A 56,855-nucleotide genomic window follows, 5' to 3' on the forward strand; every position below is an offset into this window, starting at 1 on the left:
ATCGTTGTGAACGAATTCCACTGGCGGGAATTGCGGAGGGTGATCGGCAACACGTGTGGCGATCAACACCATGCCGCTCGCGGTTTGACGGAAGTGAGGCTCCGTTCGTTGGATGATCTTCAAAAATGTCTCCTGCTCGCGCAGCGCTTGCTACGGTGACAGGAAGTATCGGTATTCATGACCAAACGGTCATTGCAGTTCTACTGCCCAAGCTTTAGCCAAACTAAAACCAAATACCCAAGACAAACTAAAGAATTAACATATAAACTGAAATGACGGTTTTCGGGTGGGCATGCATACTGAGGCAATGAAAGAACAAATCCGCATACCCGTCACGATGATGCGTGGTGGTACCAGCAAGGCTGTGTTTCTCGCTCAACGGGACGTTCCCACTGACCCGCAGGCACTTCAGACATTCCTTCTCGCTCTGTTCGGGAGCCCTGATGTTCGTCAGATCGACGGACTCGGCGGGGCCGACATTCTGACGAGCAAGTGCGCAATCATTGGACCACCCTCAAGACCAGACGCTGACATCGACTATACGTTTGTACAGATCGGTATCGACAAGCCCACAGTGAGCTTCGAGATCGTGTGTGGGAACATTTCATCAGCCACTGGTGTCTATGCTCTGCAAGAGCGCTTGATTCCCGTGCAGGAACCTGTGACCACAGTACGCGTGCACAACACCAACACTGGAAAGATCCTTCGGATGACGGTGCAATGCGCGGACGGCGAGCCGCGTGTGGAGGGCGACTGTGAAGTGGATGGGGTGCCAGGAACAGGCGCTGAGGTTGCATTGGACTACTCGGATACCAGCGGCGCAACTACCGGAAAACTGTTGCCTACCGGCCAGGCACAAGACTGGGTACACGTATCTAAACTCGGTCGCAAAATTCCTGTTTCTGTCGTCGATGTGGGCACAGCCTGCGTATTCATACGCGCTGCCGATCTGGGTGTCAGTGGCAAGGAGCTACCAGGTCAGCTCAGCCCCGACATCTACGAGATGGCTGAGGAAGTGAGGCGGTGGGCCGTTGATCGTTGTGGTCTGCCTCCAGAAGGCATTCTCACGCCCTACCAAGTTCTTATCGGCGAAGCGCAGGACTACCGCACTATCGCCAACCACCCCGTCGCATCGTCTGAGATTGATTTCGTCGCTCGCATGGTTCTTCATGGTGGCGCGATGCACAAGGCGTTCCCGGGCGGTGGCTCAGTGTGCCTTTCCGTTGCAGCACAGATCGAGGGGACGATTCCGGCCGAAGCGCGAGGGAGCCATGCTGGGCCGGCACGAATTCGCATCGGCCATCCGAGTGGGGTGATTCAGATCTTGGCGAATGTTGAACAGACCGCCACCGACAGTTGGACGGTGCGTGAAGTGCACTTCACGCGCACGGCACGACGCCTTTTCGACGGGACCGCCTACGTACGGCGGGCCCTCCTCGAAAAAGCCTAATCCGATCAGCAGGACCGGCCCGGCGAACCATATTGCCGCATACGAACGCTTTGACGAAATCAATTCCATGAATACTGACTATCTCTTTTCCCTACAAGGCCGAACAGCATTGATTACTGGCGGCTCACGAGGTATCGGTCGCATGATTGCCGAAGGTTTTTTGTCCCAAGGCGCACGGGTCTACATTAGCGCCCGCAAGGCCGACGCCTGTGATCTGGCGGCGCAGGAGCTCGCCAAAAATGGCCATTGCATTTCTCTGCCATACGACGTGTCCACGATCACGGGCTGCAAAGCTTTGGCCGCGGCCTACGCTCAGCACGAACCCACGTTGGATATTCTGGTCAATAACGCAGGTGCGGCCTGGGGTGAAGACTTTGACGCTTTTCCCGAGAACGGCTGGGACAAGGTGGTGGATTTGAATTTAAAAACCCCCTTTTTTCTTACCCAAGCGCTGGCCAAGCCGTTACGCGCTGCAGCCCAAGACCGTGTTGGAAAGGTCATAAATATTGCGTCGACCGATGGCATCGGACTCAATCCCCAGGAAAACTATTCCTACGTCGCCAGCAAAGCGGGACTTATACACCTCACACGGCGCATGGCGCTGCGTCTGGCCCAGGACAATATCGCGGTCAGTGGCATAGCGCCCGGGGCGTTTCCCTCCGAAATGAACCGTAACGCACGCGACCATGGAGACAAGTTGTCCGAGCACATTCCTGCACGGCGCATTGGCACTTCGGAAGATATCGCGGGCGCTGCCATCTTTCTGGCCTCGCGCGCTGGGGACTATGTGATGGGCTCCACCGTAGTGGTAGACGGCGGCGTGACACACGCTCGCGCCTACAGGTAAGCGACCCCGGCAGAGCGGGTACGCTTCACCCCCCTGCCTGTAGCCGATCGCTGATGTACGTCGCAGGGGGCTTACCAAAAACCTTCTTGAACATCGTGATAAAGGCGGGCGGCGACTCGTAGCCTAGACCGAAAGCCACTTGCTGAACAGTAGCCCCCCCAGACAAATCGCGCAGCGCTACGATCATTTGCAACTGACGGCGCCAGCGTCCAAAACTCAGGCCTGTCAGCGACGTGCACAAGCGATTCAGCGTTCGCTCGCTCATGCCGATTTCAAAGGCCCAATCCTTTTGGGCTCTACGATCAGACGGGTCAAGCATCATGGCGCGCGCTATCTTGCGAAGCCTCGCATCCTCAGGCATTGGCAGGAAAATTTCTTCTACCGGCATTGCGCAGAGTTGGTCCAACAACACATGAACAAGTCGCTCGGTTGGCCCGCCGACCTCATAAGACACTGGTAAACCTGCAAGGTACTGAATCATCTCACGCAACATTGGACTGATGCGCAAGGTACAGCAGTGGGTGGGCAGAGAGGCCACTCCTGGGGCAATAAACAAATAGAAAATTACAGCATTCGCAGTGCTATGGTTGCTGTGGGGTGTCCCACCGGGAATCCACACGCCGGCCTGCGGCGGAACCATCCACAAACCACCAGGCACATCGCAGGAGACAGCCCCGCGAAGTGCAATCACGAGTTGGCCAGACTGATGTTCGTGAATTGGGATTTCGCGCTCGCGGGCCTCTACATCCACACGAAGAGCCATGACTGGCACGGATGGCTTGTAGTTTAGATCTGGCTCCCTGAATTTTGCGCTTGGCATAGCTTTGGATCATCATTGTCCCGACACCCCCACTAGGGTTGAAGGACCAGTTTGCGCCCCTAGAGCTAAATGTATCGACCAGGCTTTTGGGCTTCAGCCGGCGGTCTCAGCCTCGACTACGCAACGTTGGTGCGCCTGGGTCGCCGCCGGCATGAAAGCCAGGAATGCACCTCCAGGTAAGAACTTGGCTGGACAACAAGCCGACTTCAGAACGGCTTAAAGATGCCACCGCATCTCGCTAACGAGATGACCGAAAAGAGAAATCACTCGTCCTAGTTTGCAATTCTAGTCTGGCCTGCTCAAAAGTAGCATTGCCATATGAAAATGATTCGCAATAAGAATGAGGTGATGTCGGCCAAGTTGCTTGGCATTTCTCAGATGGGGCTATCGTGTCTCGGCGCGTCGCTTCGGTCGCGCAAAACCTGCACAGCCTTCTCAAGAAAGATCTGCGAGCGAACAGGCTCACTGCTGAAACGGAAGATTCGTGCGCGAGAACTAACGCCTCTCGGTGGCTTGGTTTACCAGCGACTGCGCGAACGCGCCACCGTCAGAGCGTTTTCTCTGGAGGACACCGCATGATCGCGCTGCCTCGTTTCTCCCGGGAAGAATTGCTCTTCTCTCTCAAGAGCTTTGCTGCTGCCATGCTCGCGCTGTACTTGGCCAGTCGCTTCGGCTTGCCTCGGCCCTTTTGGGCCATGATGACCACGTACATTGTGGCTCACCCCCTCGTTGGCAATGTGCGCTCCAAGGCTCTCTACCGCTTCTTAGGTACCCTGCTCGGATGCGCGGCCGCCGTCGCGCTTGTCCCCTCGTTGTCCGCCTCGCCAGAGCTTCTGTCCCTAGCCTTGGCGCTCTGGGTAGGACTGTGCCTTTACTACTCACTGCTGGACCGCAGCCCGCGCTCATACATCTTCATGCTGGGTGGCTACTCGGCCGCGATGATTGGCTTCCCATTGGTAGAAGCACCCGCAGCGATGTTCGACACGGCCGTCGCTCGGGTTACCGAAATCGGACTGGGAATCTTGAGTGCTAGCCTAGTCCACAGTATTGTGCTTCCTGTCGGCTTGGCCTCCTCTGTATTAGGGGTCATGGATCGCGCACTGGGCGATGCGCGCCAATGGCTATCTGACCTGCTTCACGCAAAGGGGAATGACGAGCAAATCGCCGCGGATCGTCAACGGTTAGCCCTGGACATCACGCAATTGCGTCTGCTGTCCACACATGTGCCCTTCGACGCTACAAACCTGCGCTGGACAGCTGTCGCCATTGGAGCCTTACAAGACCGAATTTCCGCACTCATACCAGCGCTTTCTGCGGTAGACGACCGCCTCGGAGCGCTAAGTAAAACCGCAGGCGGCATACCGAACGACATCATCGCAACCCTCGCGCGACATACCAGCTGGCTGGACTCCATTGCGACCAAGGTGAAAGCTAACGAAGCGTACGCTGGATTTCACGCTATCGGGGAGGTACCTGCTGCTTCGCCATGGGTGCGTGCACTTCGGATCGACTTGGCAATCCGCTTGCAAGAACTTGTCGCTGGCTGGCGCGCTTGCAACGCCCTGCGCAGCGATATCGACGCGGGACTTACCGGCGTTGCAGCGCCATTGCGTCGCAACACAGCCTTGGGTAGCAGGGTGCTTCATTTCGACCGCGGGATTGCGATGCGCTCAGCTATCACTGCCGTGCTCGCCACTGGCATCTGTTGCGCTCTCTGGATTGCTACTGGCTGGCATTCGGGATCTGGCATGGCCATGAGCGCTGCAGTCTTCTGCAGCTTCTTCGCCACCATGGACGATCCCGTACCAGCCATGCACAAATTCATCACGGCACTTCTGTGGTCTCTTCCAGTGTCCGTCTTTTATGTCTTGGGCGTCATGCCGCTAGCACATGACTTTGGCATGCTGGCGCTGTGCATCGCTCCTTTGTTTCTGGTGGTTGGCTGCTATATGGCACGACCTGCGAGCTCCTTGGCTGCCCTTGGCATGTTTTTCGGCGTCGCCGGAACTCTCGCCCTGCAAGATACGGCCAATGCCGATTTAGTGAGCTTCATCAGTTCCAACCTGGCATTGTTTCTAGGCGCGCTTATAGCGGCTCGCGTCACGGCGCTGGTGCGCAGCGTGAGCCGTGACTGGACTTCCGAGCGCATACGGCGTGCAACCTGGAGCGACCTTGCCGAACTCGCAACCCATCAGCAGGATGCAGGCGCACACGACGTCTTCATCGGCCGCATGCTAGACCGGATCTCACTATTGGTGCCGCGAGTATCACCCAACGGTACTGACGAAGTCCGCATTACTTTAGACGGAGCGTTACGGCAATTGCGCCTTGGTGCGGACATCGCAACGCTACGACTGCATTCTGAGCACCTTCCTGCAAAGCCGGCCAGCCGCCTCTTCAAGGAACTAGCCCTTGTTCTCAAAGCGCGGGGCGCGGATTCGCTTGCACACCAAGAGTCGCTGCTGCCTCAGATCGATGGGCTGCTAATTGACTCACTGGAAAAGGACACCGAGTGGCGAGCCATCTCCGCACTCGTGGGTCTTCGCCGCAACCTCTTTCCATCAGCTCGTGCCGCACTACAACCATGATTGAAGTCAATTTCTTTGGTGTGCTACTGCCTTGGCTTTTGCTCCTAGCTGGCGGTGCTCTCGCGTGTTCCTGGGCAATGCGCCGCCTGCTTGCAGTCGTTGGTTTCTACCGATGGGTCTGGCACCCCGCCCTGTTCGATCTAGCTCTGTACATCTTGGTGCTCTACGTCTTGGCCTATCTCACCGGCGCCATCTCCACCTCTGCTTGAAACCTACTTGTTAGATCACTCATGAAACTTAAAACAATAGCATTCCCAATGCACGCTTATCGCCTCGCACGTCCGGTCGTTCGTCTTGTTATCACCGTGCTGATGGCGGCCGCCGCCCTTTACGCTAGCTGGCAGTTGTGGGACCACTATGAACTTGCCCCATGGACGCGCAACGGGAGAGTACGGGCTAACATCGTGCAGGTAGCGCCTGATGTGTCTGGCATGGTCGCGGACGTACCAGTGCAGGATAACCAGTACGTTGACTCCGGAGCCTTACTGTTTTCGGTGGACAAAGCTCGTTTTCAACTGGCTGTAGAGCAAGCCGAGGCCGCTTTCGCAACGCAGAGTATCGCGATCAGCAACCAGCGCATAACGCTCGCACAAGCGCAGCGTGAGAGCAACCGGAATACTGAACTGGGCGATTTGATATCGTTGGAAGTCCGCGAGCAATCACGCCTGAAGGTAGACCAGGCAAAAGGCATGCTTCTTTCGGCCGAAGCGGCATTGCGGCAAGCGCAGATCGCCCTGACTACTTCAAGGTTGAACCTGCAACGCACGGAAGTGCGGGCCCCCAGAGCGGGGATCGTGACCAATCTTGACCTCCGCAAAGGCGCCTATGCAGCCGTCGGCCACCCCGTGATGGCATTGGTAGATGCGAGCTCGGTCTATGTTGAAGGCTACTTCGAGGAAAACAAACTAGCACGGATCCATTTGGGCGACCGGGTAAGAGTGACCCCTATGGGTGCTGCGCCGCTCGAGGGCACCGTTGAAAGCATCGCTGCCGGTATTGCCGACCGCGACCGCAGCACCACCGCAAACTTGCTTCCAAGTGTCAACCCCACCTTCAATTGGGTGCGACTTGCACAGCGCATTCCCGTGCGTGTGAAACTTGATCAGTTGCCCTTGGGCACCCGTCTGGTATCAGGCCAGACGGTCACGGTAGAAATACTCGAGACCGTCAGAGCCAAGCAAGCCGCCGATCTACCATCAGGAGGGCAAGGATGAACACCATGTATCGACTCCTAGCCACTGCAGTTGCCAGCGGACTATTGGCAGGTTGTGCTTACTCGCCTGTTGGACCGGACTACGTGGCACCTGCTGTTCTCCCGCCCGAACAGGCGGCCTCCGAAAATGGATTCCAGTCTGGCAAGGGATACACAACCGAGGCCCCCCTTACGCAGCAGTGGTGGCGGCTCTACAACGACCGGCAGCTAGACAGACTGGTGGCGCAGGCTTTGAAGCACAACACCGACCTGCGACAGGCCATCGCCAACTTAGAGCGCGTGAAGGCGATAGAGGCCCAAGCAATAGGGAAGAGAGAGCCGACAGCGGCCGTCAGTGGTGGTCCGGGGTTTGGGCACGCCTCAGGTTTGAGTCTCCTACAAAGAGATGCCGAGCCACCTAGCCGAGGAACGTACAGCGCGAGTATGTCCTTGTCATATCAACTTGATCTGTTCGGTCAACTGCACCGGGCGATCGAAGCGGCAGAGGCTGGAACCGGCGCCGAACAGGCGGCAGTTGATCTGGTGCGAATCAACGTGGCGGGAGGTACAGCTCATGCCTACGCGAGCGCCTGTTCAAGCGGGTATCGCTTGCAAACTGCAGTGGAGTCTGTGCGCCTTCAGGAAGAGGCGATCCGACTTTCGGAACGGCTCCAACAAGCGGGCAAGGTGGGCAGAATTGACGTACTACGTGCACAGGGCCAACTTGAGCAACTACGTGCTTTACTGCCCCCGCTTCAGGCCCAGCGCCAAGGTGCGCTGTACCGGTTGGCAACACTGACTGGCGCAGCGCCTCGCGATTTCCCCACCGCAGTGGCAAATTGCGAGAAGCCGCCGCAGCTAGCAGGGCTGCTTCCAGCGGGAAACGGCGGAGACCTTTTGCGTCGACGGCCTGACGTTCGGAAGGCCGAACGAAACTTAGCCGTCGCCACCGCTCGCATCGGAATAGTCACCGCCGATCTTTACCCCAAAGTGGTTTTCGGACTTTCGGCCGGTTCCTCTGGAATCATCGAAAAATTCGGAAATCGCGAGACGCTCAGTTACAGCCTGGGTCCATTGGTCAGTTGGACGCTACCTAACACCAGCATGGCTCGCGCTCGCATCGCACAGGCCGAGGCAGCAACCCGGTTTGCAGCTGCTAGCTTCGAAGGGACTGTGCTGACGGCATTGCGCGAGGTAGAAACCGCCCTTGATGCCTACGCACGCGAGTCGGAACGCCATGCTGCACTTACGGCCGCCCGAGATCAACATGCCACCGTTGCCAAGCAGGCTCGACTGCTTTATGTGAGCGGTAAGACCGGTCAGCTCGAAGCGTTGGATGCAGAGCGCGCACTCGCAACCAGCGAAGCCGCGCTAGCTACTTCTGCAGCCCAACTGGCCGATGACCAAATTGCCGTTTTTATGGCTCTAGGAGGAGGCTGGGAACCTGAAGAATTCCTCACGAAAGCGGCACCGTAACTAGTGCCTGTCCTATGTTGAACCTCGAATTTCGCGCAAGTAGGAATCACCGATAGGGGCTGTCGGACTTATCGGTATTGAAAAATCTGATGGATACACTTGACCTTCTCAAGACCTTCATGGAGGTTTCGAAATTGGGTAGCTTCTCGCGCGCTGCGAACAAGCTAGGTATTTCGAACCCTAGTGCAAGCAAACATGTTGCAACTCTCGAGGCTCGCTTCAATGTGCGGCTACTGAACCGCTCCACGCGTTCAGTGACGCTGACAGATGCTGGAAGACTTCTACAGCTGCGTAGTGCACCACTTGTGGAGTTGGTCGAACTGACGCAGAGGGAGCTACAGGCGCATAGCTCACATCCAAGCGGACGCCTGCGCGTCGCGGGACTTCATGGGCTTGTACAAACGGAATTCCCCAGCATCCTGAGCGAATTTCTCACGCTTTTTCCAGAAGTGCATATTGACCTCCAGATCGGCAATCGCGCGGTCGACCTAGTAAAGGAAGGGGTCGACGTCGCCATAAGGTACGGGCGAGTCGGGGACGAGAATCTTATCGTGCGTCGTCTCCAACGTGTAGATCTCGTCCTCTGCGCCACTCCTAGCTATTGGGCCAAGCGCGGCATGCCAAAAACCCCCGACGATATGCTAAGGCATGATGTGCTCACGTACTCCCTATGTGACGTTGCACCGCACCTCCCGTTCGAAGTTGATGGTGTGCCATACAACCTTCCGATCAATGGCCGTATGGATTCAAACGACTCGTGCGCGCTTATCGCGGCAGCGCTCGACAGCATCGGCGCAGTGTGCGTCCCAGCGTTGCTGGCGCAGCCGCACACTGAGCGTGGCAGCTTAGTCCCTGTGCTTAAGGATTTTATGCCGCGTGATATTTGGCTCTATGCGGCGTACGCGCAGCGCCGACACAACAGCGCAGCTTTACGAGCCCTACTTGAATTGCTGGAAGTGCGTATGCGCCGTGTCGCACACAGCGATTCACCCAAGGGAAGGGGTACTTTCGCCCGCACAGCTGGCGCATAGATCAGTGGTCGACCCGGTTCGCGATCTGTAAGGATAGATGTGCACATATTAGCTGGATACGCTTGGAACATGGCGAGGATCTTCTGAGGTACCTCGTCGCCAAATTCAGCGTCCTCCGCGCGAGTCACGGCGAAGCATTCCCACCAATGACTCTCCGTAGCCTACACGTCGCCACGCACAAGCTCCATCACTGCATCGGCAAACACCTGCGGTACTTCTTGCGGCATGTTGTGACCCACGCCCGGTACAAAGCGGTGCTGGCGCGGCCCAGTGAAGCGTGACGCGCACTTACTTACGTCTGCGGGCGCACGCACACCGTCGTCCAAGCCGTCGAACGTGAGTGCGGGCGCCACAATGGGCGGCTGCTGCGCCAGTTGCGCTTCAACGGTCAGCAGCGCCGGGTCGCCAGCAACCAAGCCAAAGCGGTGGCGGTAGCTTTGTATGACCACAGGTACAAAGTCGGGGTTGTCGAATGCAGCAGCGCTGCGTTCAAACTGCGCTTCAGTGAAGGCCCAAGTTGGCGACCATAGCTTCCACAGCAGCTTGCACACCGCCCGACGATCTTGCAACAGACCTTGCTCACCGCGCGGGCTGTTGAAGTAATACTGGTACCAGAGCCGAAATTCCTTTTCCGGAACGTCAGGGCGCATGGCGCTTGCGATGTCCTGGATGTTATAGCTGTTGACCGACAGTAGGCCGGCGCAGCGATCGGGCCACAGTGCCGCCACTACGCACGCGGCGCGGCCTCCCCAATCGTAGCCGGCCAGCACAGCGCGTGGCACCGCCAGCGCATTCATCAAGGCCAGCAGGTCCGTGCCCAGCGCTGCCTGTTCGCCCGAGCGCGGCGTATCCGCCGACAAAAAGCGCGTGGGCCCGAAGCCGCGCAGGTAGGGCACGATAACGCGGCAGCCCTGTGCGGCCAGCAGTGGTGCCACGGCCTCGTAGGTGTGGATGTCGTAGGGAAAGCCGTGCATCAGAAAGACAGGCGGGCCGCTGGTCGGACCCAACTCGGCATATGCCACGTGCAGCGGGCCGGCGTTGATGTGCACCAGGGATCCAAAAGGCGTGGACATGTGTCGGGGCGCAGGTGCTTGTTGATGATGACGAGTGGTGACGGCGTCATCGGGGGCCACAGGATCAGCCGGGGCCGTCGCTCGCGGCTGCAAGGAGCGGAACCAACACGTCGCTGATCGGCGTCGGGATGCCATGAGCCCGGCCACGGCGGGAGACGACTCCGTTGCGAATATCCCATTCCAGTGGTCGGCCCGCTTCGCGATCGGTAAGTATTGAAGTGCCCATGTCGGCGGGAGACTCCAAGAACTTGGTGAGGATTTCCTGAGGCACCTCGTCGCCAAGTTCAGCGCCCTCGGCGCGAGCCACTGCCAGACATTCCTGCAAATAGGCAAGGGTGAGTCCGGAGATGTCAGACCTCCCATACATACCTGAACGCCTGTGCGTGAGCGCCATGAGTCCTGCCACCGCGTTCTGCAGCAACTTGCGCCACGCCAATGAGCTAAAGTTCGCCGCCAAGTCTACGGAGCATCGAGAACCTCGCAGCGCATCGTCCACCACGCAGGAGGCCAGCGTGTCTGGCAGACTGACACGCACATCGCCGCGCAAGAGGACGGAACCGTCGGATTGCGCCTGCGCAGGGAACCACACTACAGCAGGGACGAGCCGCCCTCGTGGGGAATAAGCGGCAACCCTCTCTACCTGTTCTACCCCATTTTGCAGAACACATATAACGGTTTCCGGGCCGCTTAACGCCGCGAGCCATTCTGCCGCCGCATCGATTTGCGTCGCCTTGACCGCGAGAAAGGCGAGGTCGACCGTGCGATCGATCTGTGCGGGATCCGTCCGGACCGGACCGGGAACGGTGATACGGCGATCGCCATCCTGAAGCGTCAGGCGATCGCGGGGCGTACGCCCGCACAGCAACGGCGTGCGACCGACTTCGTGCAGTGCCGCCGCAACTGTAGTGCCGATGGCACCAGGACCAACGACAGCAATGGATGTATTGGCTTGTGTTTTCATGAAGCGGATTTCTTCGACTCCATCGAAGTTGCTCATCAATCGGTTGCCTACGAGACGGTAGTTCGTTTGTTCGGGCCTTGCACGTTCATCATTTCCTTTGCCGGAGCAACAAGCATCTCGCGGGGAACTTGGACTGCATTCTTCACCGCCAGCACTTCAGCCATGATGCTTACTGCGATTTCCGAAGGCGTCTTGCTACCAATAAAGACCCCGACCGGCGCTCGCAACTTTTCAAGATCGTTCAGCGCGATGTCAAAGTGCTCATGCATCCTTTGCCGACGGTTCTCGGAATTCCGGCGACTCCCTATCGCTCCCACATAAAAAGCTTCCGACTTCAAGGCCTCCAATAACGCGAGGTCGTCCAGTTTTGGGTCGTGCGTAAGAGCGATAACGGCGGTACGACGATCCGGACGGAACAGGACTACTTCGTCATCCGGCATGCCCTTTGTCAAGCTCACGCGTGGTACGGCCCACGAATCGGTGTACTCCACCCTTGGGTCACACACCGTCACGGAGAATCCGCAGAAAGATGCCATGGTCGCCAAGTACTCCGTCAGCTGCCCTGCGCCAATCAGCAACATTCGGTATTCGGGACCGAAGGTGTTGATTACATATTCGATCGTAGCTACCAGCTCCGCCGGATTTTCGGCTTTGGTGAGGGTGACTTCACCGTCACTAACACGCACTCTCCGGTGCACTAAGCCACCATGCGTCAACACATCCACCAAGCGTTCGAGCGATTTGAGTTGGGGGTTGGGCTCTGCCATCAATTCAATCGTTCCGCCACAGGGCAGACCAAACCTGTGTGCCTCTTCGCTAGATACGCCGTAGGTCAGCATCAAAGGCCCCCCAGACTTCGAACAAAGGCCCGCGCCGCAATCTGGAGCCGTAGCTTTTATGATCAGGTCATCCTCGATACACCCTCCGCTAACAGACCCTACGACCCTACCGTCTTCACATAGCGCGAGCACCGAACCTGCAGGGCGAGGAGATGACCCCCAGGTTCTAACGACAGTCACGAGCCAAGCGGCCTTTCCCTCACGGCGCCAGTCTCTCAGGGTACGGAGAACAAAAAGGTCAAGGTTGTCCATAGCTGTTCTCCTTGGTCATAGTGGAATGCAATCTGCCAACTTTCGCCACTCTGGCATACGGTGTGCGTGGCCCATTGATTTGCTCAAACTGAGCGTTCTGCCAACGCCCCTCGGAACCACGATCAGACCTGCTTGGAATCAATGGTTTATTGAGAAATGATCCAAGATGCGACCCAGTATCTCGTTGAATTTCTCAGGTTGCTCGTACTGCACCCAATGTCCAGCTTGAGCTATGAGCACCAGTTGCTGCATACGTGGCGCATGCGCCAGTGCATTCCCAATGACCTCCAGACGATTCCGATAAATAACGTCTTCAGCACCCCAGATGCCTGCGACCGGACATTGGATCTCAGGGAGTAACCGCAGTAGCGCGTCTCCAAATATCAGGCGCCGACCAGTCATGCGATCTCTCACGACGTTTTCCGCATGCAGTGTCACAGCAAGTTCGTCGATGGCTCGGTCTTGAAACAGCATCAACGCGCCAAGATTGTGCCGATGCACGGCGCGGCGATTCTCCCCTGGCTCTTCCCTATTCCAAGGACGCAGGTTGATCGCTGGGGACGGAATAGCGCTGAGCGCCGGAGCCCCTACCAGCACCACGTTTGACAGGAGAGAGGGGGTACGTACCGCGAGAAATCCCGCTACCAACGCGCCGAACGAAAACCCGACGACGTCGATTTGCACATATCCAAACAACTCGCGAAAGCTATGCGACAAGCAATCAGCGACAGCATCTGCATCGCCGCCCCTCACTGGTGCAGCGGAATCGCCAAAACCGGGTAGATCAGGCGCCCATACGCAGCGGCCTTGTTGGGACAGCGCGGCCACATTGCGCACCCAGTGCGTCCAACTGCCTGCGCCCCCGTGTAGAAGGACAACCGGCCGGCCCTCACCCCAACACCGCCAGACCATGCGCCCTGCACCACAACTCGTGTAGTGGTGACGCGCAGCCTTGTCCAGTTCATCCACATCGGCGAATGAGTTAACGCGCAGAGGAATGGAAGATGGTGACAGCATGTCGACCTCTGAAATTGGCCGAAGAAAATGCAAGCCGCTTTTTTCTAAGCAGCTTTCCACTCTGAAATGCGCTCTGGGCTCTCGCGCGAGTCAGATTCATGGGCTTGAGGCCAATCTCGTTCATTCAGTTTGCAACCATTCAGTTCTGCCTTGAGATAGTGCTTAAGTTTTTCGCAAGGTCACTCTGCACTGCCTGAAGTCTGTCAGACTTGGCACCGCGTGTCGCTCGATGTTTTCTACGTATCGTTTAGAGCAATTGAAGTGCTTATACGTCTCAGTTCAGGAAGCTCGATGGCTGGGCTAGATTGGCTGCGCAAGAAGAGAACCAGCGCTACACAGAATCAGACCCGACCCGCATGGCCGGGTGCACCACATCACCCTTGTCAAGAATCTGCAAATCGTCCAACCAGAGGCTGCATCGGCGCATTGGCAGATCCAAGTGGCATGCAGTGTCGTTGGTGCCACCAAGTTCGAGGTTCGGTCCGAGGGAAAACAGCACGTTGCCATAGAACGCCAAGGCATTCATCACGTGCTCCGACGACAGTTGACGCGTCACCGAGAACTGGTACCAGCGCGCCTTTTCATTGAGCCCCCACCCGATGTGGGAGATGGCATAGGCCCGTGGATCATGGAAGCTGTCGATATAGCTCCTGAGCAGCTCGGCGTCCGTGCCGTCGCCAGTTATTTTGACCACCATGCCCTTCTCCACGTGCAACGTTATCGGGGTCTGCACATACTGTTTGAAGGCGCAAAGAATGTCCCCCGGCTGAAGCACCACGACACCGTCCACTTCCCCGTCATTGCCTTGCGTGAACGAAAAGCCGGAGGGAAAGTGGTCCCACCGTCCGGCCTCGGCCGTGAAGCCGTACTCGGAGATGACCGGGTACTGCCCCAGCTTGTAGACGATGTCGGTTCCCGCGTCCGATGTGAAGCGAAGCTGCTTCGCCGACTCCAGGAGCGTCTTGGCGAACTCGACGCGCCGCTGCAGGTCCGCGGTCGGAAACATCTGCTTGAGCACGTGAAAGGGCTCCATGACGCGCAGCACGCGCGCACCCGCGGCCTGGATCTCCGCCTGCTCCCGGGAAAACAGCAGGCCCACCATGTCGATCACCAGGCTGGCTGCCTTGAGGGTCGCCATGGCCAGGGTATTGCCGACAAGAGGATGGCGACCTTGAACCCCCACTGCATTGGCCTGCTCGCGGCGCACATTGAGGTTGAACGTCATGGCGCCCAGCTGACCGGCCGCGGCCATGAACGCATGCGCGTTGTCCGCCCACTCGTCACCCGCCGTCAGCACCACCACGGTTTCGCCCGGCTTCACGCCGCACAGGGTCAGCTCGCGCGTGAACAGCTCAAGAACTTCGGCATCGACTCTCACTTCTGGCTCCTTCCAACAAGATCAGTATTGGTGGCGACGCAGCACGTCGCCCAGCACCGCGCTGAACCGCGCGAAGTCCTCCGCCTGCATCTGATGCCCCACGCCCTCTATCCGGGCGAGGTGCAGGCCGGGCCGAAGGCCTCTCATCTCCTGGGCATCCGCTTCGGAGACCACGCCACCCTCCTCCGCGCAGACGAGTGATACAGGGACCTGGATCGCCGCCAGGTCGGCAAAGAAGTCCTGGCCATGGAAATCGTCATAGGCCGCATACACGGCGCGCTCGTCGCAGCTGGCCAGCCACTCCGCCCGCAGCCGCTGCAACGGCTCTGGCCAGGGCCGCGCGCTGCTCTGGCGAATCGCCTCCAAGCCTTCCCCTCGCTGGGCGGCCCGAAGCAGACCGAGGGTGCGCGCCAGGGGCACGGGGTAGGGCCGGCGTCCGGGAGCACTGGTCGGCGGATCGAGCAGCACCAGCGAGTGCGCGAGGCCGGGGTTGCGCGCCACCGCCCGTGCCGCGATACGCGCGCCCATCGAGTGTCCGATGACCAGCGGCGCGCTGTTGCACATGGTGTCGAGAAAGGCTTTCAGATCAGCCGCGCAGGCGTCGAGGCCGTAGTCCAGGTGAGGTCCGGCTTCGGACAGGCCGCGCCCCCGCACGTCCAGGACAAAGCACCCGTGGCTGTTCGCGAGCCAGTCGCCAACGTGGCTCCACAAAATGGCCGGGCTCACGATGCCCGGCACGATGACCACCGGCTGACCCTTGCCCGGAAAGTGCAGGTAGTGCTGGCGAATGCCATTGGCCCGGACATGAAAACCTGTGCCGCCGTTCACGCCAGTCCCCTCAGGCGACCTGCCGCAGCGCACCGACGAGTTCCTCTGTCGGCATCACATCGGCATATTTGCTGGCCATATCGAACAAGTTCACCGCGTGCGAGGTCTGCGACCGGTCATAGACGGCGTCCTCCGGCACCACCACCTTGAAGTTCAAGGCACAGGCGTCAATCGCCGTCGCTCGGATGCAGCCGCTCGTGGTGCATCCGGTGACAACAACGGTGTCGACACCGAGTCCCACCAGGTGACTCGTGAGCGGTGTGCCGTGAAACGCGCTGGCCTGAAACTTGGGGATGAGGATGTCCGCGGGCGCGGGCGCCACCTCCGCCACGAAGTCATAGCCGTGCTGGGGAATGTCCATGACGCCGGGGACTTTTTGCTCGAACTGGCCCCGGTTGTGGGGGCCCTTGGGCGCGACATACGGATACAGGATAGGCGCGCCCATGCGCCTGAACACCTCGACCAGTCGCGCAATGTGCGGCAAGGCGCGCCAGCCGTATTCGCCGCAGCTGGTCGGCAGCGTCTCGATCGCTTCCTCGATGGGCAGGGGCTTGTCGCCCATCGAGCGGTACTGCACGTCGATGATCAACAGGGCCGGGCGCTTGCCCAGGCCCGTCGGCATCCCCCATCCCGTCTTGCGGTAGAGGGCTTGTTCGTTCTCGGGAATGACGCCGTCCCAGGGACGCCCGCGCGTTTTGATGGCGGTCAGCATTCAGATCTCCACCGTAGTGGCGTCATAAGCGAGCAGCCAGTCGTATCGCTCGCGCACCACGGCGGGCGACCAGTTTTTCTCGATGTACTGGCGGGCGGTTTCGATCTGTTCCAGGGCCGGGTCGTGGAAGACTTTCAGCATGTCCATCGAATTTGCCTTGGTGCGATTGGCGCGCGCCACCCGGGCGACTTCATACCGCCGCAGCGCGGCCTCGATGTCGGCCGGCTGAGCCTCCAGGCAGCGCGCCAACACATAGGCGTCTTCAAAGGTCATGTTCACCCCCATGCCGAGATAAGGCGTCATGGAATGGCAGGCGTCTCCCACCAGCGTCACCCTGGCGCGAGACCAGTTGGCCAGCGGATCCCGAACGAACAAGCCCCAACGGAACAAATTCTCGGAATTGATGAACAGGTCGAGGATGTCCTGGTTCCAACCCTCGAAGTCCTTGAGCGCGTCGGACAATTCGCCGCGCTCGGACCAGGACTCGGCCTGCCACACCTCGCTGTCGACTTGCGCTGAAAAGCTCACGAACTGCTCCCCGTTGCGCTGCACGGGGTAGCAGGTCACATGCGCCGTGGGCCCGACCCATGTCGAAGCGAGGGCGCGCCGGTGCTGCGGCTTCAGCTTCGACATGGGCGCCAGTCCCCGCCAGGCATTTGCGCCGGTGTACCGAGCGGGCGACTCGCCAAAAATGGACTGCCGCACCCGTGAATGCGCACCATCGCAACCGACCACCGCGTCGCCCTCGATGGCCTGGCCGTCATCCAACAGCAGGCGCGCCCGCCCCTCGACCGTCTCCGCCCCCACCGAGCGAACGCCGAAATGCACAGCGCCGGGTTTGAGCTTGAGCACCGCTTCGTACAGGATGCGCTGCAACTCTGCGCGCAGCACCTGGATGAGGGTGTGGTCGACCTTGGAGTCTTTCGCATCGCGGTTGTAGACCGAGTACTCCTCCCCTGTCTTCCAGAAGCGGATCACCCGGTCCTCGGGGTCCAGGTTGATGGCCTGCAGCTCCTTCTTGAGACCGAGCTTTTCCATGACGCGGCTGCCGTTGGCCGAGATCCAGAGCCCCGCGCCGACCTCGCGCAGTTCGGGGGACTGTTCGTAGACGTCCACGTCGAAGCCCTTTTGCAGCAGGGCGAGCGCCAGACACAGGCCTCCCATGCCGGCCCCTGCGATGATCACATGCCCTTTGCTGGGTGTGTTGTGTTGAGTCATTTTTTCTCCGGTTCAAAACTCAGTGGGTTGTGCACGAGGTCCTGAATGGCCTCGAGAATCTTCACGTAGCCCGTACAGCGGCAAATGTTGCCGCGCAGGAAGTGGCGAATGGTTTCTTCCGACGGGTTTTCGTAGAGGGACAGCATCGACTTGACCGCCAGGATCATTCCCGGCGTGCAAAAGCCGCATTGCAGCGCGCCGTGGGCGATGAACGCACGCTGCACCGGGTCCAGCCGCCCCTCGTAGGCCAGGCCTTCGATGGTGGTCACGTGGCGGTTGTGCACGTCCGCGCACAGCGTGGTGCAACTGGACGTCGGCATGCCATCGACCAGCACGGTGCAGGCGCCGCAGACCTGGACGTCGCAAGAGCGCTTCGTTCCGGTCATTCGCAGCCGCTCGCGCAGCACGTCAATGAGTAGCTCGCGCGGCTCGATCTCAAGGGACTGCTCCGTATCGTTCAGCGAGATGTCCACCCGGATGAGCGGAAAGGCAGGTGTGGCATGGCTCATTTCAAGCATTCCTCCAAGACACGCTTGGCCAGCACGGTGACCAGGTGTCGCTTGTAGTCGGCACTTCCATGAAGGTCGTCGTGCGCGGTCAACTGCTCGGCCTCCGCGCTGACGACGGGTTCCAGCGCGCGCCAGGCCACCTCGAAAGATGCGCCGGGCGAAAGGCTTCGGGCCGCCTCCTCGGTGCGCACGAGCGCCGTGGGCACCGCGGCGATGGCGCCCACCCACAAGTGCAGCCGTTGCGGCCCCTGGGGGCACCACACCGCCGCCACGCCGACCGCTGGGCGCTCGGTGTGGCCAAACGAGCGGTACGCCGACCGGTCGCCGGGTCGTTGGGGCGGTATCTCGATGGCGGCCAGCAATTCGTCGTCCTCCCTCGCCGTGGAAAACTCTCCCAGGTGAAAGGCGCGCGAGGGCACCACCCGCTGTCCCCGAGTGCTTGCCAGCACGAGACGCGCATCGAGTGCACAGAGCATCGTCGGCGCGTCGGCATGCGGCTCCGCGAAGCACAGGACTCCGCCCAGCGTGCCGGCAACCCGTACGCGGATGTTAGCCACATGCTCGCTGAGATGGGCATAGCCCGGCAGATGCTGGCGAACCAATGGATCGTTGGCGATCAGGTGATGCGTGCACAAGGCGCCAATGCGAAGCCCGCCGTCGTCCAGTTGCCGGATGCCGCGCAGTTCCTCCAACGGCTTGATGTCGATCACATGGTCGTACTCCAGCACACGGGCCTTCAATGCAACCAGCAGCTCCGTGCCCCCCGCGTGAAAGGTGGCGGCATCGCCGAGACAAGCCTTCAGCGCCAGGGCCTCGTGCAGGCTGGCCGGGCGGTGCAGGGTGAAGCGCGCTGGACGCATCAGTCGGCTCTCCGACCGAGCCCGGCGGCCACGCCCAGCAGCGGCGCGACCAACCACCAGCCAGGCGACTGCTGGAAGGCGGTGGTGGCCGCATAGGCCACCACGCAGGCCACGGCCACGCTGATCCCGACACGCGGCCATTGCAGCACCAGTTCCACCCCGCGCGCGGGCCGCTGCGCCGCGGGAGCGGGAGCAGAAACGGGAGCGGGAGCGGGGGCAGGGACGGGTCCGAGCGGGGCAGGCGCGGCCGGAGCGCTCCCCAGCGCAGCGCGTGCAATCACCTGCGCGGGCGCCACCGGGGCCGCCTGCTCCGGCGAGAACCCCGCCAGTTCGTTGCGCAGCCTCCGCTCGAATTCGGCGAACAGTTCGTCGGACTTCTTCTTCACGACTGGATAGCCCAGGGACGCCAGCTTGCCTGCCACTTGCATCTGCGCCTCGACGCCCAGCACGCACTCGGGGCCGCTCTCGCCTTGGCGTTCGTTCAGATTGACCGCCATGTGCACCTCGATGGAAGTGCCCGTGAGCTTGTCCCGCCCTTGGGCGCTGAGTTCGACGTGGCGCTCGAGCGTGTAGGCGCCAAGCACGATCGTGGTCGGCAGCTCCAGCTTGAAAGGCCCGATCTTCTGCTTCATCAGCGCGGAGAACGCCTTGAGCGGCTCGATCTCCGTGACGTTCTCGCACCCGGGGATGAGTCCCGCGACCCGCTGCACGTCGAAGAAGATGGCCCACAGCTGGGCGGCGGATGCCGGCAGGGTGGCGTCGATTCTGAAGTCCATGTTGTCCTCGTCAGTTTTTGTCTTTGGCCTTGGCGGCTGTGAGCGCCCGCCAAACGCGTTCCGGTGTCAGCGGCAGATCCTTGATTCGGACGCCCCAGCCGTCGTACAAGGCATTGGCCACGGCGGGCGCCACCGGAAGGATGGCGCCCTCCCCGCCTCCGCGTGCGCCAAAGGGGCCAGGACCATCGAGGCTTTCAATCAAGGTGGTGCCCACGTGCAGCGGCACGTCCTGCGTCGTCGGAACGCGGTAGTCGAACAACGTGCCGTTCACCACCTGGCCGTCCTCGTAGACGTATTCCTCGAAGAGCGTGTGCCCCAGTCCCATGACCATGGCACCCTCGTCCTGACCTTCGGCGGCTTTGGGATTCATTACGTAGCCAAGGTCGGCGGCTCCGCCGACGCGAACCACGCGAATGTCGCCCGTGTCCTCGTCCAGCTCGATCTCGCAAGCCCCGGCGCCGGTCTCCCAGAACAGCGGGGCCACCTTGAATGCGCCATTCTTCGTTTCGGGGTTCACCCGGCCCACGCCGAGAAATTCGCCGGCGGTCATCCCGTTGAAACGACGGAACAGCTCGATGAGGGCAAGGGACCCTTCGGGACCGTCGACGCGGCCTTCTTCCAGGCGGTAGCTCGCGGGATCGCCGCCCAGCACCGACGCGGCCACCTCGCCCACCTGGCGCAAGATGTCCTCGCAGGCCAACTGGACCGCCAAACCGATGATCACGGTCGAACGGCTGGCGCCGGTGCCCCAGTCATAGGGCGCGAGCAGAGTATCGGGCTCGGATGCGGCAATCATGCGCAGGGGCTGGCGCAGCAGCTTGTGGGCGACGATGCGCAGCACCCCCCGGTTTCCCTGGCCGATCTCCACCGAGTTCGCCGAGACGTTCACCGAGCCGTCCGCGCGCAGACGAACGGTCGCGCCGCCGATGGGCATGATGCCCGGGTCGCTGATCCCGACGGCAACGCCGCGGCCACGACGACGCGGACCTTGCGACCCGGGCAGCGCTTCCAGCGTTTCGATCGCCTTGCGCAGCGAGTTGCGCATGTCTACGTCCAAGGGCCGCAGATCCGGCTTGATGGTCTGCCCCTTGTCCGCCATGTTGAGGAGGCGGAACGACACCGGGTCCATGCCGCAGGCGTGGGCCATGATGTCCATCTGCGACTCCGTCGCCCACACGGCCTGCGGCCCGCCAATCGAGCGGAATGCCGCGCCGGGCACCGTGTTGGTGTAGACGCCGTAGGACTCCAGGCGCAGGTTCGGAATGTGATACGGCCCAATGGCTCGTATCGCGGCCTTGATGGCAATGGCCGGACCGGTGTCGGCATAGGCGCCCCCGTTGAGCACCGCCTTGACGGATTTCGCGGTGATGCGCCCAGCGGCATCCACCGCGGTCTTGACCGTGATCTCCGCATCCAGGCGACGACACGTCAGCATCGACTCGGCGCTGGAGAGGCAGACCCGCACGGGAGCGCGTGCCTTCCATGACAGCGCGGCAACCAGCGGATCGATCTTGACGGAGGCTTTGCCGCCAAAGCCGCCACCGATATAGGGCGAGTGCACGCGCACGCAGGCCAAGGGAATGCCCAGCGTTTCGGAGCACACGCGGGCGATGGCCGTGGGTGTTTGTCCGCCGCTCCAGATTTCCAGCGAATGCGGCTTCCAGTCGGCAACGCACACATGGGGCTCCATGGCGAAGTGGAACACCATCGGAAACGTGAAGGTGTCTTCGAAGACGCGGGCCGCGACGGCGTAGGCCTGTTCCACGTCACCGCTGCTGTAGCGCCAGTGCTGGAAGATGTTCGTGCCTTCCACCGGGCTGGCCTCGCCTCGAAAGTAGAAGTCCTTCAGCTTGTCCATCACGTCGTGGACGCGCGGAGCGCCTTCGGCCATGGCCTCTCGTGCCGTCGTTACGAAGGGCAGGGACTCGTACTCGACCACGATGGCTTCCACGGCCTCCTCGGCGGTGGCCTCGTCGATGGCCGCAACCGCCGCGACAGGGTCGCCCACATAGCGAACCTTCTCGACGGCGATCACGTCGCGGTCCCGCAGATAAAGCCCCCAACGGTTGGCTGTGCCCGGCAGCCGCGCCAGGTCCGCCCCCGTGAGCACCGCCACCACGCCCGGCAGGGCCAGCGCCGCGCTCGTGTCGATGCGGCGAATGCGTGCATGCGGCACCGTGCTCCGCAGAATCTTTCCTTGCAGCATGCCGGGCACCACGACATCGCTGGCGAAGATCGCGTCGCCCGTCACCTTCTGCAGGTAGTCGGCCCGCGGCTCCTGGTGGAGCGGAAGTTTTGCCTGAGAATGCATACCGGACTCCGGGCCGTCACTCGTCCAAGGTAATGTGGGACTTGCTAATGACTTCGGACCACGTCTTGGTTTCCGCGGCCTGACGCTTGGCTACCGCTTCGGCCGAACTGAAGGATGCCTCCACGCCCACCGCGCCCAGCCGCTCCTTGACCTCGGGCGAGGCCATGGTCTTGGCGATTTGGGGCCCTATCTTGGAGAGCACACCCTTTGCAATGCCGGACGGCGCATAGAGCGCAAACCACGTCACGGCTTCAAAGCCGGGCAGGACGGTTTCTGACAGTGTCGGGACGTTGGGCATGGCCTCCGCTCGCTTTGCCGTCGTCACGGCAAGCGCCTTGAGCTTGCCCGCTTTGATCTGGGTCAGCACGGCCGGCCCCTGCTCGATGGCCATCACCACCCGCCCAGCGAGCAGATCTACCACCATGGGGCCGCTGCCTTTGTACTGGACAGCGAATAGATCTACGCCAGCACGCTGCTTAAACAGCTCCATGAACACATGCTGCGACGTGCCCTTGCCAGCTGAGCCATAACCATACTCCCCCGGTTTGGCCTTGAGGTAAGCGATTAGTTCTTGGATGGTATTGACCGGTAGCGAAGCCGGCACAACGACATAGGATGGATTGAAGCCCAGGATAGAGACCGGCTCGATACGCCGCGCAACATCCTGCATGCGCGGGTTGAGCTGGGGTAGGACGGAAAACATAGACGACGCGCCAATGAGCAGCGTGTGCCCATCCGGCGGCTGCCGGGCTACGTACTCTGCGCCGATCAGCCCTGACGCGCCTGCTCGGTTGTCAACGACAGTTGGCTGCCCCCACTCCGCCAACCCATTGGCCACTGAGCGGGCATAGAGGTCCGTAGCCCCGCCCGGAGGGTACGGCGCAACGATGGTAATCGGCTTGTTCGGAAAAGTCTGCGCTGGCGTCGGAATGGTCAACGTCAACAGGGATAGCCCGGCAAACGCCAAGACAAGGACCTTTTTCATCTTGAACATCAGTGACTCCAAAAAAGGGCAGAACTAAGGGTGCAAGCACATCGTTGCGTCCTGCGGAATGACATACCTCACAAGGGAATTTCATTCTGCAGTACGATACGATATGATGTCAAGCAGAATTTCTCCGCTGACGCGCTCGAATGAACGCGTCAGCCAACGATTGCGGATGGAGCGAATGACAGTTAAACGGGAAGACGAGCAAAAAGCCGGTGGCGTGGCCGCGGTGGAGAGAGCGTTTGCCATCCTTCACGCCTTCAAGGCTGGCGACACATCCCTCAATTTGAGCGAGCTGGCTCAGCGGACTGGCATGTACAAGAGCACCATTCTGCGAACCATGACCTCGCTAATTCGCGAGCACTGCATAGTCCGCCTGGACGACGGCACCTACCAACTTGGGTCCATGCTGTTGCACTGGGGAGGGCTCTACCAAGCCGCCCTGCGGTTGGATGACCACGTGCCGGCGATCTTGCGCAGGCTCGTCCAGGAGACAGGCGAAGGCGCCTCGTTTTTCACGCGCGAAGATAACCTTCGGGTGTGCCTTTTTCGGGTCGACTCCCCAAAATCTGTGCGCGACCATATCCGCACGGGGGATTTGCTACCGTTGGACAAGGGTGCCGCAGGCAGAGTGCTGTCCAGTTTCGACCGCACGCTCATTCGCAATGCGGAGTTTCCGAACTACCCTCTCATCGTCACTGTGGGGGAACGCGAGCCTGACATCGGCGCAGTCGCGGCCCCGGTATTCGGCCCTATGGGCAGCCTGCGCGGAGCGCTTGCGGTCTCAGGACCGGCCGCCCGCTTTTCAGCCGAGCTAATACCCGCGATGTCGCAGTCCGTCCTCAAAGCCGCTTCCGACTTGACGCGACGCCTTGGTGGCGACCCCTTCGTGTTCGACGCCGCACTTTCCCCAACTACCGCTTCGGCCTGACAAGGCTGTAGTCGTCGATGTAAAAAGGGGTTAGACACTTCCCAGGAAAGCCCCCTCTACTCTAAAGCAGCAACCGGTGTGTTCAGTAATCCGGGGCGCCAGCAAACTAAGCTGCAGCTCGGACATCAGACGGTTGGAAAGCGTGGGGCGATTCGGTAGCCCTGCGGCCGCGTTGGGTGAAGGCTGTGACTTACGAACAGATGAGAGCTTCAGTGACATACCTCAAAGGCGCAGCCTGCATTTGAGAGGACTTACGCACTACAGAGTAGCCTAGCTTGCCAAGCCGCGCTGCCTACTGAACGCCCACGTCACGCTCCTGCCAACAATGGTCACCGTCAAGTGCTGGCCTAGCCGCTGCTCGATCACTTGCTTCCAAGGCACAAGCGTAAAGCCAAGCCCATCACTGAGCATGGCGAAGCGCCCACTGGTAAGCAGCACACTGCGGCGATAGACGCCTGAAACACGCTCGCCCTCCACAGCCGCCCGGTACTGCAACCCAGTGTCACCAGCAATGCCGCGCGCTGCCGCGTGCAGTTCACGTTCACGCAACGTTCCAAGCAAGTTTCCAGTAAGCACAACACTTGTCTCACGTCGGTGGGCAAGTCCTTGCTCAACCAAAAACTCGGTTCGATGAAGCAGCGCCTCACGCACCTCGCTTCCAAAACCACTACTCGCCGTGCCGACCGCACCGCCGATCAACTGCCTATCCAGCCACGTCTCGCCGATAGCACGTATCTGCTGGTTGATTGGCAAGTGCGAATGGATCCTTACGCTCCCGTCCAGAGTTCGCTTTTCATCGTGCTTGCGCGCTCGCTTGGGCAGGTCGGCAGGCACACGCCAGACGCCCTTCGCGACGTGCTCGACCAGTCCTGCGCGCCGAAGTGCTTCCAGACGGCGCACGTGCGCGGCCACAATCTCTTGCGGATCGCCGCGCCCGCGCTGCGCGCGCAGCAGTGTGAGGTGAAGGTCGGTGCGGTAGAGATCGCCCTCAGCGAGCCCTGCAATGGTCTTGTCCACGGCACGCCCATCGACTTCGCCGCGCGCCTCGACCACAGCACCGGTGGGGAAATTTTCAAGTGCTGCACCTGCCGGCAGCACGATGTAATGCGCGCGTCCGTCGATGCCGTCGATCACTAGGTAGCTGCGCTCCAGCAACTCGTCGGCCAAGCCCTTACCAACCACTCGGCCGATCACAGGTCGCAAGGGCTCGCGGGATGAAAACACGGCCATCTCGCGCTGTTGCGCGCCTAGCGCCCGCTGCATGGTCCGAACAATGTCACCGCGTTCGCCCATGGCACGCAACATGGGCTCAACATCCGACCGCAGCCGCCAGCGGTTGATGCCGTCCGGCTCGGCCAGTCCCATCGCGGTGAGGCGCTGCAAACGGCCGATCAGCACGGCGCGCAGACGGCGTGTTGAGCCCTCGGCTGCTAGCACCACTACGCCATCGTGCAACTTTTGGACCTGCTGCAAGCGGCGGTCCAGGCTGGTCCAGCGCTCCTGGTCCACCTCGCGCAACATACTCTCGCGAATCTCCCTCTCGGTGCGCGGCCCCAGCCATTCTGTCGCCAGCTCGCCGGCACGAAGTCGCATGCCGTGGGCGATGTAGTCGCGCGCGATAATTAGGTCATTGCCGGTCTTGTCGCGCCCGCGCACCACGACGTGTGTGTGGGGGTTGTCGGTATCCCAGTGATCGACGGCCACCCAATCCAGGTGAGTCTCCAAGTCTACCTCCATGCGGACCATTAGTTCACGCGTGTAGTCGCGCAACTCCTCAAGCTCTACAGCATCCTCTACCGAAACAATAAAGCGGAACTGGTGTCGGTCGCTCCGCCCCCGCTCTGCAAAGTCCCTCAGGTCTGCCGTATCCGTGTCGGCGCCATAGGCCTGCCCGCGTTGCCCATCGCGGGTGGTGCCCTCGCGTTCGATGTAGCGCAGATGCGTAACCCCCGATTGGGCCCCGACCTTCTTGAGCACGACGATGCGCGACTTGATGACCACGCGCCGGGCGTTCGCGGCCAGTTTGCGCCCCGCCATACCCGCGGCGACCCGCCCCCTTCCAAAGGTCGATGCAGTCCGTCCTCCGATGGCACCTGAAGCCTTCGCGCCGGACTTCGAAACGGCTTTCAGCACCTGCGCGACAAACCGCTGCGACCCAGGACCTGAAACCGCCTTCGGGGCCCCCGGCCGTACTCGGAACTGGTCCCCTTCCTGCCTACCCTTACGCGAAGCCATGGCACAAGATCCAGCATGGCATAGCGCAGCAGATCCAAGGCGGCACGCAGCAGAATTCGGCGCGATGCGGCATCGCGTGCCCACGCAGCACCCAGCACTGCCAGCGCGGTGCCGCCCTCAACCCACGTGCAGACTGGCTTGGAGAGTGCATGCGTGCCGCCCCTTTTATCTTGCCCTCCGTCTTCGCCTCCCGCATCCGCTCCCGGCTCCGACACGCCGCCAGCCACGCAGCGAGTGCGAAGCGCTGCCCCAAAGGCAGCGAAGGTGCAGCAGGCGCTGCACGCTGGCGGCAAAAAATCTGCACGGTGGAGTGCAGCCCGCGCACATGCGTCGGTGCATTTCGGCAGCATCGGCGGCGTGGTACAGAGCACGCTCGCAATGCAGGCTGAGTGCAGGCCCGCACCAGGCGTGGACGCACCACGCAGTTTGTGCAGACGCGAGAAATAGTACCGTTCATGGCGTGCCCCAGGTCCACAACGGATGCGCGCTGCCAATCACTACTGACGCATCGACAGGACCGAAGTAGCGGCTATCGAACGACGCCGGATGCACATTGCTGAGCAGAAAAAGTTCACCATCTGCAAGCGCTCGACACCGTACCCATGACTGCATCGGCCGGTGCGTGCCATCCTGCGCCAGCACCGCCGCCACGAGCACGCCATCGATGCGCACGGCCCCCTCTCCCACGCACACCGACTGCGGCGACACAGCACCTATCCGCTTGAGCAAAGGAACGCCCGCAGGCAGGTATCCGCGCTGTGCCGCGAGGGCCGCCACACCCGCCGGAAGGTGGACCAGCACGACGCCACCGACATGCAGCGAGTCAGGCGATCCAATGCGGTACCAGCCACGAGGCACGCTGTCGCTCGGGTTGTAGACCAACCGCACGGGGAGCTGCACCACCGCTGGCGCACACAGCACAGCGACGCCGATGCTCATGCAGGCCAAGGCCATGCGGCGATTCATCGCAACGCCTCGCGCGCAAGATGCGCCGCATGCCGCTCGGCCGTATAGGCCGGCAGCGGCTGCCGCGCAGCCAACCGGTTACCCACCATGCGCCAGTAGGTGGCGGCAACGGTGCAGGGATTGATGCCCAATACCTCGATGGCATCAATGGCCGCAAGCACCGCCTTGACCTGCGCCTCGCCATCGGCACGCAGCAGTATTCGCGCGCCCGGCAGCACACCCGCTACGCGCTGCGCGTCTTCGAAAGGCGTCGGCGCCTGTATCACCAGGAGCTGCCAGAGCACCGTTCCATAGATGTTGCCGATCCACTTCACGCGACAGCAAACGGCGCCTGGCATGAACATCGCCACGCGCCGCCAACGGTCCAGCACAATCTCCGCCGTCGGCTGCCCAAACCGCAACCAGACGTTCACCCGATCTTCGACGAAAGCGAGCGAAACACGCATGCGGGTCGGCCTCTGCGGCACCCTGGCCTGCAGCGGAGTCTGCCGGACGGCTGGCGCCAGATGGGATACCGGCGCCGTCATGCCACGTCCTCCGGATACTCGCGCTCCAGCAACTCGCGCAGCATGTCCGCCGCTGTGATGCCACGCCGGAACGCTAAAACCTTGATGCGCCCGCGCAGCGCCGGTGTCACATCGATGGTGAGCCGCGCGGCGTAGATGGAGGCCTTGGCCGGTATCTCAGGCGCGTCCGCCTGCCGCACCCAGGTTGATGCAGGATCTGCCCCGGGCCTGCGTCCGATCGGCACCCTGTGCGGCGTCACTACTGGAGGGAGTGCCGTCATCCCAGCACCTCCCGCACGGCCTGCGCGAGCGCCACGATCTCACGTGCGGCCGCGCACTGCGGCGCCACTTCGCACGCCAGCCGCCCTGCTGCCACGCTGTCGGCGAACACGATGCGCTGCGAGACTTCAGTCTCCAGTGCGGCGAAAGGCTGGTCCGCGAGCGCTGCACGCGCTTCACGCCCGATCACCGTGCCGACCACGCGCCGGTTGACTACAAAGGCGGCGCGCAGCTGCGGCCGGAACACCCGAGCCTCCGTGATGAGCTGCACCATCTCGTAGCTCGCCCACACGTCGTAGGCGCTGGGCTGCACCGGGATCAGGACCAGGTCGGCAGCCAGCAGCGCGGAGCGCGCAAGCGCTGCGACCCTGGGCGGCCCGTCAATGACCACGAAATCCGCCTGCAGGGCGATCTGCGGGGCTTCCTGGTGCAAGGAGTCCCTGGCCAGCCCGAACACCCCGTACAGCCGCTCCTGGCCGCTCTGGAGCCGCCGTTGCGCCCAGTCGAGGGCGGAGCCCTGCGGGTCGGCATCGAGCAGCGTGACGCGGCTGCCTTGAAGGGCCAGTTCGCCCGCCAGGTGCGTGGCAAGCGTGGTCTTCCCTGCCCCACCTTTCTGGTTGAGCAGGGCGATCACTTTGCCAGGGCGATTGCCTTGCTTTCCTGCTGGAAAGTTTTGGGATTCTGGACCTGCCTGATTTGCCATCGCAGAAGCATTGCTCAAATCTTGAGCACCTGCTGTTCGCGCGCGCGTGACTTCCATTTATGTATCCCTTTAGTTGTTTAGGGAGTGCCAAAACCGTTGCTGGGCGCGGCGTTCCGGTCGATTGGTGCGGGCGTTCCACCGATACCCATGCGGGTGATCCCCCGAGGGTCGTGCGGGCGATCCACCGAGCCCATCCCCAAGCCATCCACAGGTTCTTCAACAGAATCTGTGGACAAGTCGCTCAGGGGTCGGTTGTCCGGATCGGGCAGAAAGGCCAGCCACTCAATGCCGCCACAGCGCTCAATGGACAGCCAGTAACCCGGCAGCGCCTGGCGCCGTGCCAGGTTGCGAACCTGGATCGCAAAGTCGGAGGGCCGCTGCAGGCTGCCCGACTTCAGGTGAAGATGGCGCATGTCGAAACGCCAGCCCGCCTGCTGTCGCCCACCGTGCTTGCGCACCAGCCGGTACAGCCAGCGCTCAATCCCCCCGGAAAGCCGGAAGTACGTGGGATCGAGCGTGAGCACCAGTCCCTCATCCACCACACCGGTGAAGAACCAGTCGGCCAGAATGAGTTCGATGCCGTCGGAACGCCCCCCGGGCTGGACGTACTCCTTCCACTCGTTGATCCAGGAGAAGCGGTGCACCCGCATGGCGCCGTTCGGGCGCTCGCGCTGGCGCAACGTCGTGGCGACGGTTGTGGACTGCAACCGGTCCAACGCGGCGCGCAGCGCCAGGTAGTCACTGCGGCCGGTGCCACGCTGTGCGAAGCGCAGGATCTCGTAAGGCGTGGCCACCATCAGGCGCGAAGGCGCAATGCCTTCCTTCTTGGCCTGGATGATCTGGCTCGCCGCCCAGATCAGCACGTCGGCATCCCAGATGGTGGCGATGCCGTGCTCGGGCACCCCCTCCACCGTAAGAGAAATGCCGCCCGCTTCAAATCGATCGGCACAATGCGCGGCGATTTGGCGAGCGAGAAGAACGGATAGGCCATAAGGTCCTGCGCATCGCGCAACGCTATGTCGCCGCCCGGCAACGCGCGGAACAGCGACAGCTGTTCGCGTTCGTTCGGGCGCTTTGACATCCGTGGTGCCTCTCTCGTCCGGTCAGATCAACGGACGGATTCGCGCTGCACGTAGCCGGGGTCCGAGGTCATGCCGTAGGCACGGCCATCGGCCCAGGCACGCAGGTCGGTGGCCGCATAGACCACCCGTGCGCCGAACTTCCGGAAGCGCGGGCCACCACCGAGAACACGCTGCTTCTCCAAGGTGCGCGGAGAGAGCCGCAGAAAGGCGCCCGCTTCTTCGGTGGTCAGGAACTCAGGATTTGCAGACGCTGCGGGGACAGTACCCGCAGAGGACTGCGGCGCAGCCGCTTCAGCTGCACGGAACGGAAAAGAACTGGCAACGGCCATGACGGACTCCATCGCTGTCGATGGGCCGCAAACCATTCGCGGCCCGATGGAGGCAGTCTCGGAAATCGGGCCCGATCCAGGCAGGGAGAGATTTAGCGCACCGGTTCGTCTCCGGGGGGCTTTGCAGCGGGATCCAGCACACCCGCCAGGGACAGGTACCCGCCATGCATGAACGCCTCAGCCCGCCGCAGCAGGTGACGCACCTGCGCGCGGAGTTCGCCATCCTCGTGCCAGCGCAGGACGACGGCTTCGAGGCCGAACAGGGCCTGGGCGATGTCGCGATGCGACGCTCCTGACTGTGAAGCATCGAGCGCCTGGAGGGCGCGCAGGTGCAGCAAAGCGGCACGGGTGGCCGCCCGCACGTGCGAGATCTGAGGCGCATGGCCTTCCAGGGCCTGTGCCTGTTCGCGGTACCCGTCGAGCTGACAGCGAAGCCCCGGAGTCAGCGGCACGGCGCCCGCATAGGCGTCGCCATCCTCCAGAGTGCCTGAGAGCGACAAGCGCATGCGCAGCGCACTGAGATCTGCGGTGAGTGCCAGGTCGTGGCCATCCATCACCAGGCGCTTGCGCCCCGGGATGCGCCACAGATCGAACCGACGGGTTGCGGCACCATGCGCACGCACGGCACGCACATGCAGCAGCCCGTCAGAGGAGGACAGCCACAAGGGATGGGCAACCCGTCCATCCAACTCTGGATCTTCGGCGACATCGCAACCCCCAGCGGGCAAAGGACACCACGCGCTTGCGTCGGGCCCAATCCGTGCGGTAACCGGAATGGCGGCGCAAATACTCCCAGGCGAGAGCCGGGTCGTCGAGCTCCAGCACGTACAGATAGGCGGCCGACACACCCCACGGGGCATGGGGAAGATCTTCGGGGGCGGGTGTGGTCACGGAATCCTCCAGCAAAAGAGGGAAACCTGCCACAGAGAGAAAGTTACAGGGTCGCTATCTCGGCGACGTCACGTCGCGCGCGAGGCGATCGAAAAAGGATTGTGTCAATCAGTCGTTGATCGAGCCGTCGCGCTGCGCGTCGGCCAGATAGCCCGAGAGCGTCTGACGGGGCTTGAAATGCGGATCGGCCACGATGCGCATGCCCCGTGGGCCCCGCACCCCCTCCAAAGCGGAGAGGCTGACATACCCCAACTCTGGACTCCCCGTGCCAGCATCGCACAGCCCGAACGCTCGGTCTCCATCGGCATCCAGCTCCGTCAGCAACCACACGGCCCCAGCATCCAGCGTGTAGAGCTTGACGACTGGCAGAGGGTCCACTGCCTCACCACGCGCACGCACTGCGCCGTTGGCCAACATCTGGCTTTGCTGTTCGTTGGTAAGAAATGTCATTAGAGGTATCCGTATGGCGGAATACTACTTCGACTGTTCGTCGGCCCGAGTCGGTGAGAACGCAATTGAGTGCGCGCCCTGCAAAACTCATTTTATGAGTTAAAGATAACGTGGTTTTAATTGATGTGAAACACAAAGCTCCCTGGCATGCAAAAGCCAGGAGTACAGCGCGGGCGCCCCACCGGCGCGACGACGTTTGACGCAGGTCCCGCACGGGCCTTCGGCGACGCCGTGCGCCACCTGCGCACTCTGGACGGCACCGCTCAAGAAACGCTGGCACACCTTGCCGGTATTGAGCGATCGCACATGGGCAAAATCGAGCGTGGGGAGCACATGCCAACGCTGGCGTTGATACTGAAGATCGCACGTGCATTGGGCCGCAGCGCCAGCGAACTGATGCTGGAAACCGAAGCCCGTTTGCCCATGAGCGACGGATGAAGCGATATTGGCCATCCGCACACGCTGACAGCCAACGCACTGCGACTACGCCACAATCCGCCCCGCAAGACGCGCCTCACACGCGTAGGCACTCAGCCGCTTCTGTGGAGTGAAGTGCAGGCCCCGTTCCACCGGAAGCCCCAGCCGGCCGCGCACGGTTGCAAGTTCTGCCAGGCTGACCCACCCCAATTCGGGATAGCCCAGACCCAGGTCGCACAGCCCAAACACGTGGTCGTGATCGTCCGGGTCCATCTCGGTCAGCAGCCAGGTCGCACCGGCGTCCGGGGTGAACAGCTTGAGCACTGGAGCAGGGTCAAAGTCTTCTTGTTCGAGGGACTGCCGGCCGTTGACCAACAGTTGCGCGCGTTGTTCGTCCGTACTGAGCTTCGTCATGGTCTTCTCCTTGGAAGGAATCAGGGCGGGATTGCCCGAGACCGGAAGCAGCACGGCGCAGCGCAGCCGTCAGGGTTCGAAGACGGCCGCCAGGACGCCAGCGCGGTCCGGCCAAGCCGGAGACGCGCACATCCGTAAATCCGCAAAGACACATTGACGGAAAACCGCAGACTCGTGGCCCCATCGCGACGGGTTTGCAGAAACCCACAGACCAGCAAATCCACAGATCCAAAAATACGCCCATCCGCAAACACGGATGAACGCTTTCCCGGATTTGCGCACCACCGCAGGACGGGACAACTCACGCCCCCTCTCTACTCCCCGAAGCCATGTGACAAAAGCGCCCCGCTGAGCGGGGCGCCGAGGGCGACGTCAGTCGCCCTTGCTGCGCGACCAGATCAGGTTGTGCGCACCATCCTCGCCTTCGACCAGGCGGGCGTAGAGGGTGGCAGGGAACGACGGATCGTCCAGGGTCACGGACAGGTAGGGGCGCTCCGCCTTGCTGAGTTTCTTCCAAGCTGCGCCGATCTCCAGTCCATTGCCGGCGACGACGCGGTAGTCCGGAGCGTTCTCGCTTGCCTTGTCGCTGGGCACGAGCCTGACCTTGACGTTGAGCGTCAGGGTGCGAACCGTGCCGGTGTAGCTGCCGTTCTGTGCGGTGAAGGCGCCGATGTTGGCCATGATGAAGTCCTTTCGAAGTTGTCCAGGTCGCGCCCATCGCGGCCTTGGCGTGATCCGATGGGCGAGGGTCGGGCGCGCCGCATCCCGCAGCGAAGCACAGGGGCCGCAGCGCAGCGAAGGACCGGGAGGCCCGAGAAATTTGCCGCGCGAGGAATCCGCGCAGCGGAGGGGAAATTTGTCGGGCCGGACGGTTGCGGCGAACAAGCCCGAGGCGGCGCAAACGAAGTGCAGCGCCGCCGTGCCCGAGCCAGGATTCAACGCAAATACAAGGCTGCTGTGGGGGTGATCCTGTACAGAAAGGATTCATGGCCCCGGCGCCGCTCCGCCTCACCGTAGCGCAGCGCTTGCGGCACAGCCCCATACGCGACTCACGTCAACCGTCACCGACGCTCAAGCACCAGGCAATTCACGTTGCGGCAGGTATGGCGCACGTCCTGAGCACGGCCGCGGGAGAAGGTCAGGAAGTTGCCCTTGCAGCGCGGACGCATGCTCGCATCCACGGGCTATCGCGCCATTCCCATGTGCTGGTGCACACGCTGAAGCGCCTCAACCTTGGCAGCGATGCGTGTCTCGATGACCGTCCGCTGCACCGCCACCAGCGTGACAGCGGCCTCGCACACGACTTCGTCCGTGTCGCAGGCCTGCACACGGAACGTCGCGCTCCGCTCCCCCATCCGTTCTAGCCATCCGCGCAGCTGCAGAGAGGATCCTGGCGGGATGGGTCCTCGGTGGTCGATGCGGATCGTGCGACCCACCACCACCTCGGCCGCATCGACGTGCTGCTGCATTTCCCGGATGCAGATGGATTCGATCACCGCCACCAGGTAGCCTGTGGCAAGGCATTCAATCAGCCGCTCGGCATAGCCACTGCCATGAGGCAGCCGGGCAAAGAGCGACTTCGCCGTCTGGTCTGCCGGAACGGTGTAGGACTCTTCAAAGAATATCTCGCTGACGCCTTGGTGGTTCATGGGTTGTCCGGGTGCGTTGTCACAAGCCAGATCAGCGCAGGATTGCGGGTGATAGGGTCAGCTCGATGCTCCCGTGACCCGCAGGCCCGTCCCACCCACGGCAGCGAGTTCCGGCGTAGCGCGCCACTCCAGGCGCAGCGAACGTGGTTTTCCGGAAGTCCAAACGCGCGCGGCAGACTTGCCGCGCGCGTCGCGCCCAAAAAATGCCCCGGCCCAACGGCCGGGGCTTCATGCTCACGCCTCAGCGTGTGCGTCCTCGTGGACCTCCGAATCAACGCTGCCGCTGGCATCGGCACTGACATCGGCATCACCCCCGACCTCGCGCCCCGCCCCTGCCTCGACTTCGACAGCCGCTTCCTGCCCCCGGAACATCACCGGCAGCCACCCCGCCCCCGCAGCCAGCCGTTCGGCCTCGCTCGCAATCTCGGCCTTCCTGAGCTTGCCCAGCCGGTTCACCTGATCGGGAGCAAACACCTGCACCGCCTCCAGCGCCTTGGCTTTCGAGACATGCTCGAAGTAGCCTGCGGCGGTCGGGGTCCACCAGTCGTGCATATCGAGGTTCACGGCCTGCGCGAGCACAGCAGCAGGGATTTCTCCTTCCTGCGAAGCCAGCGCGCTGACCGTGGAAGCCACACACACGGCCAGCAGTGACAGCAGCTCCTGCTGCGGGAAAGCCAACAGCTCCGCGAACAGCCCATCCGAGTCGCTGGGCAGGCGATGGACCCAGGCCTCCCGCACCTTGCGCATGCCCACGGCTGCGGGGGCATCGGCCATGTCGGGCGCATGCAGTCCAAGCCCATCCTGGGGCGTCGCAGAAATGTTGAGTGCCGAGTCTCCCGCCCCGTAGCTCTCCACGATCACCCGCAGCGCAAGGCGATGCACCAGGGCCACCAGTGCAACGTGGGGATGCCGCGCCACATCGGCTTGCAGAGCCGCCGTGCGGTGCGCGCTGAGGCGCTTGGCCAGTTTCTCCGAGATTCCTGACTTCGCGGGCTCGTCGGTGTCGGCATCCGGGTTGCCGCCCGCCCCGCCCTCCTCCTGCCGCGCCTGATCCCGCAGTGCCTTGGCCTGCTCCTCCCGCAGCAGGCCACGGTGCACCACCACCCCGCCCATGGAATCGACCGACACGATGGTACCGGCCAGCGCCACCACGGCGGGCGGGTATTCGACCAGTTGGCGTTCCACGGACTCCAGTTCATTGCCAAGTGCGTCCATGGCGTCTTGCAGCGCCTGTGCCTGCTCGTCGGTCATGTCCTCGTTCTCGTCGTCCAGTTGCTCCTGCAGCTTCGCCTGCCGGTCTTCGAGCTTGGCAATGCGCTTTGCCTCGGTCTTCGTGGGTTCCCGGCGTGTGCTGCGCGCCCGCTGGAACTGGTACAGGTCGGATGCGGTGGCACGCGGCGCCGTATCCACCCAGGCCCAGCCTTCGGCGCTCACCTGCTCGGCCAAGGGGGCGAGCTTGTCTCGCGCCAACACCTCCAGCAACGCCCCATCGGTCAGGAAGATGCCGTTGTTTTCATCCGCGAACAGGTCACGCCGGACGCCGCCGCCTGCCTGTTCGTACGCCTCCAGCCCAACAAATCGCGCCACCGCATCACGGCTGGCGTCGATCTCTTCACGGGTCAGGTGGTCGCGCAGCGCGTCCGGGCTGCGCTGCCATTGTGGCGAGTCGTAGAACGCAGCTTCCTGCGCCGCATGGTCGTCGGTGATGGCCAGCGCCATCAACTGCTCCAGCGTCACGGCCTGCGTCCCGAAGTCGGCCAGCAGCCGGGGCGACACATTGGCAAGCTTCAGGCGGCGCTGCACCACCAAGGGTGTCACACCGAAATCAGCAGCAATGTCCTCCACGGGGCGGCCTTCGGCCACCAGGTCTTTCCAGGCGAACAGTTCTTCGATGGGGGACATGGCCTCGCGCTGGACGTTCTCCGTCAGGCTCACGGTGCGCGCTGCATCATCCTGCACCAGCAGGCAATGGACTTCGTGGTCCTTTGCCAGCTTGCGGCGCTTGGCCAGCAGTTTGAGGGCAGCCAGACGACGGCGCCCAGCCACCACTTCGTAATGCTCGCCATCGAGTGCAGCCACCACGGTGAGGTTTTGCAGCAGGCCTACACGGGCGATGCTCGATGCGAGTTCGGGAATCGACGTGCCGCCGCTCTTGCGCACGTTGCGGCTGGAGGGCCGCAGCCTGGACAGCGGGATCAACAGCAGTTCCTGCGAAGCCGCCATGGAGGCAGCGGCGCTGCCCGTGGCGTTGGCGTTGGATTCTTGAAAGGTAGCGGTGCTCATGATGAAGCTCCTATCGGTCAAAGAAAGAGAAAGGGAAAAAGGGAAGCAAGACAAAAAAGGAATGGCAGGAGGGGGCGCCCCTCCGGCCGAAACTCAGGCTTTGAGTTGGCGCATGCCATCGGCCAGCAGCCACAGGGCGCGGTTCAGGCGCAGGTTCTGGTCAATGCCCAGCACGGGTCGCGTGCTCTGGCGGCGTCCGTTGGCGGCGCGGGCGCGCAGGCCGCCCTTGATGAGGTTTTCTTGGGTGCGGTTGAACACGCTCCACAGGTCGCGGCGGTCGTCGTCCGTGCGACGCGGCATCAGGATTTGGGTTTCCGTGATGGGTGCGGGCTTGGCGGGGTCGTCGTACTTGAGGGTCAGCGCGGCACGGGCGAACACCTCCGACTCCCGGGCGTCCAGGGTGATCGCCTGCATGGATTCGCGGGATCGCTGGGCCTGCCCGAAGCCATTCAGGACTTCATACGCGCCCTCGATGACCTGTCCCGCCACATCGCCCTTGTGGGGCGCGCGCACATCGGCCACGGTGTCGCCGCACACCAGCCCGTTCTGGCAGACGAAGCGGAACATGCCCGCCAGCATCTGGTAGCTGCTGGTCCCGTCATGGGAGTTAAGCAGGATGATTTCGTTGGCCTCACGGCCATTGATCTGGCTGGCATGGCGCAGGCGGATCATGTGTTTGGTGAAGTCGCGCCGCCCCTCCTGGCGCACACGGGTCTGGCACACCATGAAGGGTTGGAAGCCCTCCCCTCTCAATTCCTGCAGCACGGTGGCCGTGGGGATGTAGCTGTAGCGCTCGGAGCGGCTGCCGTGCGGGGTCTGGGCAAAGATGGACGGGGCCACGGCCCTGATCTGGTCGTCCGACAAGGGATGTTCGGAGCGAAGCACCGGCGATTGCGGCGCGAAGCTGGATAAACGGGATGCGAGTTGCATGGTGATTTCTCCTGACGAAGTTGGCTGTTGAAAAGGCCTCACCGGATTCCTAGATTCAGAGCCCTCTTCGGGCTTCCGGTGGGGTCGGCACGAAGAACCCGGTTGGCCTCGTTGCCACCGTCTTTCCTGAGTTCATCGCCCGCGACGGTCAGGAGCGCGCGGCCGGGTGCTGTCAAGGAAACAAGCGCAGGGTGGGCGCGGCCCGCAGGCGCAGCCGAGGACACGGCCCTGCGCGCCTTGAAGGCACCCGGCCGCGGGCTACAGTCGCGAGCAAGGTGATGGATTCAGGAAAGATGGCTGGACAGGCAACGGCCCGCGCTTCACGCCGACCCCACGCAAGCGAGAGCGCGCAGCGCCGCAGGCGCGAAGGCCGATCCGGCGCGGCCGGTTCGGCGGTATCAAAGGGGCGCCAAGCACCGCGCGGCGGGGATGGGCTGCACAGCCGACCCCCTGGAGGCAAGCGCAGCGCGCAGGCCCGGGTCAACGAGCCGGGCCGAAGACGTCAGCCGAACAAGGCGAGGGAACGATGGAGACCCGAAGGGTCGAGACGCCAAGGGTGGCTCGATGCGCAAGCACGACAGCGCGGCCGGCCCTGCCTCTTGGCCGGAGACGCACAGACCACGTGTCCGACACCTACGGCATGGGGCCATAACCCGATGAGAGCAACTTGCTCTGCGCCTGGGCACAATCGCACCTGCAATGGAAATTCAAGAACTACAGGACGAAGAACTGATGGCCCAGGCCCGTGAATGGCGGCTGCGGGCACTTCGCGGGGAAAAGGAAGCACGCGGCATGGCGCACGAGCTGGAGCGCGAAGTGCGCAGGCGGTTCGGCAATCCCCAAGCCGAGACGCAGCACTCGCTCAAAGAGGTGCGCGTGCTGGGAGAGCTACCGTAAGGACTGAGCAGCGCCGAGTGCCTTGAACCACCGCATCCCCCACATCAGCAAAAAGCCAGAACAGCCAAGAACAGCCCGTCACCAGCCAGTCAATCATCAGGCTCGGTAGGAACAGACTTCGCAGAGGCCCGTCCCATCACCAAAGAGCAAGCCACCAGGGCTTGCAGCCAGACGCTGGAGCAGGCGGATGCCCGGACCTCAGGTCATCTCGCACAGGAGAGCACTGAACTCCGTTCCGCAGAGGTGCACAATGCAAACCCCACGAAACCTCACTCGGGCCACCACAGCGGCCGATCCGGCGTTGCGCCTTCGGCCCGCAACGCGTCGGCAAGCCCATGCACGGGATCCTTGAGACTGCCGCGCACCAGAGCGATCCATGTATGCAGGGCCTCGTCCTCTGACCTGTCGCCTGCGATCACCTCCAGGCGGGACAGCATGTCCAGGACACGATGATAGTCTCCAAGCGCCTCGCCAACGGCAAGGGCGCGCGGTAGCTGGGATGCACGGGCTTCCCGACGCTCGGCGCGGGCCTCTTCGGCAGCGGACGCGATACGGCGCGCAAGATCGGCTTCCTGCTGCGCCTTCGCCCGCATCGCGGCCTCCTCGGCAACCAGCTTCGAGCGAACCGCCTCTGCCTCAGGAAATGCGATCAGGGCCTGCGTGATCTCGGGGAGGCGTTTCTCCATCTGCTCCCGGGTACCCGACCACTGGCGGGCAATGGCGCTCCAGTCTCTCTCCAGCTTCAGCTTGTAGGCATCAAGGGCCCTGTACTCCGCTGGCTCATAGAGGACGCCCTTGCGCGGGGGCTTGATGATTTTTTCCGCCTGCTCGGCGAAGTTCAGGCAAATAGAGCCTCCCGCCCTGCGGATCTCAACCGTGTTACGGGAGCCCTTGCCGCTGGCAACGATCTGGCAACCTCCCGCGATAAGTCTGCGAAGCAGCGCCTCGTGGAAACGAAGAATCCAGTCAATGTTGGCCGTCGTGGCGGTGACGCGCAGGCAGCCTTCGTCGGTGATGTACCGTCCCATCGACATATGGTGTCCGGTGATGCCACCGAAGAAAGGCCGCCCCTGAGCCGCAGCACGTTCCCTGTCCCGTGCCCGCTTCTGCTCCTCGCGCTCGATGGACTGGAAAAAGCGGGCCGTCTTGGCCACCAGCGGATGGCAGTTGTCGAGTGAGGTCGGTATTTCGATGGGCGACACGGCGATGCCGTCTTTCGCGCGTGAGAAGGTTTGCCGGACCTGCTGGAGTCTCGTCGCGTCCTCCGACCGATCCGCCGTTGTGTCCTTGTCCGGCAAAGGGATCACAGAGTCCATTTCAGCCGACGGCAATGGTATGGGGAGACTCGGCTTTCCAGCCGCATGGCGGGTCCAGAAGCCGACAGGCGGCACAGGAATGTTGTACCTGCGGCAGAGTTTGGACAGGCCGACGTCCGACAGGCCCAATTGAGGTCCCAGATGCCGAAGCGGCGTTTTCCAGACCAGCCCATAAAGTTCTGAACGCTTCACCAACACCTCCTCGGGTACGACACGAAAGAACGCACCAGCACCTACAGGTCAGAGCCCTATGCGCGCAATGCTTCCGTCTCCGGGGCACTGTCTGTCTTCGGTTGCAAACTCACTGACCAGTGCCCTCCCTGCTCCTGCAGCGGCACCAGCCGGTCATACGTCTTGACCATGTTCAACAACCCGGAGTGCCCGTACGTCTGTGGAGAGAAGGCCGGATCGGTGCGCTTGAGGTATTGGCCGAGGGCGCCAAGGCCCACCTTACCCTCCGACGTGTCGCTGGCAAGAAGCGCCACGGCTTCCACAAGGAAGCGTGGCCTGCGCTTGACCACGGACTTGGGAGGCTCCTGCCTGGCCTGATCGGCGTGGGGAGGCTCCGGTTTCGCCGCGGGCTTTTGAGCAGAGTCGAGGACCTGCTCGGCCGGTGGCGCGGGACGGACCCATTCGAAGAACTGGTCGCTGGCGTTGCGCAAAGCATCGGGCGTCTTGGGCTCACCGACGATGCACACCGTGGCACCGCGCTCTCGCAACTTGCGGCACAGGTAGGCAAAATCGGAATCGCTGGTGACCAGGCAGAAGGTGTCCGCTCTTTCATCGAAAAGCGCTTCCAGCGCGTCCAGCGCCAGGGCGATGTCAGCGGTATTCTTGCCGGCCGCATACTGGTACTGCAGGCACGGAGTGAACGCCAGGCGTACCAAGGCGTCCTGCCATTTGTTGGCCAGCGTGGCCTGGTTGCCATAGCCGCGACGCAGCACGACACGACCAAACTGGGCCACCATGCGCAGCGCATGTTCAAGGATTTCAGGCGAGACATTGTCGCAGTCGACCAGCACCGCAACGCGGGTCTCTGTGGTGGGGCTGTTACTCATCCGGATTGCTATGCAGGATTTTTTGACCCCACACAGTAGCCGATTTCAAGCACTTGCCCGCAAACAGTATGTTCGGTCTTATCTCTGGGTTGGAAATCGCATTTGATTGGGCGACCATTGATCTCAGCCGTCGCCTTCAGGCTGGTCTGAGTCGCTCGCCGTAGATGCGTTGACCGTCAGCAGCGGTCGACAGCTGTCGCACGACCATAAACTCTTCCTGATTTAGCACTAGGTTCTCTATCGCAGCGGTCAAGCTGCGAATCATCGCCAAGTGCCAGCTTGACCTAGTGATTCTGACTCTTGTCGCTTTCCGCGGTCGCGTATTCAACGTACTGACCAAGCTCCAGTGAGTGGCTAGCTGGCCGCCGATCAGGCCACTGCAGTGGTGATCCGACCTAAAACCAAGCAGCCTTCACGATAGCCGGGGCGATTCACGTTCAGAGAATGTGGACGGCTAGACATCCTTTTGTTGACTGGCGCCGTGCTTCGCCATAGATTGACTTCTAGCCTAGCTTCAGGAACGGGAGGGATTATGAGAATAGCAGCCCTAGCGCTATGCAGTGCTCAAGCGCGCCTTCACTTTATGCTGGGGCTTTGTTTATGCGGAGCGAATCCTGCATGGTCTCAGGTTGCCCCACCCATTACACCGCTTGCTGACGACGGAGGCATCCTGCTATGGCGCGTGGTCCCGGCCAATCTGCATGATCCGAATTTTTCAGTCGCGAAGTTCGAGGCGCTGGTTACGAAGTCGCTCCCGCGAAGCGTACAAGTAGAGAAAAATGACAGTCTGTCCGAGGTGGTCCGTCGGCATTTCAATGCCAGTAGTACCTGGACGCCAACCGTCTACGGAGCTCTGATTGAGCAGATTAAGCAGGCGAATACCTTGGACAAGGACACGGACCTGAAGCCGGGCTCGCTGATCGTTCCGGACCTGCCGAGTACAAGCAAGAGTCAGCCCTCGGCCTTCAACGTGCTTAACGTCTCCGCGAAAATCTCCAAGCTGGACCTCGGCGCCAATGCATGGGATGTCAACAAGAATGCGTTTGTCGGGAAACCCGTCGTCTCAGACCTAGGGCGCATTGGCGCCCAATCAGTTTTGCAGGTCCGCCAGCTACCGCTAGATGCTGCACGGTCCTTCGCTGTGCCATCAGATGAGGAGGTTCCCGGCGAGTTTGCCTATGCGGCTTTACGCGTTCCTTTTACAGCGGAGTTCAACGCTGAGCCCTCTTGGGCGACGGTCAGCGGTGACTGTCCAGCTATCGATCCAGCGCTTGCGAGCATTCTGGCCAGCAAGCCACGAACTCGGGCAACGGTCGTGGTTCTCGATGACGCTTGGCCTGACGATGAAGAATTCCTGAGGGCGCGTGACTTTGTGGTCAGTGCCTCGAAACTCATCCGGGGGAAATTCAAACTGGATGGCGCTACACCACAACTGAGCGATATTGAGACTCTGTCAAAGATGCAAAGTACTTCCTTTCCACCCGGCATCGCACCGTTTCCAGCCCTTCGGACGCACGCAGCCGCAATCAAGGCAAGTTTGCGGTCGTTTAGCTGCAACGACAAGGGTCAGGGAGTAAATGTGGTTTTCATTCCGATGGGCACGGCGCAGGATGGGTCTTACCCACTGTTGCGCGAAATCTTGTATCTGGCCTATCTAGCGCGCATCAAGTCAAACAACTTCAGCGCCCAACTGGTATGGGCACCTCCGCAAAAAGACCAAATCGACACTGCGCGCAGCTTTGCAACGAAGAGCTTCGCCGACGAAAACGGGAAAATCTCGCCGTTTCTCAATCCGTTCAGCCCAACCGGGCCGAACAGCATCCTCACTGACCAGGCCCTTATTGAGCAACTGGCATTCTTTCTGAGAATGTATTCGGACGCATCCCAGTCGCCACACTTTCTCTCCATGTCTTGGACAGCCAGAGAGCTGGCTTGGCAGATTTACTTTCCTGAGTACAGCTATGGGCTGATGCTCGCCGCCGCAGGCAATACAGAAACGGTAAACGTGCACGAAAAGCGTGTGCAATTCGCCTATCGCAGTACCAATCCCGGCGACGTCATCGCTGTAGAGAACAGCAACGACTCCGAATACCTGTGCTTCTCTAGTAGATTTTCCCAGGCCGATGGCGTTGACGTATTGGGGGTGGGCTATCCAGGTGAGATCGCCGAGACGAAGCTATGCGGTACCAGCTTCTCGACTCCCCGGGTGGCGTGGTTGCTGGCAGCGCGCGAGGCCTACATCGCCAACACGCCGACTACCGACGGTGAGCGCTCCATATGGCAGATCCAGCAAAAGACACGTATCAAGAATCTGCGCACTTTGGATCGAGAGGGCAGTATGCGTTTCAACGTCACTTGGCAAAAGCTGTTGGGCGTGCCGGCGAACTAGCGCATTCGACATTTTTTCAACAAGAAGGAGAGGATGATGAAGCGAATGATGGAAATTCGACGCGCGACGGCTCCAATGCTTGCCATCGTGATGCTGGTCAGTGGGGCAATGCACTCCCATGCGCAGACGGCAGTGGACGATGCCGCAGCACTAGAAGCGCAAATCAAGATTAAGGAGCTTCAGCTTAAGTTGCTAGAGGCAGATCAGGCGCTAAAAAACACTGAGCTCAAGACGTTGGAACAATCTCAGAAACTGGTGGCCGCTCAGCGCTTGCTTGCGCGACAGGCGGATGCCGAGAGGCTGCTTGATCTTCAAGCTACGAATGCCGTCTCAGGGGCGCAGATTAGCAACGACTTACTACTAGTTACGAAGTTGAAAGACGCCTTGGGCAATGCCCCTCAGGTCGGGAAGGAGGGAGTTGTCAATATCACAGACGGTAGTAACACACAGCTATTGAGTACACGCTCGGGTAGCGCGTCCGCTACACTAAAGCTCGCGGCGCAGATCTGCAACGATCTCAAAACAGCAAACATAGCCGGGGCATATGTTGCTCCAGTTGGCTTCGATGAGAAAGTTGTGCGTACCAGTCTATTCATGACCGAGGTAGACGCCCTCAAGAGGTACGCAGATAACAATAGATCTACGCTTGATGGAGTGCGCCTGCAATCGGCTGCAGGAGTGTTGGCGGGATTGCAAGTAGCCCGCTACCTGATTGGCGGGGCACAGGACCTTGCAAAGACCTTCCGTTCCGACAACACCTTCGCCATCAGCGCCAACAACTCCCGTGCAACCCTGCTCGAGAAAACTGTCTCTGCGTACTGTCCCGCTCAGTTGGCCAACACTGACCTAGAGACCTCCCTCCGCTTGGGAATGAACTCGTCCACCTTGTCTGATTCGCTGAATACGCTAATCGATTTTGTGGACAGTTACGATGGAAAGCTGGCTGCTTTAAATTCTCAGCTTGCAGCCGCAAAAGAAGAGCTAGCAGCGGAGAAGGCAAAACCCAAGGAAGATCGATCAGAGGCAAGGATAGACGCGGCTGATCGAAAAGTTAAAGGCTTCCAACCGATGTCACTTCAGCTTCAACTCGTAGAGCCGGCGACAAAGCGGTTTAAGGCCTTCCTAGAGTCATTGAAGACGCGCGAGGCACAAGTCATCGAGGCGCTGGTATGGGCCAATTTCGATACGAAATGGAAGGCAAAACCGCGCCTGCAACTGACGGTATCGGCCCAGGACGTGCAGATCACTAAGACGTCAGCCTGGACGAGCCAGAAGATACTGGCCGCCGCGCATGTGGAGGCGTTGTACCACGTGATTGACAAGAACGGCCAAGTTTTGGTTAGTGGCGCCCGCGTCCAGTCCGCCGCTGCGCCAGAACTTGAGCTCTCCAAGGCCGGCCAGGACACCTTTGCTGGATGCATGGTCGCTAGCGGAGCAATGGCTTGCCCTTAGTCGGCGGTTTTCATTCGGTGCGGCGTTAGGGGCAATGCAAAACCTACTCGTGGCGGATGCGGAAAAAATTGGACAGCGTGAGGTAGTTCATTTGCTCTTGCGAAGGCAGGATGCTACGGCGATATCGCCGACGTACTGAGCTTTCGCGCCGCATGGATGCACGTGATTTGATCGTGGAGAGTTGGCTGGGCACGTCATCTTCGCTCAGGGGACTCCCAGTCTTTTTGGGGCGGCTTGTAATTTGTAACACCTAGAAAAACTCTGGACCCCGCTTCAGACTGGCTGCGAAATCTCAGTGGGGTCAAGCGGCGGCTGTGTGTCAGGAGTTGAAACTCGCCAGAAGATCGGTACCTAAAAATGTGCTGCCAGTTAAGCCAACAAGTTTTTTAAACAGGGGGATAATTTGAAAAGAGAGAGAAAAAATTACGAATTGGAGCTTGATCCATTTGCATGCTACAAAATGGAGTACATCCATGATAAAGCAAAAGCGAACTACGAGTCGACCGATAAGTGGCTTTATCTTGGCGCCGATGCCGGAGACCAGACCTTTGCCAAGGTCGGTATAACCATGGGAGATCTAACGTCACGGTCATCCAGCTCGACGAACCCGCGCTATCATATATTTTGTGCTTTTAAGTGCGATAACAATATAACCACGTCCACACTTGAAGGTATTGAGAAAGATGTTTTAAGCCATCTTGAAAGCATATTTCTCAAACCTGACGGATCGACTATGCGAGAAGCGCATTTTGAATCAGGGCGCATATCTGAGTGTTTTTATGGCGTTAATTTTTTGGACTTATTTTGCGCACTGCATTTTTACCTTCACGAGAAATTTGGAAATTATTTCGTAGGCAGTGAATTTTACGAGGATAATGAATTTAATTTTCATGCGGGTAATTATTTGGATTGCGAATTCAGTCCGCGCATATCGCTCATAGAGAGAAACAACCACATCAGAATGATTCTCCAGCCCATTTAAGCGTGTTACGAATTTCGCTTCGTGAGTACGAGGCCAAAGGTAAGTCTGCAAGCGCCCCGCAAGCGTTGCTCGATGTTTCGGACGCGGCTCTGCTGGGTCCATGGGTGGAAGGAGGCAGGTGAGGGACTTGGCCGTTTTGCAACAAAACAATGAGCTGAGCGTGGCTAGGCCCGCGACTTGCGCTTTTGGCTCGGTGTGCATCCGTGCGCAGGGCTTGCTCGAGCACCGGCGCAAATGGCGTGAGCTTGCAACCGGCCTTCTTGCATTCGTACTTCAGGGTTATGTCGCCGGTAGCCTTGAGCCACTTCTTGACCGTGTTTCTGTCTAGAGCGTGTTCTGAACTTTGAGCGCCGCAATAGCAGTCTGGCTAGAGTGCGGTGATGCCCCGCAAGGCGATGCCGCGTTCGGCGCTGGTTTGGGAGTTGGAGCCACAGACGTGCAAGCTTGGCTCTCAAACGGCACGCCAACGATGGGGTTGGCCGGCCGGCTTTTGAAGGATAGGGGGTGACGCGATGAAGCTAAACAAGGCTTGGTGGGAGCATCTGGCGCCGAAGTCGATGATTGGACGGCGGCGCGAGGTTGAGCAGCTGCTTGAAGACTTCGTGCGGTCCTCCGACTACGGGCTGGAATGGGCGCGGGTGGCTGCGAATCCCCACGGCGTGTTTCGGCTCAAGCCAGGCCAATTGATACCCGTGGTGCGCATGATTTTCATCGGCAACCGTCCGGGGTTCGTCTCTCCGTTCCGGAAACTCATGGATGGGCACAGAACGGTGGACCGCAAGCCAGAGTACGGTCTCGGCGCCCTGGGCGAAGGCGAGTTAGCTATCCAGCCTACGATTTCGGTGGAGGTCGTGACCGACCCCGCGTACTTGGCTGCGGCCATGCGCGGAGCTACACAGATTGACGAAAGCACCATCAGGAGCCCTAGCCTTGTATTTTCGGTGCCCGTGCACTTCCTGCTATCGCCCAAGCTCTACCCCGAACGCGCATACGTCCTCTACCAGCACATCTTCGGCGCTGGTGCGTCGTACCCCGACGACGGGTACTTTTATGTGGGTGTGTCTACCCGTAGCTGGCAAAAGCGCTGGTCCGAGCACCGTCGCGCGATTGAAACGGGCAGTCCGTTGCTTTTCCATCGCCGATTTCGCGAAGAGCAAGAGGGTGGGCGTCTCACGTACGTGCACCACAAGGTGATGGCTATCACCGACGATCTGGAGCAGCTCTACGAGGCGGAAGAGTTCCTGGTGGAAGGGCATTGGGATGACGAACGCCGGCTCAACATGGTGCCAGGCGGCAAGAGCGGCCTGCGCTACCTGCGCGAAAACGGATTGCTTTCGAAAGGCGTCGCTCCTCTGCCCGATGACCGCGACAAGATTCTGCACAAGTGGCTGAACGACCATCCCCGCTTGGGACTACCGGCGCCATGGGTCGCCGAAAAGTGGAAAGACAACGACTGGGCGATAGCGCAGATTTGCGGGCGGGACGGGCGCTTATCCGTGGTCCAAGTCAAGGCAATACGCGAGCTCGCCAAAAACCACACGCCCGAGGAAATTTACGTGCGCATCGGGGTGAAGGACGTAGGCCAAGTGAAACGCGTCTTGGATGGAAGAACCTACGCACGAATAGCCTGATCTCTCAAGCGGTGTACCAAGCCACCACGGTTTGCCCTGGTGGCTTTTCCCATGCTTGAACCGTTCAACAAAATCAGCCACTTAGAGCGCTATCTGAACTTTGAGCGCCGCAATAGCAGTGAGGCTAGAGTGCGGTGAGCGGACCGCGCGCAGGCTACGACGGCTACAAGCTCAGTCGAGGCAGCAAGGTGCATATGGCGGTCGACACGCTCGTCCACCTGCTCGCGGTGCGCGTCACTCCGGCCGACCAACCGGAGCGTGCTCAAGTCGACCACCTCTGCGCCGCAGTCCAGCAGGCCATGGGTCACACGATCGAGCTGGCATGGGCGGACCAGGGGTACACCGGAGAGAAAGCGCGAGAGGCCGCACAGGAGCATGACATCACACTGCAGATCTTGAAGCTGCCGGAAGCGAAGAGAGGCTTCGTATTACCTCAGCCAGGGCCATGAGATGTTGTTCGACGCGCGCACACGCTCGTTCCAGCACTCGGTGGCGTCAAATATGCAGGCGCAGATCGTACTTTGCACTGTGGAGCCGAACGCCTGGGTAAACTCTTCATAGGTGACTAGGTTGACGCCATCGAGCGCTTGGCCTGTGATTTACCCGAAAAAGCACACAATGAAGTAGCGGCGGGAGGTATGGTGGCAATGGCTACAAAGCAAGCTGACGACGGTTCTGGCCATGAAGGGCCGTCCGTGCAGGAAGGATTATTCAACAGTCTCTGCGAAAGCATTGATCGCTCTCTAGCCTTTGGAGCTGGCCCCTCCTTCACTTACTTGATCGGAAACAACGGCACGGGCAAAAGCCGACAACTTGCCCGACTTGCTGAGCATTTTGGGGAGAGCGATGCAAGTCATGCACCGAAGGTCGTCGGATGCATCTCGAATGCTGTTTACGACCGTTTCATACTGCGTTCGCACCATCGGGTCCAGTATCTTGGTGCGCGGACTTCGGGTAACGCTGTGTTCCACAGCGCAATTGATCGACAACTGACCAAGATCATCCTGAAGGGGATGGCGAGGGATAAAAAGGCCGTCGGTCGTCTGGAGTCGGCGCTCAAGCTTCGATTTGAGTTTTCCTTCGGGGAGGTCAATGGCGATTTGGCCAAGCTCATCGATCGGCGCAAGCTGAAGAATGCGAAGATTTCATCGATCTTGTCTCCTGAATCGAGAAAGACCCTTTCCACGCTCATGGGTCGATCGCTGACCTTTGCAACGTTGACTGGGCCGAAGATCGCCGTTTTGGCTGAATTCCTCGAACTAAATCCCGACGTTCAACTATCAGTCGTGAAAGACGGCGGTGAACAGCGGATCGACTTCAAGCAGCTGAGCACGGGAGAGCAGAATCGTGCTCTAACGTACGCAAAGGTCCTGTCTGTCGCGGGCGAGGGCAGCCTGATTCTCATCGACGAACCTGAGATAAGTCTTCACCTGCACTGGCAGATGGGGTTCCACTCTTCAATCGCCGACCTGCTGCGTACCTTCAAGAGGTTCCACGTCGTCGTCGCAACGCATTCGCCTCTCATCATCTCCGAGGGAGCCAAAAGCCCCGGCGCGTCGAAAGCTGCGGTCGTCGTGCTTGAAAAGAGTGATGACCAAGGTGCCTCTTCCGATGTGGAGATGCGTCAGCATCTTTTCAGTGAGATTGCCAGCCACGAGCGGCTGGTGTTGGACCTGTTCGACACGGCGACCTACAGGACCCCCGCAGTGGACTTCGAGATCACCGACGCGGTCTTGGAAGCAGTCGATCACCCTCAGCTTTTGAATCAAGTCTTGAAACGCCTTGACGCGCTTGAAGGTAAAGAGGGTCTGACCAAATCCGATTTGACGCACATCCGGGAAGCCATTCGGCTCGTAAAAAATCAGTCATTGACTAGTGACTAGTAGGTACGATTCGAATGAAGACATTGTGCAAATCTGATACCGAGACCGAGGCTCTCAATCGGCTCACTAACCTCGTGAAGGATGGCACGCTGTCCAGCACAAATGCTTGGACGTGTTTTTCCGTACCCAAGAGTTCTCACCAGTTCGGCAAACCAATTGTTCCGCCGGTGGTCTTTTCGGAAGCAGAACAAGCCTCACTAAAGGCGATCAAAAAACGGCTCGTGTCGTACTTGGTTCAGAGTGGAAGAGGAGCATGCGCATATTGCAAGCGACCGGTCGGACGCTACGGCTTTGGATGGCACCTCGAACACGTGTACGCAAAGTCGCGCTTTCCTTCCAAGACATTCGTGCTGTCGAATCTGACTATCGGATGCGTCGACTGCAATAGGTGGAAGGCCACCTCGGTCGACAGGACATGCACGGAAGGACAGCTTGGAATCATCGACCCTACGACAAAGAACTTTCGCTACGGAAAGTACATAAAGTACGTCCACATTGCAACCGAGTCTCTGAGCCTCGTTAAATATCTGCCACAGCACCCAATTGGTGAGCACACCTGGACGAGTCTCAGGTTTTCGGAGATCGAAAGGGCCACCTTAATTGACAGCATGAACGCTGAGATGGCCTGCCTTCACGCTCGCGTGAATGACTTTTTGCTCGACCGAGATCCGAGTGATGAGGATGACCAGATAGCGACCCTGTTGCGGAAGCTTCAGAGCGCCATGTACCGACTTAAGTAGGCCACTCGCAAGGCGTGGTGAAACTGATCCCCTGCAATTGACTTTCTTGCCGCTTGCGGGGCACCAGGCCGAGTGACTGTTTTACGGCGGTCAGCTGAATTGCGCCCGCTCGGGCGAAGGTTCGCAACCGCTGCAGAACGGCCATTTACACCGCCAAGCTCACACGCTTTGCCGACAGGGTCTCAACATTCAATTGAAGAGAAACTGCCATCGATTCATGGCAAACCACCGCAATGACCAAGTCCAGCGAAATGGCAGATCAGGTACTTGCATTGCCAAGAGTTTTGGAAGTCGTCTTGCCTGCTGCTTTGCCTTCCCTCAGTCTGTCCAGATAGTCTGCCCACCGCTGCATCATTTTCGTTCGATGGGCTAGGTACTGTGTCCTGTTGTAAGCGCGCCCATTGGCGTCCTTCACGGCGTGAGCCAGCTGCGCCTCAATCACCAACGGGTCGACATCCAATCGCTCCGCCAGCATTGTTCGCGCCGTGGCGCGAAAGCCATGCCATGTTTGGATCTCCGGCGTATAGCCCATGGTGATGAGTGCGGTTCGCACTGAGTTCTCTGAAATAGGCCGACTGTGGTTGCGCTCACCAGGAAACACCAAGGCGCTGCGGCCCGTCAACGGATACAGCTCCCGTAACACTTTCACAGCCTGGGTTGAAAGAGGCACCAGGTGTGGATCCCCATTTTCCTTCCCGTCTTTGCCCCGCTTCATCCGGGCAGCCGGAATCGTCCAGAGGGCAGCATCCAGGTCAACCTCGGCCCAAGCTGCACCGCGCAATTCGCCAGGACGCTGAAACAACAAGGGTGCCAACTGTAGTGCCGCCCGCACGATAGGCCCGCCCTTGTAAGCCTGGATAGCACGCAGTAACTCACCCAGCTTGACCGGTTCGGTAATGGCAGCGAAGTGCTTACCCCGGTACGGAGACAACGCGCCTTTGAGGTCTCCCGTGATATCCCGCCCCACCCTACCGGTAGCGACGCCATAGCGCCAGACCTGGCGAGCCAGCATCAATCCACGATCAGCCGTCTCTACAGCCCCGCGCTCTTCCACCTTACGCAGGGTTGCCAGCAGTTCCACCGGCTCAATCTCAGCTAGGCGACGCCCCCCTAGCCACGGAAATAGATCACGTTCGAACTGGCGCAGCGAGCGCTCCGCGTGAGAATCACTCCATAGAGGCTTCTGTTTGTCGTACCACTCCAGAGCGACAGCTTTGAAGGTATCCCCGGCACTGGCAGAAGCCTTCAGCCTTTCCACCTTTCTGGCATGCACAGGATTTATTCCTGTCGATTTCTGCAACCTGGCAGTATCACGAGCCTTGCGAGCCGCCGTCAGGCTGACCGAGGGATAGCTGCCCAGAGCCATGCGCCCTTCCTTGCCCTCATGCCGATACTTCCAGAACCAACGCCTCGATCCCCCGGGAGCAACCTCCAGATACAGGCCTCCCGAGTCCGACAAACGCTCCCGCTTCGATGTGGGGGAACAGACGGCGTTACGGCACTGTGCGTCGGTCAACATGGGGGAACACCTCCAGAGGTTTAGCTAGGATTCCCCCTCTGAAACGGGGGAACAAACGCCGCCAGTCTACCCTTTTCGGATTTTGTTCCCCCGTCTGTTCCCCCGCCTCAGCCTGGCTGCCAGGAGATCGTCCCGGACGTCTCCACACCGTAACCCATTGATTTACCAAAGAAAAAGGGCGTTCACCGGATGTTGGTGAACGCCCTTGGACGTCGTAATGGTGGAGCTGGCGGGAATTGAACCCGCGTCCGCAAGCCTTCGTCAGGCAGATCTACATGTTTAGCGGTCTGATTTGGATCTCGCTACCCATGTCGCGCAGTCGCACGCTACATGGGCCGCCAGCACCCTATTTTCTCGCCTCCACCCAAGGTACCCGGATGGAAGCCAGCCCATGTAATTATCCTTGCAGCCGGGAGGCACTGATTGCTCAGAACCCCCTTGCCCAGCCCATCGGCCAACTGTTGCAAGGCTCACTGGCAATTAAGCAGCGAGTGCGAAACGTTCGTCGTTTGCAGTTAGTTTGTTAAATCGAGATTTACGAGCGTGACTCAAGCTCGACATGCACCACACTGATCCCGAACCCACGTCGAAACCAGGACAGCCCCTAGGCTTTCTATTTTAGGCGCTCACGAGCAATTGCAAGAGCTCGCCAGGAGATTTAATTGCGGCGTGTGCACCCCACTCCGAGGGATCGGTCTTGGCGCCCAAGTAGCCGTAGGTGGCGGCCACTGTGCCCATGCCCGCTGCCAGGCCCGCCACGATGTCCCGTTCGTCGTCGCCCACGTAGATGCAATGCTCAGGAGCCACACGCAAACGGGCAGCCGCCTCCAGCAAAGGGGCAGGATGCGGCTTGGCGTGCGGCGTGGTGTCACCACTGACCACGGCCGAGGCGGTGGCAAACAGCGGGATGGCCTGCGTGAGCGGGTCCGTAAAGCGGGCAGCCTTGTTGGTGACCACGCCCCATGCCATATTGCGACCGAGAATCTGGCGAACCAATTCAGGCACACCGTCAAAAATGGTGGTCTGTTCGGTCATGCGGGACTCGTAGTTCACAAAAAACTCTTCACGCATAACGGCAAAGTCAGGGTGGTCTGGGCCCATGCCAAAGGCCTCTGCCAGCATGCCGCGAGCCCCGGCACCCGCCATGGGGCGGTATCGGGCGGGGGGTAGCGAAGGCAGGCCTCGGTCGGTGCGCATCTTGTCCGCGGCCGCGCCGAGGTCTGGGGCGCTGTCGATCAAAGTTCCATCCAGATCAAACAGAACTGCGCGAATGCCATGAAAAACGGTAGCCATATCAGCCCGGACGACGCGTCGCAAACAGGTAATTGACGCTGGTGTTGGCACTGAGCCAATAGCGACGCGTGAGGGGGTTGTATTCCAGTCCCTTGGTGTGCAGCACATCCAGGCCTGCACTGCGGCAATGCCCCGCCAGCTCACTGGGACGGATCATCTTGGCGTATTCGTGGGTGCCACGCGGCAGCATATTGAGCACGTATTCCGCCCCCACGATGGCCAGCATGAAGGCTTTGGCGTTGCGATTGATGGTGGAGAAGAACACCCAGCCACCGGGTTTGACCAAGGTGGCGCAAGCACGAACCACCGAGGCAGGATCGGGCACATGCTCGAGCATCTCCATGCAGGTCACCACATCAAAACCAGCAGGCTGCTCGACGGCCATCGCCTCGGCGCAGATTTCACGGTATTGCACGTTTTGGGTGCCAGCTTCCAGAGCGTGCAGTTGCGCCACACGCAGCGCTTTGGTTGCCAGATCGATGCCCAGCACATCCGCACCCTTGCGCGCCATGGAGTCGGCCAGAATGCCCCCGCCACAGCCCACATCCAGCACGCGCTTGCCAGTCAAGGCGCTCAGCCCATGAATCCAGTCAAGCCGCAGCGGGTTGATCTGATGCAACGGACGAAATTCACTGTCAGGGTCCCACCACCGATGGGCCAATTCTGAAAACTTGGCCAGTTCGGCCGGATCTGCATTGACGGTTTCGATCATGTCGCTGATTGTCCATGAAGGGAGCACGCGAAAAGCCCCAAACGCAAAAAAGCCCCGCAAGCGGGGCTTTTTTGTGAAGCAATCCGAAGATTACTGAGCGGCGCGGGTACCGACCACTTCGATTTCCACGCGACGATTCTTCGCACGGCCTTCGGCAGTCTTGTTGTCAGCCACGGGCTGCTTTTCGCCCTTGCCTTCGGTGTACACGCGGTTCTTTTCGATGCCCTTGGACACCAAGTAAGCCTTCACGGCTTCAGAACGACGCACCGACAGCTTCTGGTTGTAAGCATCGGAGCCGACGGAGTCAGTGTGACCCACGGCAATGATCACTTCCAGGTTGATACCCTTGACCTTGGAGACCAGGTCGTCCAGCTTGGCCTTGCCTTCTGGCTTGAGCACCGACTTGTCGAAGTCGAAGAAGGCGTCAGCAGCGTAGGTCACCTTGGTGGCAACGGCGGGAGCTGGTGCGGGTGCGGGTGCAGGGGCGGCAGCGGGTGCTGGAGCAGCAGCAGGAGCTGGTGCAGCGGCAGGTGCGGGAGCAGCGATTGCGCCGTCGCAGCCAGGAGCTGCCGTAGCAGGCGTCCAGTTGGCATCGCGCCAGCAGTATTCGTTGGTACCGTTCTTCCAGACCAGTTGGCCAGAAGCATCGCGCCAGTTGTCAACGGTTTGTGCGCCAGCGGCGGTTGCGAGCGCTGCAGAGGCAAACAACATCGCCACTTTGTTCAGTTTCTTCATGGTTCTCCTCTTGGGGAAAAAGCCGCAGCCGCGCTGCGAATCAGGACGCCTGGGGTGACCACCACCCTAAGCGTTCAAACGATTGTGCCATACGTAACAGGGCAAAAGCTGTGCACGCCGTTCGGGGCCCGTAGGACAAAACCTGAATTGCTTCGATATGTTGCGTCGTCGCTACACGGTCTTACGCCTAAAATGGCTCTCCTTTGCCGCCTCCGCCGTCCCAATGACCCAGTTTGCCAAAGAAACCCTGCCGATCAGCCTTGAAGAAGAGATGCGGCGCAGTTACCTCGATTACGCGATGAGCGTGATCGTGGGTCGTGCACTGCCCGACGCGCGCGATGGCCTGAAGCCCGTGCACCGTCGCGTTCTGTATGCGATGCATGAGCTCAACAACGACTGGAACCGACCTTATAAAAAATCGGCCCGTATCGTTGGCGACGTGATTGGTAAATACCACCCGCATGGCGACTCGGCGGTGTACGACACCATTGTGCGGATGGCGCAGGATTTTTCGCTGCGTCATATGCTGGTAGACGGACAGGGTAATTTCGGATCGGTGGACGGCGACAACGCTGCGGCCATGCGATACACCGAAATCCGCTTGGCCAAAATTGCGCACGAAATGCTGGGCGATATTGACAAGGAAACCGTCGATTTCGGCCCCAACTACGACGGCAGCGAAAAAGAGCCGCTGGTATTGCCCAGCAAGCTGCCCAACCTGCTGGTGAATGGGTCGGCAGGTATTGCGGTGGGCATGGCCACCAACATCCCGCCCCACAATCTCAACGAAGTGGTCGATGCCTGTTTGCACATGCTGCGCAATCCGGAGGCGAGCATTGACGAGTTGATGGAGATCATTCCGGCGCCCGACTTTCCTACGGCCGGCATCATCTATGGCATCAACGGCGTGAAGGACGGCTACCGCACAGGGCGCGGCAAGGTGGTCATGCGCGCCAAGTGCCACTTCGAGGACATCGACCGTGGCCAGCGCCAGGCGATCATCGTGGACGAGTTGCCCTACCAGGTCAACAAGAAGACGCTGCAGGAGCGCATGGCCGAGCTGGTGCACGAGAAGAAGATCGAAGGCATCAGCCACATCCAGGACGAGTCCGACAAGTCGGGCATGCGCCTGGTGATCGAACTCAAGCGCGGCGAAGTGCCCGAAGTGGTGCTGAACAACCTGTACAAGCAAACGCAGTTGCAAGACACGTTCGGCATGAACATGGTGGCGCTGATCGACGGTCAGCCCCGCCTGTGCAACCTGAAGGACCTGATCAGCGTCTTCCTGCAGCACCGCCGCGAAGTGGTGACGCGCCGCACGGTGTTCGAACTGCGCAAGGCGCGCGACCGTGGTCATGTGCTCGAAGGCCTCGCCGTAGCGCTGGCCAACATTGATGACTTCATCGCGATCATCCGCAACGCTCCAACGCCCCCGGTGGCCAAGGCCGAGCTGATGACCCGCTCGTGGGACAGCAAGCTGGTGCGCGAGATGCTGACGCGCACGCGCGCCGATGGCGGCGTGATCAACGCTGACGACTACCGCCCCGAAGGCCTGGAAAAAGAATTCGGCATGGGCCAGGATGGCCTGTACCGACTGTCCGAAACGCAGGCCCAGGAAATCCTGCAGATGCGCCTGCAGCGCCTCACAGGCCTGGAGCAGGACAAGATCGTGGCCGAGTACAAGGAAGTCATGGCGGTCATCGAAGACCTGCTGGACATCCTGGCCAAGCCCGAGCGCGTGTCGGTCATCATCGGCGACGAACTCACCTCCATCAAGCAGGAATTCGGCCAGCACAAGCTGGGCGCACGCCGCTCAATCGTTGAATACAGTGCGCAGGACCTCTCCACCGAAGACCTGATCACCCCCACCGACATGGTGGTGACGCTGAGCCACACCGGCTACATCAAGAGCCAGCCACTGTCCGAGTACCGCGCCCAGAAGCGTGGCGGGCGAGGCAAGCAGGCCACGGCGACCAAGGAAGACGACTGGATCGACCAGCTCTTCATCGCCAACACACACGACTACATCCTCTGCTTCTCCAACCGGGGCCGCCTGTACTGGCTCAAGGTGTGGGAAGTGCCCGCCGGCTCGCGCGGCTCACGTGGCCGCCCCATCGTCAACATGTTCCCGCTGCAGGACGGCGAGAAGATCAACGTGGTGCTGCCGCTCACCGGCGACATGCGCAGCTTCCCGGCCGACCGCTTCGTGTTCATGGCCACCAGCATGGGCACCGTCAAAAAGACAGCGCTGGACGAGTTCAGCAACCCCCGCAAGGGCGGCATCATCGCCGTGAACCTGGATGACGGCGACTACCTGATCGGCGCAGCCCTCACCGATGGCAAGCACGATGTGATGCTGTTCAGCGACGGTGGCAAGGCGGTGCGCTTCGACGAAAACGATGTGCGTCCGCTGGGCCGCGCAGCGCGCGGTGTGCGCGGCATGATGCTGGAAGACGGCCAGAGCGTGATCGCCATGCTGGTCGCCGAAGACGAAACGCAGAGCGTGCTCACCGCTACCGAGAACGGCTACGGAAAGCGCACCAGCATCGTCGAGTACACCCGCCATGGCCGGGGCACCAAGGGCATGATCGCCATCCAGCAGAGCGAGCGCAACGGCAAGGTCGTGGCGGCCACGCTGGTGCATGCTGACGACGAGATCATGCTGATCACCGACAAGGGCGTGCTGGTGCGTACCCGTGTGAGCGAGATTCGTGAGCTGGGCCGTGCCACGCAGGGCGTGACGCTGATCGCACTCGATGAGGGCTCCAAGCTCAGCGGCTTGCAGCGCATTGTGGAGAACGATGCCAATGTGACGGATGCCGAAGCCGATGGGGACGCCGGCCCAGACAGCGGCGGTGCATCCTCCGCCCCCGAAGCCCCCGACGCCTGACCACCGCAGGGCGTGAAGACGCCCCGCAAACGCTATCAAAAGCAAAGCATCAGGCGCTTATTCAATAAGCGCCTGATGCATTTTTAGCCTTGAACATGACACGCCCTTACAACTTCTCCGCTGGCCCCGCCGCCATCCCCTCCGAAGTCCTGGAACAAGCTGCCGCC

General features: G+C 60.8%; 52 protein-coding genes, 1 other RNA gene and 4 pseudogenes (1 of these 57 running past the window's edge). 19 read left to right on the forward strand and 38 right to left on the reverse strand.

Annotated elements, in window-relative coordinates:
* Nucleotides 1-307: 307 nt before the first annotated feature.
* Together DNK89_RS22490 and DNK89_RS22495 are read left to right on the forward strand one after the other, a co-directional pair.
* Nucleotides 308-1,450, forward strand: a complete 1,143-nt coding sequence (locus tag DNK89_RS22490; RefSeq protein ID WP_110961969.1) for a 2-methylaconitate cis-trans isomerase PrpF family protein — start codon at nt 308-310, stop codon at nt 1,448-1,450.
* A gap of 67 nt (nt 1,451-1,517) precedes the next feature.
* Nucleotides 1,518-2,297 carry an SDR family oxidoreductase gene (locus DNK89_RS22495; protein WP_110961914.1) on the forward strand — a complete coding sequence of 260 codons (780 nt, stop codon included), beginning with the start codon at nt 1,518-1,520 and terminating at the stop codon, nt 2,295-2,297.
* Between the two features lie 25 nt (nt 2,298-2,322).
* Here the strand turns inward: DNK89_RS22495 and DNK89_RS22500 are convergent, their stop codons facing one another.
* A complete protein-coding gene (locus DNK89_RS22500) occupies nt 2,323-3,060 on the reverse strand; it encodes a helix-turn-helix domain-containing protein (RefSeq protein WP_238990902.1) in 738 nt (245 codons plus the stop codon).
* Between the two features lie 375 nt (nt 3,061-3,435).
* Here DNK89_RS22500 and DNK89_RS24335 point away from each other — a divergent pair, with 375 nt between their 5' ends.
* The 6 genes from DNK89_RS24335 to DNK89_RS22525 all read left to right on the forward strand — a co-directional run bounded on the left by DNK89_RS24335 (nt 3,436) and on the right by DNK89_RS22525 (nt 9,404).
* Nucleotides 3,436-3,696 (forward strand): hypothetical protein, encoded by a 261-nt coding sequence (locus DNK89_RS24335; RefSeq protein WP_153064312.1) that lies wholly within the window; start codon nt 3,436-3,438, stop codon nt 3,694-3,696.
* Entirely contained in the window at nt 3,693-5,705 is a 2,013-nt protein-coding gene (locus DNK89_RS22505; protein WP_110961916.1) for an FUSC family protein, read from the forward strand. Before DNK89_RS24335 ends, DNK89_RS22505 begins: the two co-directional genes overlap by 4 nt.
* Nucleotides 5,702-5,914 carry a DUF1656 domain-containing protein gene (locus tag DNK89_RS22510; RefSeq protein ID WP_110961917.1) on the forward strand — a complete coding sequence of 71 codons (213 nt, stop codon included), beginning with the start codon at nt 5,702-5,704 and terminating at the stop codon, nt 5,912-5,914. The genes DNK89_RS22505 and DNK89_RS22510 overlap by 4 nt, the downstream gene beginning before the upstream one ends.
* A gap of 48 nt (nt 5,915-5,962) precedes the next feature.
* A complete protein-coding gene (locus DNK89_RS22515; protein ID WP_110961918.1) occupies nt 5,963-6,919 on the forward strand; it encodes an HlyD family secretion protein in 957 nt (318 codons plus the stop codon).
* Nucleotides 6,916-8,373 carry an efflux transporter outer membrane subunit gene (locus DNK89_RS22520; RefSeq protein ID WP_110961919.1) on the forward strand — a complete coding sequence of 486 codons (1,458 nt, stop codon included), beginning with the start codon at nt 6,916-6,918 and terminating at the stop codon, nt 8,371-8,373. The genes DNK89_RS22515 and DNK89_RS22520 overlap by 4 nt, the downstream gene beginning before the upstream one ends.
* 89 nt (nt 8,374-8,462) lie before the next feature.
* Nucleotides 8,463-9,404: a LysR family transcriptional regulator gene (locus DNK89_RS22525; RefSeq protein ID WP_110961920.1), complete on the forward strand. Its 942-nt coding sequence runs from the start codon at nt 8,463-8,465 to the stop codon at nt 9,402-9,404.
* A gap of 2 nt (nt 9,405-9,406) precedes the next feature.
* Here DNK89_RS22525 and DNK89_RS24850 read toward each other — a convergent pair.
* The 15 genes and pseudogenes from DNK89_RS24850 to DNK89_RS22595 all read right to left on the reverse strand — a co-directional run.
* Nucleotides 9,407-9,544: pseudogene (locus DNK89_RS24850) on the reverse strand (oxidoreductase); the annotation flags it as partial.
* A gap of 21 nt (nt 9,545-9,565) precedes the next feature.
* The gene (locus DNK89_RS22535; protein ID WP_110961921.1) at nt 9,566-10,477 is read right to left on the reverse strand and encodes an alpha/beta fold hydrolase; all 912 of its coding nucleotides are present in this window, start codon (nt 10,475-10,477) and stop codon (nt 9,566-9,568) included.
* Nucleotides 10,478-10,541: 64 nt separating this feature from the next.
* A complete protein-coding gene (locus DNK89_RS22540) occupies nt 10,542-11,438 on the reverse strand; it encodes an oxidoreductase (RefSeq protein WP_110961970.1) in 897 nt (298 codons plus the stop codon).
* A gap of 47 nt (nt 11,439-11,485) precedes the next feature.
* A complete protein-coding gene (locus DNK89_RS22545; protein WP_370220966.1) occupies nt 11,486-12,277 on the reverse strand; it encodes an XdhC family protein in 792 nt (263 codons plus the stop codon).
* Nucleotides 12,278-12,334: 57 nt separating this feature from the next.
* Nucleotides 12,335-12,529: pseudogene (locus tag DNK89_RS25065) on the reverse strand (XdhC family protein); the annotation flags it as partial.
* Nucleotides 12,530-12,667: 138 nt separating this feature from the next.
* Nucleotides 12,668-13,546 (reverse strand): alpha/beta fold hydrolase, encoded by an 879-nt coding sequence (locus DNK89_RS22550; RefSeq protein WP_110961923.1) that lies wholly within the window; start codon nt 13,544-13,546, stop codon nt 12,668-12,670.
* A gap of 331 nt (nt 13,547-13,877) precedes the next feature.
* On the reverse strand, nt 13,878-14,924 hold the full coding sequence (locus DNK89_RS22555; RefSeq protein WP_110961924.1) for a leucyl aminopeptidase: 1,047 nt from the start codon (nt 14,922-14,924) through the stop codon (nt 13,878-13,880).
* Nucleotides 14,925-14,945: 21 nt separating this feature from the next.
* Nucleotides 14,946-15,752, reverse strand: a complete 807-nt coding sequence (locus DNK89_RS22560; protein ID WP_161958968.1) for an alpha/beta fold hydrolase — start codon at nt 15,750-15,752, stop codon at nt 14,946-14,948.
* A 10-nt stretch (nt 15,753-15,762) separates the two neighbouring features.
* Nucleotides 15,763-16,464 (reverse strand): isochorismatase family protein, encoded by a 702-nt coding sequence (locus DNK89_RS22565; RefSeq protein WP_203422464.1) that lies wholly within the window; start codon nt 16,462-16,464, stop codon nt 15,763-15,765.
* Nucleotides 16,465-17,682: an NAD(P)/FAD-dependent oxidoreductase gene (locus DNK89_RS22570; RefSeq protein WP_110961926.1), complete on the reverse strand. Its 1,218-nt coding sequence runs from the start codon at nt 17,680-17,682 to the stop codon at nt 16,465-16,467.
* Nucleotides 17,679-18,191: a (2Fe-2S)-binding protein gene (locus DNK89_RS22575; RefSeq protein ID WP_110961927.1), complete on the reverse strand. Its 513-nt coding sequence runs from the start codon at nt 18,189-18,191 to the stop codon at nt 17,679-17,681. Before DNK89_RS22575 ends, DNK89_RS22570 begins: the two co-directional genes overlap by 4 nt.
* Entirely contained in the window at nt 18,188-19,051 is an 864-nt protein-coding gene (locus DNK89_RS22580; protein WP_161958969.1) for a xanthine dehydrogenase family protein subunit M, read from the reverse strand. The genes DNK89_RS22575 and DNK89_RS22580 overlap by 4 nt, the downstream gene beginning before the upstream one ends.
* Nucleotides 19,051-19,827, reverse strand: coding sequence for a CoxG family protein (locus DNK89_RS22585; protein WP_110961929.1), 777 nt, complete (start codon nt 19,825-19,827; stop codon nt 19,051-19,053). The genes DNK89_RS22580 and DNK89_RS22585 overlap by 1 nt, the downstream gene beginning before the upstream one ends.
* Before the next feature lie 10 nt (nt 19,828-19,837).
* Complete coding sequence (locus tag DNK89_RS22590; RefSeq protein WP_110961930.1) at nt 19,838-22,138, reverse strand: xanthine dehydrogenase family protein molybdopterin-binding subunit; 2,301 nt, start codon at nt 22,136-22,138, stop codon at nt 19,838-19,840.
* A gap of 16 nt (nt 22,139-22,154) precedes the next feature.
* Nucleotides 22,155-23,132 (reverse strand): tripartite tricarboxylate transporter substrate binding protein, encoded by a 978-nt coding sequence (locus tag DNK89_RS22595; protein WP_110961931.1) that lies wholly within the window; start codon nt 23,130-23,132, stop codon nt 22,155-22,157.
* A 106-nt stretch (nt 23,133-23,238) separates the two neighbouring features.
* On the opposite strand from DNK89_RS22595, the gene DNK89_RS22600 reads away from it, so the two are divergent.
* Nucleotides 23,239-24,057, forward strand: a complete 819-nt coding sequence (locus tag DNK89_RS22600) for an IclR family transcriptional regulator (protein ID WP_203422466.1) — start codon at nt 23,239-23,241, stop codon at nt 24,055-24,057.
* Nucleotides 24,058-24,327: 270 nt separating this feature from the next.
* Here the strand turns inward: DNK89_RS22600 and DNK89_RS22605 are convergent, their stop codons facing one another.
* The 10 genes and pseudogenes from DNK89_RS22605 to DNK89_RS22645 form a co-directional block, all read right to left on the reverse strand.
* Entirely contained in the window at nt 24,328-26,292 is a 1,965-nt protein-coding gene (locus DNK89_RS22605) for a relaxase/mobilization nuclease and DUF3363 domain-containing protein (RefSeq protein ID WP_110961933.1), read from the reverse strand.
* A 453-nt stretch (nt 26,293-26,745) separates the two neighbouring features.
* Nucleotides 26,746-27,258, reverse strand: coding sequence for a S26 family signal peptidase (locus tag DNK89_RS22610; RefSeq protein WP_110961934.1), 513 nt, complete (start codon nt 27,256-27,258; stop codon nt 26,746-26,748).
* Nucleotides 27,255-27,704 (reverse strand): DUF2840 domain-containing protein, encoded by a 450-nt coding sequence (locus DNK89_RS22615; RefSeq protein WP_238990903.1) that lies wholly within the window; start codon nt 27,702-27,704, stop codon nt 27,255-27,257. Before DNK89_RS22615 ends, DNK89_RS22610 begins: the two co-directional genes overlap by 4 nt.
* Before the next feature lie 77 nt (nt 27,705-27,781).
* Nucleotides 27,782-28,045: a chromosome partitioning protein ParB gene (locus tag DNK89_RS22620; protein ID WP_110961936.1), complete on the reverse strand. Its 264-nt coding sequence runs from the start codon at nt 28,043-28,045 to the stop codon at nt 27,782-27,784.
* Entirely contained in the window at nt 28,042-28,803 is a 762-nt protein-coding gene (gene parA, locus DNK89_RS22625) for a ParA family partition ATPase (RefSeq protein ID WP_238990904.1), read from the reverse strand. The genes DNK89_RS22620 and parA overlap by 4 nt, the downstream gene beginning before the upstream one ends.
* Before the next feature lie 200 nt (nt 28,804-29,003).
* A pseudogene (locus DNK89_RS22630) lies at nt 29,004-29,827 on the reverse strand (replication initiator protein A); the annotation flags it as partial.
* Between the two features lie 27 nt (nt 29,828-29,854).
* Nucleotides 29,855-30,157, reverse strand: a complete 303-nt coding sequence (locus DNK89_RS22635; protein WP_110961938.1) for an AlpA family transcriptional regulator — start codon at nt 30,155-30,157, stop codon at nt 29,855-29,857.
* Between the two features lie 92 nt (nt 30,158-30,249).
* Nucleotides 30,250-30,822 (reverse strand): DUF2285 domain-containing protein, encoded by a 573-nt coding sequence (locus DNK89_RS22640; RefSeq protein ID WP_238990906.1) that lies wholly within the window; start codon nt 30,820-30,822, stop codon nt 30,250-30,252.
* Nucleotides 30,803-31,081: a transcriptional regulator domain-containing protein gene (locus tag DNK89_RS25070; RefSeq protein WP_370220961.1), complete on the reverse strand. Its 279-nt coding sequence runs from the start codon at nt 31,079-31,081 to the stop codon at nt 30,803-30,805. The genes DNK89_RS22640 and DNK89_RS25070 overlap by 20 nt, the downstream gene beginning before the upstream one ends.
* A 75-nt stretch (nt 31,082-31,156) precedes the next feature.
* The gene (locus DNK89_RS22645; protein ID WP_110961939.1) at nt 31,157-31,498 is read right to left on the reverse strand and encodes a DUF2958 domain-containing protein; all 342 of its coding nucleotides are present in this window, start codon (nt 31,496-31,498) and stop codon (nt 31,157-31,159) included.
* Nucleotides 31,499-31,645: 147 nt separating this feature from the next.
* On the opposite strand from DNK89_RS22645, the gene DNK89_RS22650 reads away from it, so the two are divergent.
* Nucleotides 31,646-31,936, forward strand: a complete 291-nt coding sequence (locus DNK89_RS22650; RefSeq protein WP_110961940.1) for a helix-turn-helix domain-containing protein — start codon at nt 31,646-31,648, stop codon at nt 31,934-31,936.
* 45 nt (nt 31,937-31,981) lie between these two features.
* Here the strand turns inward: DNK89_RS22650 and DNK89_RS22655 are convergent, their stop codons facing one another.
* From DNK89_RS22655 to DNK89_RS22675, 5 genes are all read right to left on the reverse strand, one after another.
* Nucleotides 31,982-32,329 carry a DUF2958 domain-containing protein gene (locus DNK89_RS22655; RefSeq protein WP_110961941.1) on the reverse strand — a complete coding sequence of 116 codons (348 nt, stop codon included), beginning with the start codon at nt 32,327-32,329 and terminating at the stop codon, nt 31,982-31,984.
* A 372-nt stretch (nt 32,330-32,701) separates the two neighbouring features.
* Complete coding sequence (locus DNK89_RS22660) at nt 32,702-33,010, reverse strand: DUF736 domain-containing protein (protein ID WP_110961942.1); 309 nt, start codon at nt 33,008-33,010, stop codon at nt 32,702-32,704.
* 503 nt (nt 33,011-33,513) lie between these two features.
* The gene (locus tag DNK89_RS22665) at nt 33,514-33,978 is read right to left on the reverse strand and encodes a thioesterase family protein (RefSeq protein WP_110961943.1); all 465 of its coding nucleotides are present in this window, start codon (nt 33,976-33,978) and stop codon (nt 33,514-33,516) included.
* A gap of 234 nt (nt 33,979-34,212) precedes the next feature.
* Entirely contained in the window at nt 34,213-36,261 is a 2,049-nt protein-coding gene (locus DNK89_RS22670) for a ParB/RepB/Spo0J family partition protein (protein WP_110961944.1), read from the reverse strand.
* A gap of 93 nt (nt 36,262-36,354) precedes the next feature.
* The gene (locus tag DNK89_RS22675) at nt 36,355-37,191 is read right to left on the reverse strand and encodes a DUF932 domain-containing protein (protein WP_110961945.1); all 837 of its coding nucleotides are present in this window, start codon (nt 37,189-37,191) and stop codon (nt 36,355-36,357) included.
* 699 nt (nt 37,192-37,890) lie between these two features.
* Here DNK89_RS22675 and DNK89_RS22680 point away from each other — a divergent pair.
* Nucleotides 37,891-38,088 carry a hypothetical protein gene (locus DNK89_RS22680; RefSeq protein WP_110961946.1) on the forward strand — a complete coding sequence of 66 codons (198 nt, stop codon included), beginning with the start codon at nt 37,891-37,893 and terminating at the stop codon, nt 38,086-38,088.
* Nucleotides 38,089-38,357: 269 nt separating this feature from the next.
* Here the strand turns inward: DNK89_RS22680 and DNK89_RS22685 are convergent, their stop codons facing one another.
* Together DNK89_RS22685 and DNK89_RS22690 are read right to left on the reverse strand one after the other, a co-directional pair.
* Nucleotides 38,358-39,596: a hypothetical protein gene (locus tag DNK89_RS22685; protein ID WP_153064313.1), complete on the reverse strand. Its 1,239-nt coding sequence runs from the start codon at nt 39,594-39,596 to the stop codon at nt 38,358-38,360.
* A 56-nt stretch (nt 39,597-39,652) separates the two neighbouring features.
* A complete protein-coding gene (locus tag DNK89_RS22690; RefSeq protein ID WP_110961948.1) occupies nt 39,653-40,462 on the reverse strand; it encodes an NYN domain-containing protein in 810 nt (269 codons plus the stop codon).
* Between the two features lie 682 nt (nt 40,463-41,144).
* Between DNK89_RS22690 and DNK89_RS22695 the strand changes: the two genes are divergently transcribed.
* The 6 genes and pseudogenes from DNK89_RS22695 (at nt 41,145) to DNK89_RS22720 (ending at nt 48,799) form a co-directional block, all read left to right on the forward strand.
* The gene (locus DNK89_RS22695) at nt 41,145-42,851 is read left to right on the forward strand and encodes a hypothetical protein (RefSeq protein WP_110961949.1); all 1,707 of its coding nucleotides are present in this window, start codon (nt 41,145-41,147) and stop codon (nt 42,849-42,851) included.
* Between the two features lie 36 nt (nt 42,852-42,887).
* A complete protein-coding gene (locus DNK89_RS22700; RefSeq protein WP_110961950.1) occupies nt 42,888-44,303 on the forward strand; it encodes a hypothetical protein in 1,416 nt (471 codons plus the stop codon).
* 460 nt (nt 44,304-44,763) lie between these two features.
* Nucleotides 44,764-45,285 (forward strand): hypothetical protein, encoded by a 522-nt coding sequence (locus DNK89_RS24340; RefSeq protein ID WP_153064314.1) that lies wholly within the window; start codon nt 44,764-44,766, stop codon nt 45,283-45,285.
* A 512-nt stretch (nt 45,286-45,797) separates the two neighbouring features.
* The gene (locus tag DNK89_RS22710) at nt 45,798-46,916 is read left to right on the forward strand and encodes a hypothetical protein (protein ID WP_110961951.1); all 1,119 of its coding nucleotides are present in this window, start codon (nt 45,798-45,800) and stop codon (nt 46,914-46,916) included.
* 128 nt (nt 46,917-47,044) lie between these two features.
* Nucleotides 47,045-47,347: pseudogene (locus DNK89_RS22715) on the forward strand (transposase); the annotation flags it as partial.
* Nucleotides 47,348-47,563: 216 nt separating this feature from the next.
* A complete protein-coding gene (locus DNK89_RS22720; protein ID WP_161958970.1) occupies nt 47,564-48,799 on the forward strand; it encodes an AAA family ATPase in 1,236 nt (411 codons plus the stop codon).
* 999 nt (nt 48,800-49,798) lie between these two features.
* Here the strand turns inward: DNK89_RS22720 and DNK89_RS22730 are convergent.
* From DNK89_RS22730 to ompA, 5 genes are all read right to left on the reverse strand, one after another.
* Nucleotides 49,799-51,058 carry a site-specific integrase gene (locus tag DNK89_RS22730; protein ID WP_110961954.1) on the reverse strand — a complete coding sequence of 420 codons (1,260 nt, stop codon included), beginning with the start codon at nt 51,056-51,058 and terminating at the stop codon, nt 49,799-49,801.
* Nucleotides 51,059-51,276: 218 nt separating this feature from the next.
* Nucleotides 51,277-51,663: a transfer-messenger RNA gene (ssrA, locus tag DNK89_RS22735) on the reverse strand.
* A 13-nt stretch (nt 51,664-51,676) separates the two neighbouring features.
* Nucleotides 51,677-52,351, reverse strand: a complete 675-nt coding sequence (locus DNK89_RS22740; RefSeq protein WP_015014426.1) for an HAD family hydrolase — start codon at nt 52,349-52,351, stop codon at nt 51,677-51,679.
* Nucleotide 52,352: 1 nt separating this feature from the next.
* Nucleotides 52,353-53,063 carry a bifunctional 2-polyprenyl-6-hydroxyphenol methylase/3-demethylubiquinol 3-O-methyltransferase UbiG gene (gene ubiG, locus DNK89_RS22745; RefSeq protein WP_110961955.1) on the reverse strand — a complete coding sequence of 237 codons (711 nt, stop codon included), beginning with the start codon at nt 53,061-53,063 and terminating at the stop codon, nt 52,353-52,355.
* Nucleotides 53,064-53,153: 90 nt separating this feature from the next.
* Complete coding sequence (gene ompA / locus DNK89_RS22750) at nt 53,154-53,798, reverse strand: outer membrane protein OmpA (protein WP_015014428.1); 645 nt, start codon at nt 53,796-53,798, stop codon at nt 53,154-53,156.
* A gap of 223 nt (nt 53,799-54,021) precedes the next feature.
* Between ompA and gyrA the strand changes: the two genes are divergently transcribed.
* Complete coding sequence (gene gyrA, locus DNK89_RS22755; RefSeq protein ID WP_110961956.1) at nt 54,022-56,688, forward strand: DNA gyrase subunit A; 2,667 nt, start codon at nt 54,022-54,024, stop codon at nt 56,686-56,688.
* A gap of 95 nt (nt 56,689-56,783) precedes the next feature.
* Nucleotides 56,784-56,855: the 5' portion of a 3-phosphoserine/phosphohydroxythreonine transaminase gene (gene serC, locus DNK89_RS22760; protein ID WP_110961957.1), read on the forward strand. It continues 1,038 nt past the right edge of the window; only the first 72 of its 1,110 coding nucleotides appear in the window; its start codon is at nt 56,784-56,786; its stop codon lies off the right edge, out of view.

It is taken from the genome of Acidovorax sp. ST3, from assembly GCF_003231145.1.
Classification (GTDB): domain Bacteria; phylum Pseudomonadota; class Gammaproteobacteria; order Burkholderiales; family Burkholderiaceae_C; genus Acidovorax.

Excerpts from the sequence above, each read along its gene's own strand:
- DNK89_RS22490 (WP_110961969.1), top strand. The coding sequence starts at position 308 with ATGAAAGAACAAATCCGCATACCCGTCACGATGATGCGTGGTGGTACC.
- DNK89_RS22495 (WP_110961914.1), top strand. The coding sequence starts at position 1,518 with ATGAATACTGACTATCTCTTTTCCCTACAAGGCCGAACAGCATTGATT.
- DNK89_RS22500 (WP_238990902.1), bottom strand. The coding sequence starts at position 3,060 with ATGGCTCTTCGTGTGGATGTAGAGGCCCGCGAGCGCGAAATCCCAATT.
- DNK89_RS24335 (WP_153064312.1), top strand. The coding sequence starts at position 3,436 with ATGAAAATGATTCGCAATAAGAATGAGGTGATGTCGGCCAAGTTGCTT.
- DNK89_RS22505 (WP_110961916.1), top strand. The coding sequence starts at position 3,693 with ATGATCGCGCTGCCTCGTTTCTCCCGGGAAGAATTGCTCTTCTCTCTC.
- DNK89_RS22510 (WP_110961917.1), top strand. The coding sequence starts at position 5,702 with ATGATTGAAGTCAATTTCTTTGGTGTGCTACTGCCTTGGCTTTTGCTC.
- DNK89_RS22515 (WP_110961918.1), top strand. The coding sequence starts at position 5,963 with ATGCACGCTTATCGCCTCGCACGTCCGGTCGTTCGTCTTGTTATCACC.
- DNK89_RS22520 (WP_110961919.1), top strand. The coding sequence starts at position 6,916 with ATGAACACCATGTATCGACTCCTAGCCACTGCAGTTGCCAGCGGACTA.
- DNK89_RS22525 (WP_110961920.1), top strand. The coding sequence starts at position 8,463 with ATGGATACACTTGACCTTCTCAAGACCTTCATGGAGGTTTCGAAATTG.
- DNK89_RS22535 (WP_110961921.1), bottom strand. The coding sequence starts at position 10,477 with ATGTCCACGCCTTTTGGATCCCTGGTGCACATCAACGCCGGCCCGCTG.
- DNK89_RS22540 (WP_110961970.1), bottom strand. The coding sequence starts at position 11,438 with ATGAAAACACAAGCCAATACATCCATTGCTGTCGTTGGTCCTGGTGCC.
- DNK89_RS22545 (WP_370220966.1), bottom strand. The coding sequence starts at position 12,277 with ATGCTGACCTACGGCGTATCTAGCGAAGAGGCACACAGGTTTGGTCTG.
- DNK89_RS22550 (WP_110961923.1), bottom strand. The coding sequence starts at position 13,546 with ATGCTGTCACCATCTTCCATTCCTCTGCGCGTTAACTCATTCGCCGAT.
- DNK89_RS22565 (WP_203422464.1), bottom strand. The coding sequence starts at position 16,464 with ATGCTGACCGCCATCAAAACGCGCGGGCGTCCCTGGGACGGCGTCATT.
- DNK89_RS22570 (WP_110961926.1), bottom strand. The coding sequence starts at position 17,682 with ATGACTCAACACAACACACCCAGCAAAGGGCATGTGATCATCGCAGGG.
- DNK89_RS22575 (WP_110961927.1), bottom strand. The coding sequence starts at position 18,191 with ATGAGCCATGCCACACCTGCCTTTCCGCTCATCCGGGTGGACATCTCG.
- DNK89_RS22580 (WP_161958969.1), bottom strand. The coding sequence starts at position 19,051 with ATGCGTCCAGCGCGCTTCACCCTGCACCGCCCGGCCAGCCTGCACGAG.
- DNK89_RS22585 (WP_110961929.1), bottom strand. The coding sequence starts at position 19,827 with ATGGACTTCAGAATCGACGCCACCCTGCCGGCATCCGCCGCCCAGCTG.
- DNK89_RS22590 (WP_110961930.1), bottom strand. The coding sequence starts at position 22,138 with ATGCATTCTCAGGCAAAACTTCCGCTCCACCAGGAGCCGCGGGCCGAC.
- DNK89_RS22595 (WP_110961931.1), bottom strand. The coding sequence starts at position 23,132 with ATGTTCAAGATGAAAAAGGTCCTTGTCTTGGCGTTTGCCGGGCTATCC.
- DNK89_RS22600 (WP_203422466.1), top strand. The coding sequence starts at position 23,239 with ATGTCAAGCAGAATTTCTCCGCTGACGCGCTCGAATGAACGCGTCAGC.
- DNK89_RS22605 (WP_110961933.1), bottom strand. The coding sequence starts at position 26,292 with ATGGCTTCGCGTAAGGGTAGGCAGGAAGGGGACCAGTTCCGAGTACGG.
- DNK89_RS22610 (WP_110961934.1), bottom strand. The coding sequence starts at position 27,258 with ATGAATCGCCGCATGGCCTTGGCCTGCATGAGCATCGGCGTCGCTGTG.
- DNK89_RS22615 (WP_238990903.1), bottom strand. The coding sequence starts at position 27,704 with ATGCGTGTTTCGCTCGCTTTCGTCGAAGATCGGGTGAACGTCTGGTTG.
- DNK89_RS22620 (WP_110961936.1), bottom strand. The coding sequence starts at position 28,045 with ATGACGGCACTCCCTCCAGTAGTGACGCCGCACAGGGTGCCGATCGGA.
- parA (WP_238990904.1), bottom strand. The coding sequence starts at position 28,803 with ATGGAAGTCACGCGCGCGCGAACAGCAGGTGCTCAAGATTTGAGCAAT.
- DNK89_RS22635 (WP_110961938.1), bottom strand. The coding sequence starts at position 30,157 with ATGGCCGTTGCCAGTTCTTTTCCGTTCCGTGCAGCTGAAGCGGCTGCG.
- DNK89_RS22645 (WP_110961939.1), bottom strand. The coding sequence starts at position 31,498 with ATGACATTTCTTACCAACGAACAGCAAAGCCAGATGTTGGCCAACGGC.
- DNK89_RS22650 (WP_110961940.1), top strand. The coding sequence starts at position 31,646 with ATGCAAAAGCCAGGAGTACAGCGCGGGCGCCCCACCGGCGCGACGACG.
- DNK89_RS22655 (WP_110961941.1), bottom strand. The coding sequence starts at position 32,329 with ATGACGAAGCTCAGTACGGACGAACAACGCGCGCAACTGTTGGTCAAC.
- DNK89_RS22660 (WP_110961942.1), bottom strand. The coding sequence starts at position 33,010 with ATGGCCAACATCGGCGCCTTCACCGCACAGAACGGCAGCTACACCGGC.
- DNK89_RS22665 (WP_110961943.1), bottom strand. The coding sequence starts at position 33,978 with ATGAACCACCAAGGCGTCAGCGAGATATTCTTTGAAGAGTCCTACACC.
- DNK89_RS22670 (WP_110961944.1), bottom strand. The coding sequence starts at position 36,261 with ATGAGCACCGCTACCTTTCAAGAATCCAACGCCAACGCCACGGGCAGC.
- DNK89_RS22675 (WP_110961945.1), bottom strand. The coding sequence starts at position 37,191 with ATGCAACTCGCATCCCGTTTATCCAGCTTCGCGCCGCAATCGCCGGTG.
- DNK89_RS22680 (WP_110961946.1), top strand. The coding sequence starts at position 37,891 with ATGGAAATTCAAGAACTACAGGACGAAGAACTGATGGCCCAGGCCCGT.
- DNK89_RS22690 (WP_110961948.1), bottom strand. The coding sequence starts at position 40,462 with ATGAGTAACAGCCCCACCACAGAGACCCGCGTTGCGGTGCTGGTCGAC.
- DNK89_RS22700 (WP_110961950.1), top strand. The coding sequence starts at position 42,888 with ATGAAGCGAATGATGGAAATTCGACGCGCGACGGCTCCAATGCTTGCC.
- DNK89_RS24340 (WP_153064314.1), top strand. The coding sequence starts at position 44,764 with ATGGAGTACATCCATGATAAAGCAAAAGCGAACTACGAGTCGACCGAT.
- DNK89_RS22710 (WP_110961951.1), top strand. The coding sequence starts at position 45,798 with ATGAAGCTAAACAAGGCTTGGTGGGAGCATCTGGCGCCGAAGTCGATG.
- DNK89_RS22720 (WP_161958970.1), top strand. The coding sequence starts at position 47,564 with ATGGCTACAAAGCAAGCTGACGACGGTTCTGGCCATGAAGGGCCGTCC.
- DNK89_RS22730 (WP_110961954.1), bottom strand. The coding sequence starts at position 51,058 with ATGTTGACCGACGCACAGTGCCGTAACGCCGTCTGTTCCCCCACATCG.
- DNK89_RS22740 (WP_015014426.1), bottom strand. The coding sequence starts at position 52,351 with ATGGCTACCGTTTTTCATGGCATTCGCGCAGTTCTGTTTGATCTGGAT.
- ubiG (WP_110961955.1), bottom strand. The coding sequence starts at position 53,063 with ATGATCGAAACCGTCAATGCAGATCCGGCCGAACTGGCCAAGTTTTCA.
- ompA (WP_015014428.1), bottom strand. The coding sequence starts at position 53,798 with ATGAAGAAACTGAACAAAGTGGCGATGTTGTTTGCCTCTGCAGCGCTC.
- gyrA (WP_110961956.1), top strand. The coding sequence starts at position 54,022 with ATGACCCAGTTTGCCAAAGAAACCCTGCCGATCAGCCTTGAAGAAGAG.